58 protein-coding genes and 1 tRNA gene (2 of these 59 cut by a window edge) are annotated in these 55,265 nt (G+C 70.2%); 36 read left to right on the top strand and 23 right to left on the bottom strand.

From position 1 onward, the window contains the following. A protein-coding gene (locus NNW99_RS17395; RefSeq protein WP_215120061.1) for a site-specific integrase crosses the window boundary here: on the top strand, nucleotides 1-842 show its 3' portion. Its footprint begins 328 nt before the window's first position; 842 of the gene's 1,170 nt are visible here — the last part of the coding sequence; its start codon lies beyond the left edge, outside the window; it ends in the stop codon at nucleotides 840-842. A gap of 49 nt (nucleotides 843-891) precedes the next feature. On the opposite strand, the gene NNW99_RS17390 is transcribed toward NNW99_RS17395, so the two are convergent. Beyond that, a tRNA-Gly gene (locus NNW99_RS17390) sits at nucleotides 892-965 on the bottom strand. A 559-nt stretch (nucleotides 966-1,524) separates the two neighbouring features. On the opposite strand from NNW99_RS17390, the gene dcd reads away from it, so the two are divergent. Together dcd and NNW99_RS17380 are read left to right on the top strand one after the other, a co-directional pair. After that, nucleotides 1,525-2,100: a dCTP deaminase gene (dcd, locus tag NNW99_RS17385; protein ID WP_215120060.1), complete on the top strand. Its 576-nt coding sequence runs from the start codon at nucleotides 1,525-1,527 to the stop codon at nucleotides 2,098-2,100. A gap of 41 nt (nucleotides 2,101-2,141) precedes the next feature. After that, nucleotides 2,142-2,639: a phosphoribosyltransferase gene (locus tag NNW99_RS17380; RefSeq protein ID WP_215124322.1), complete on the top strand. Its 498-nt coding sequence runs from the start codon at nucleotides 2,142-2,144 to the stop codon at nucleotides 2,637-2,639. 103 nt (nucleotides 2,640-2,742) lie between these two features. Here NNW99_RS17380 and NNW99_RS17375 read toward each other — a convergent pair whose 3' ends face one another. From NNW99_RS17375 to NNW99_RS17330, 10 genes are all read right to left on the bottom strand, one after another. Further along, nucleotides 2,743-3,771 (bottom strand): Yip1 family protein, encoded by a 1,029-nt coding sequence (locus NNW99_RS17375; RefSeq protein WP_215120059.1) that lies wholly within the window; start codon nucleotides 3,769-3,771, stop codon nucleotides 2,743-2,745. Between the two features lie 104 nt (nucleotides 3,772-3,875). Further along, nucleotides 3,876-5,309, bottom strand: a complete 1,434-nt coding sequence (locus NNW99_RS17370; RefSeq protein ID WP_215120058.1) for an FG-GAP-like repeat-containing protein — start codon at nucleotides 5,307-5,309, stop codon at nucleotides 3,876-3,878. A 61-nt stretch (nucleotides 5,310-5,370) separates the two neighbouring features. Further along, nucleotides 5,371-6,810, bottom strand: a complete 1,440-nt coding sequence (locus NNW99_RS17365) for an FG-GAP-like repeat-containing protein (RefSeq protein ID WP_215120057.1) — start codon at nucleotides 6,808-6,810, stop codon at nucleotides 5,371-5,373. A 267-nt stretch (nucleotides 6,811-7,077) separates the two neighbouring features. Continuing rightward, nucleotides 7,078-8,508, bottom strand: coding sequence for an FG-GAP-like repeat-containing protein (locus NNW99_RS17360; protein ID WP_215120056.1), 1,431 nt, complete (start codon nucleotides 8,506-8,508; stop codon nucleotides 7,078-7,080). Nucleotides 8,509-8,720: 212 nt separating this feature from the next. Continuing rightward, a complete protein-coding gene (locus tag NNW99_RS17355; RefSeq protein WP_215120055.1) occupies nucleotides 8,721-10,139 on the bottom strand; it encodes an FG-GAP-like repeat-containing protein in 1,419 nt (472 codons plus the stop codon). A gap of 639 nt (nucleotides 10,140-10,778) precedes the next feature. Next, nucleotides 10,779-12,065: a glycosyltransferase gene (locus tag NNW99_RS17350; RefSeq protein WP_251057839.1), complete on the bottom strand. Its 1,287-nt coding sequence runs from the start codon at nucleotides 12,063-12,065 to the stop codon at nucleotides 10,779-10,781. A gap of 65 nt (nucleotides 12,066-12,130) precedes the next feature. Continuing rightward, entirely contained in the window at nucleotides 12,131-12,304 is a 174-nt protein-coding gene (locus NNW99_RS17345) for a hypothetical protein (protein ID WP_215120054.1), read from the bottom strand. A 47-nt stretch (nucleotides 12,305-12,351) separates the two neighbouring features. Then, nucleotides 12,352-13,617 (bottom strand): nucleotide sugar dehydrogenase, encoded by a 1,266-nt coding sequence (locus NNW99_RS17340; RefSeq protein ID WP_215120053.1) that lies wholly within the window; start codon nucleotides 13,615-13,617, stop codon nucleotides 12,352-12,354. Between the two features lie 547 nt (nucleotides 13,618-14,164). Next, nucleotides 14,165-14,599, bottom strand: a complete 435-nt coding sequence (locus NNW99_RS17335) for a hypothetical protein (RefSeq protein WP_215120052.1) — start codon at nucleotides 14,597-14,599, stop codon at nucleotides 14,165-14,167. 58 nt (nucleotides 14,600-14,657) lie between these two features. Continuing rightward, nucleotides 14,658-14,966, bottom strand: coding sequence for a hypothetical protein (locus NNW99_RS17330; protein ID WP_215120051.1), 309 nt, complete (start codon nucleotides 14,964-14,966; stop codon nucleotides 14,658-14,660). A 130-nt stretch (nucleotides 14,967-15,096) separates the two neighbouring features. On the opposite strand from NNW99_RS17330, the gene NNW99_RS17325 reads away from it, so the two are divergent. Then, nucleotides 15,097-16,209 carry a CPBP family intramembrane glutamic endopeptidase gene (locus NNW99_RS17325; RefSeq protein WP_251057838.1) on the top strand — a complete coding sequence of 371 codons (1,113 nt, stop codon included), beginning with the start codon at nucleotides 15,097-15,099 and terminating at the stop codon, nucleotides 16,207-16,209. A 53-nt stretch (nucleotides 16,210-16,262) separates the two neighbouring features. Here NNW99_RS17325 and NNW99_RS17320 read toward each other — a convergent pair whose 3' ends face one another. Together NNW99_RS17320 and NNW99_RS17315 are read right to left on the bottom strand one after the other, a co-directional pair. Then, nucleotides 16,263-16,946 (bottom strand): HNH endonuclease family protein, encoded by a 684-nt coding sequence (locus NNW99_RS17320; protein ID WP_215120050.1) that lies wholly within the window; start codon nucleotides 16,944-16,946, stop codon nucleotides 16,263-16,265. Between the two features lie 149 nt (nucleotides 16,947-17,095). Further along, nucleotides 17,096-17,521 (bottom strand): helix-turn-helix domain-containing protein, encoded by a 426-nt coding sequence (locus tag NNW99_RS17315; protein ID WP_251057837.1) that lies wholly within the window; start codon nucleotides 17,519-17,521, stop codon nucleotides 17,096-17,098. Nucleotides 17,522-17,725: 204 nt separating this feature from the next. On the opposite strand from NNW99_RS17315, the gene NNW99_RS17310 reads away from it, so the two are divergent. From NNW99_RS17310 to NNW99_RS17295, 4 genes are all read left to right on the top strand, one after another. Further along, the gene (locus tag NNW99_RS17310; RefSeq protein WP_251057836.1) at nucleotides 17,726-18,727 is read left to right on the top strand and encodes a zinc-binding alcohol dehydrogenase family protein; all 1,002 of its coding nucleotides are present in this window, start codon (nucleotides 17,726-17,728) and stop codon (nucleotides 18,725-18,727) included. A gap of 121 nt (nucleotides 18,728-18,848) precedes the next feature. Beyond that, a complete protein-coding gene (gene namA, locus NNW99_RS17305; RefSeq protein ID WP_251057835.1) occupies nucleotides 18,849-19,925 on the top strand; it encodes an NADPH dehydrogenase NamA in 1,077 nt (358 codons plus the stop codon). Between the two features lie 95 nt (nucleotides 19,926-20,020). After that, nucleotides 20,021-20,383, top strand: a complete 363-nt coding sequence (locus NNW99_RS17300) for a helix-turn-helix domain-containing protein (RefSeq protein WP_285439953.1) — start codon at nucleotides 20,021-20,023, stop codon at nucleotides 20,381-20,383. A 118-nt stretch (nucleotides 20,384-20,501) separates the two neighbouring features. Continuing rightward, nucleotides 20,502-20,981 (top strand): GNAT family N-acetyltransferase, encoded by a 480-nt coding sequence (locus NNW99_RS17295; protein ID WP_215120048.1) that lies wholly within the window; start codon nucleotides 20,502-20,504, stop codon nucleotides 20,979-20,981. A 13-nt stretch (nucleotides 20,982-20,994) separates the two neighbouring features. Here NNW99_RS17295 and NNW99_RS17290 read toward each other — a convergent pair whose 3' ends face one another. From NNW99_RS17290 to NNW99_RS17280, 3 genes are all read right to left on the bottom strand, one after another. Continuing rightward, nucleotides 20,995-21,537, bottom strand: a complete 543-nt coding sequence (locus tag NNW99_RS17290) for a GntR family transcriptional regulator (protein WP_215120047.1) — start codon at nucleotides 21,535-21,537, stop codon at nucleotides 20,995-20,997. A 90-nt stretch (nucleotides 21,538-21,627) separates the two neighbouring features. Beyond that, nucleotides 21,628-21,990, bottom strand: coding sequence for a hypothetical protein (locus tag NNW99_RS17285; protein ID WP_215120046.1), 363 nt, complete (start codon nucleotides 21,988-21,990; stop codon nucleotides 21,628-21,630). A gap of 14 nt (nucleotides 21,991-22,004) precedes the next feature. Beyond that, a complete protein-coding gene (locus tag NNW99_RS17280) occupies nucleotides 22,005-23,237 on the bottom strand; it encodes a helix-turn-helix transcriptional regulator (protein ID WP_215120045.1) in 1,233 nt (410 codons plus the stop codon). 163 nt (nucleotides 23,238-23,400) lie between these two features. On the opposite strand from NNW99_RS17280, the gene NNW99_RS17275 reads away from it, so the two are divergent. The 5 genes from NNW99_RS17275 (at nucleotide 23,401) to NNW99_RS17255 (ending at nucleotide 25,658) form a co-directional block, all read left to right on the top strand. Beyond that, nucleotides 23,401-23,778 carry a hypothetical protein gene (locus NNW99_RS17275; RefSeq protein WP_215120044.1) on the top strand — a complete coding sequence of 126 codons (378 nt, stop codon included), beginning with the start codon at nucleotides 23,401-23,403 and terminating at the stop codon, nucleotides 23,776-23,778. A 245-nt stretch (nucleotides 23,779-24,023) separates the two neighbouring features. Beyond that, nucleotides 24,024-24,254, top strand: a complete 231-nt coding sequence (locus NNW99_RS17270) for a DUF397 domain-containing protein (RefSeq protein WP_215120043.1) — start codon at nucleotides 24,024-24,026, stop codon at nucleotides 24,252-24,254. A 237-nt stretch (nucleotides 24,255-24,491) separates the two neighbouring features. Further along, nucleotides 24,492-24,830 (top strand): hypothetical protein, encoded by a 339-nt coding sequence (locus NNW99_RS17265; protein ID WP_251057834.1) that lies wholly within the window; start codon nucleotides 24,492-24,494, stop codon nucleotides 24,828-24,830. Nucleotides 24,831-25,179: 349 nt separating this feature from the next. Beyond that, nucleotides 25,180-25,488 carry a hypothetical protein gene (locus tag NNW99_RS17260; RefSeq protein ID WP_215120041.1) on the top strand — a complete coding sequence of 103 codons (309 nt, stop codon included), beginning with the start codon at nucleotides 25,180-25,182 and terminating at the stop codon, nucleotides 25,486-25,488. Beyond that, nucleotides 25,485-25,658, top strand: coding sequence for a hypothetical protein (locus NNW99_RS17255; RefSeq protein ID WP_215120040.1), 174 nt, complete (start codon nucleotides 25,485-25,487; stop codon nucleotides 25,656-25,658). The genes NNW99_RS17260 and NNW99_RS17255 overlap by 4 nt, the downstream gene beginning before the upstream one ends. Nucleotides 25,659-25,729: 71 nt before the next feature. Here NNW99_RS17255 and NNW99_RS17250 read toward each other — a convergent pair whose 3' ends face one another. Then, entirely contained in the window at nucleotides 25,730-28,060 is a 2,331-nt protein-coding gene (locus NNW99_RS17250) for a 4Fe-4S dicluster domain-containing protein (RefSeq protein ID WP_215120039.1), read from the bottom strand. Between the two features lie 264 nt (nucleotides 28,061-28,324). Between NNW99_RS17250 and NNW99_RS17245 the strand changes: the two genes are divergently transcribed. From NNW99_RS17245 to NNW99_RS17220, 6 genes are all read left to right on the top strand, one after another. After that, nucleotides 28,325-29,362, top strand: coding sequence for an MraY family glycosyltransferase (locus tag NNW99_RS17245; protein WP_215120038.1), 1,038 nt, complete (start codon nucleotides 28,325-28,327; stop codon nucleotides 29,360-29,362). 94 nt (nucleotides 29,363-29,456) lie between these two features. Next, complete coding sequence (dnaK, locus tag NNW99_RS17240; protein WP_215120037.1) at nucleotides 29,457-31,313, top strand: molecular chaperone DnaK; 1,857 nt, start codon at nucleotides 29,457-29,459, stop codon at nucleotides 31,311-31,313. Further along, nucleotides 31,310-31,960, top strand: a complete 651-nt coding sequence (grpE, locus tag NNW99_RS17235) for a nucleotide exchange factor GrpE (RefSeq protein WP_215120036.1) — start codon at nucleotides 31,310-31,312, stop codon at nucleotides 31,958-31,960. Before dnaK ends, grpE begins: the two co-directional genes overlap by 4 nt. A 36-nt stretch (nucleotides 31,961-31,996) precedes the next feature. After that, on the top strand, nucleotides 31,997-33,181 hold the full coding sequence (dnaJ, locus tag NNW99_RS17230; RefSeq protein WP_215120035.1) for a molecular chaperone DnaJ: 1,185 nt from the start codon (nucleotides 31,997-31,999) through the stop codon (nucleotides 33,179-33,181). 5 nt (nucleotides 33,182-33,186) lie between these two features. Then, entirely contained in the window at nucleotides 33,187-33,636 is a 450-nt protein-coding gene (locus tag NNW99_RS17225) for a heat shock protein transcriptional repressor HspR (protein ID WP_215120034.1), read from the top strand. Nucleotides 33,637-33,911: 275 nt separating this feature from the next. Next, on the top strand, nucleotides 33,912-35,021 hold the full coding sequence (locus tag NNW99_RS17220) for a sugar ABC transporter substrate-binding protein (RefSeq protein WP_215120033.1): 1,110 nt from the start codon (nucleotides 33,912-33,914) through the stop codon (nucleotides 35,019-35,021). A 50-nt stretch (nucleotides 35,022-35,071) separates the two neighbouring features. On the opposite strand, the gene NNW99_RS17215 is transcribed toward NNW99_RS17220, so the two are convergent. Then, nucleotides 35,072-36,286, bottom strand: coding sequence for a DUF418 domain-containing protein (locus tag NNW99_RS17215; RefSeq protein ID WP_251057833.1), 1,215 nt, complete (start codon nucleotides 36,284-36,286; stop codon nucleotides 35,072-35,074). A gap of 232 nt (nucleotides 36,287-36,518) precedes the next feature. Here NNW99_RS17215 and NNW99_RS17210 point away from each other — a divergent pair, with 232 nt between their 5' ends. Beyond that, entirely contained in the window at nucleotides 36,519-37,556 is a 1,038-nt protein-coding gene (locus NNW99_RS17210; RefSeq protein WP_215120032.1) for a helix-turn-helix transcriptional regulator, read from the top strand. On the opposite strand, the gene NNW99_RS17205 is transcribed toward NNW99_RS17210, so the two are convergent. Beyond that, the gene (locus NNW99_RS17205) at nucleotides 37,519-38,508 is read right to left on the bottom strand and encodes a helix-turn-helix transcriptional regulator (protein ID WP_215120031.1); all 990 of its coding nucleotides are present in this window, start codon (nucleotides 38,506-38,508) and stop codon (nucleotides 37,519-37,521) included. The genes NNW99_RS17210 and NNW99_RS17205 overlap by 38 nt on opposite strands. A 17-nt stretch (nucleotides 38,509-38,525) precedes the next feature. Continuing rightward, nucleotides 38,526-39,470: a helix-turn-helix transcriptional regulator gene (locus tag NNW99_RS17200; protein ID WP_251057832.1), complete on the bottom strand. Its 945-nt coding sequence runs from the start codon at nucleotides 39,468-39,470 to the stop codon at nucleotides 38,526-38,528. 182 nt (nucleotides 39,471-39,652) lie between these two features. On the opposite strand from NNW99_RS17200, the gene NNW99_RS39140 reads away from it, so the two are divergent. Both NNW99_RS39140 and NNW99_RS17195 read left to right on the top strand, forming a co-directional pair. Further along, entirely contained in the window at nucleotides 39,653-39,835 is a 183-nt protein-coding gene (locus tag NNW99_RS39140) for a hypothetical protein (RefSeq protein WP_370869203.1), read from the top strand. A 2-nt stretch (nucleotides 39,836-39,837) separates the two neighbouring features. After that, nucleotides 39,838-40,173 (top strand): hypothetical protein, encoded by a 336-nt coding sequence (locus NNW99_RS17195; RefSeq protein WP_184594372.1) that lies wholly within the window; start codon nucleotides 39,838-39,840, stop codon nucleotides 40,171-40,173. Between the two features lie 175 nt (nucleotides 40,174-40,348). Here NNW99_RS17195 and NNW99_RS17190 read toward each other — a convergent pair whose 3' ends face one another. Beyond that, nucleotides 40,349-40,765, bottom strand: coding sequence for a pyridoxamine 5'-phosphate oxidase family protein (locus NNW99_RS17190; RefSeq protein WP_215120029.1), 417 nt, complete (start codon nucleotides 40,763-40,765; stop codon nucleotides 40,349-40,351). A gap of 137 nt (nucleotides 40,766-40,902) precedes the next feature. Here NNW99_RS17190 and clpB point away from each other — a divergent pair, with 137 nt between their 5' ends. Continuing rightward, nucleotides 40,903-43,500: an ATP-dependent chaperone ClpB gene (clpB, locus tag NNW99_RS17185; RefSeq protein ID WP_215120028.1), complete on the top strand. Its 2,598-nt coding sequence runs from the start codon at nucleotides 40,903-40,905 to the stop codon at nucleotides 43,498-43,500. A 22-nt stretch (nucleotides 43,501-43,522) separates the two neighbouring features. Here the strand turns inward: clpB and NNW99_RS17180 are convergent, their stop codons facing one another. Next, complete coding sequence (locus NNW99_RS17180) at nucleotides 43,523-44,014, bottom strand: hypothetical protein (protein ID WP_251057831.1); 492 nt, start codon at nucleotides 44,012-44,014, stop codon at nucleotides 43,523-43,525. 167 nt (nucleotides 44,015-44,181) lie between these two features. On the opposite strand from NNW99_RS17180, the gene NNW99_RS17175 reads away from it, so the two are divergent. After that, complete coding sequence (locus tag NNW99_RS17175; protein WP_031142427.1) at nucleotides 44,182-44,709, top strand: YbjN domain-containing protein; 528 nt, start codon at nucleotides 44,182-44,184, stop codon at nucleotides 44,707-44,709. Nucleotides 44,710-44,788: 79 nt separating this feature from the next. On the opposite strand, the gene NNW99_RS17170 is transcribed toward NNW99_RS17175, so the two are convergent. Then, nucleotides 44,789-45,793 (bottom strand): LuxR C-terminal-related transcriptional regulator, encoded by a 1,005-nt coding sequence (locus NNW99_RS17170; RefSeq protein ID WP_215120027.1) that lies wholly within the window; start codon nucleotides 45,791-45,793, stop codon nucleotides 44,789-44,791. Between the two features lie 302 nt (nucleotides 45,794-46,095). On the opposite strand from NNW99_RS17170, the gene NNW99_RS17165 reads away from it, so the two are divergent. From NNW99_RS17165 to lanKC, 12 genes are all read left to right on the top strand, one after another. Continuing rightward, nucleotides 46,096-46,428, top strand: coding sequence for a hypothetical protein (locus NNW99_RS17165; protein WP_215120026.1), 333 nt, complete (start codon nucleotides 46,096-46,098; stop codon nucleotides 46,426-46,428). A 49-nt stretch (nucleotides 46,429-46,477) separates the two neighbouring features. Then, nucleotides 46,478-47,458 carry an LLM class flavin-dependent oxidoreductase gene (locus NNW99_RS17160; protein WP_215120025.1) on the top strand — a complete coding sequence of 327 codons (981 nt, stop codon included), beginning with the start codon at nucleotides 46,478-46,480 and terminating at the stop codon, nucleotides 47,456-47,458. Nucleotides 47,459-47,556: 98 nt separating this feature from the next. After that, nucleotides 47,557-48,603: a daptide biosynthesis RiPP recognition protein gene (mpaB, locus tag NNW99_RS17155; RefSeq protein ID WP_215120024.1), complete on the top strand. Its 1,047-nt coding sequence runs from the start codon at nucleotides 47,557-47,559 to the stop codon at nucleotides 48,601-48,603. Nucleotides 48,604-48,614: 11 nt separating this feature from the next. Further along, the gene (mpaM, locus tag NNW99_RS17150) at nucleotides 48,615-49,625 is read left to right on the top strand and encodes a daptide-type RiPP biosynthesis methyltransferase (RefSeq protein ID WP_215120023.1); all 1,011 of its coding nucleotides are present in this window, start codon (nucleotides 48,615-48,617) and stop codon (nucleotides 49,623-49,625) included. After that, nucleotides 49,622-50,887: a daptide-type RiPP biosynthesis aminotransferase gene (gene mpaD / locus NNW99_RS17145; RefSeq protein WP_215120022.1), complete on the top strand. Its 1,266-nt coding sequence runs from the start codon at nucleotides 49,622-49,624 to the stop codon at nucleotides 50,885-50,887. The genes mpaM and mpaD overlap by 4 nt, the downstream gene beginning before the upstream one ends. A gap of 4 nt (nucleotides 50,888-50,891) precedes the next feature. Then, nucleotides 50,892-52,091, top strand: coding sequence for a daptide-type RiPP biosynthesis dehydogenase (gene mpaC, locus NNW99_RS17140; protein WP_215120021.1), 1,200 nt, complete (start codon nucleotides 50,892-50,894; stop codon nucleotides 52,089-52,091). 93 nt (nucleotides 52,092-52,184) lie between these two features. After that, complete coding sequence (locus tag NNW99_RS17135; RefSeq protein WP_215120020.1) at nucleotides 52,185-52,340, top strand: daptide-type RiPP; 156 nt, start codon at nucleotides 52,185-52,187, stop codon at nucleotides 52,338-52,340. 65 nt (nucleotides 52,341-52,405) lie between these two features. Beyond that, on the top strand, nucleotides 52,406-52,564 hold the full coding sequence (locus NNW99_RS17130; protein ID WP_215120019.1) for a daptide-type RiPP: 159 nt from the start codon (nucleotides 52,406-52,408) through the stop codon (nucleotides 52,562-52,564). A gap of 47 nt (nucleotides 52,565-52,611) precedes the next feature. Beyond that, complete coding sequence (locus NNW99_RS17125; RefSeq protein ID WP_215120019.1) at nucleotides 52,612-52,770, top strand: daptide-type RiPP; 159 nt, start codon at nucleotides 52,612-52,614, stop codon at nucleotides 52,768-52,770. Nucleotides 52,771-52,832: 62 nt separating this feature from the next. After that, nucleotides 52,833-52,985, top strand: a complete 153-nt coding sequence (locus NNW99_RS17120) for a daptide-type RiPP (protein ID WP_215120018.1) — start codon at nucleotides 52,833-52,835, stop codon at nucleotides 52,983-52,985. Nucleotides 52,986-53,167: 182 nt separating this feature from the next. Further along, a complete protein-coding gene (gene mpaP / locus NNW99_RS17115; protein WP_215120017.1) occupies nucleotides 53,168-54,808 on the top strand; it encodes a daptide biosynthesis intramembrane metalloprotease in 1,641 nt (546 codons plus the stop codon). A 13-nt stretch (nucleotides 54,809-54,821) separates the two neighbouring features. Further along, nucleotides 54,822-55,265: the start of a class III lanthionine synthetase LanKC gene (gene lanKC, locus NNW99_RS17110; protein ID WP_215120016.1), read on the top strand. The gene runs 2,067 nt beyond the window's last position; 444 of the gene's 2,511 nt are visible here — the first part of the coding sequence; the start codon lies at nucleotides 54,822-54,824; its stop codon lies off the right edge, out of view.

The following is a 55,265-nucleotide window of genomic DNA, read 5'->3' as shown; positions in this document are numbered from 1 at the left end:
ACGAGATCACCGCGCCCCGAGTCAGGGAGTGGCGGGCTGAACGGCTGCGGCTCACGGGTGCCAAGACGATCACCGCCAAGGCTTACCGGCTCCTCAAGGCCATCATGGAGACGGCCGTGGACGACGAGCTGATCACGCGCAATCCGTGCCGGATCAAGGGCGCTGGTAAGGAGAAGGCCGCTGAGCGGCGCATCGCCACCGTCGCCCAGGTGGACGCCCTCGCCAATGCGGTGGGGATGCGGTGGCGGCTCATGGTCTACCTCGGCGCCTACGGCCCGCTCAGGCCCGAAGAGCTGGCCGGCCTCCGGCGCCGGGACATCGACCTCGACAACCTGCGCCTCCGCGTCCGCCTCGCCGAGCCGGAGCGGATGGACGGTCGCCGCGTCCAGGGCGACACCAAGTCCGAGGCGGGCACCCGGACTGTGATTCTTCCCGCCTTCCTTCACCGGGAGCTCCGCTGGCACCTTGAGTCCTACGCCGAGCCGGGCCCCGATGGGCTGATCTTTGTGGGGGAGAAGGGTGCTCCCTTCCGGCGCAGCACCTTCGGGCGGAAGTGGCGGAAGGCACGGGAGGTCGTCGGCCTGCCTGAGGGCTTCCGGTTCTACGACCTCCGGCACACCGGGCACACCCTGTCGACGCGGTCCGGGGCCACTCTCAAGGACACGATGGTCCGAGCCGGGCAGTCCTCGGAGAAGGCCGCGCTGATCTATCAGCACTCCGACGAGGAGCGACAGGAGGAGGTTGCCGCCGGCCTCGACGCCACGGTTCAGAAGGCTCGGGAGGAGGCTGCCCAGAAGGCCGTCGAGAAGCGTTCTGGCACGAATCTGGCACGCGACGACTGATCACAGCGGACAGCAAAACGGCCCAGGTCTCTGACCTGGGCCTTCTTCGTGGAGCGGGTGACGAGAATCGAACTCGCGCTCTCAGCTTGGGAAGCTGATGTTCTACCATTAAACTACACCCGCGTAAGACGCCGACGGAGTCGGTGTGCGAACGTTGGCCACTTTACCCCATGTCAGGCCCCGGGTGTTGATGCCCTGGGGTCTGAGGGCGTTTCAGGGGTGGGATGCGGCTGCGGGGCAGCGGAGTTGGGGCGTACGGTGGGGCGTCGGCGAGGGTCCGGGCGGGACCGGAGCGCCGCCTCGAAGGCTGTTCCTTTCATCCCGTACTGTGGCTTTTGTCGTCAGGCAAGCACCAGCCAGACGCGGCTCTTGGGGAAGGGACTCTTGGACTTGATGGAGCGCACCGTCGTCCGCTGTGCCGATGGGCACGTGTTCACCACCGCTTCGTTCCCGATGCAGCAGGCCGAGCGACTCGGCCCCGGCCGGCTGCTCCGGTGTCCGCGGTGTACGCGGCTCCGCAGCGTCGTACCCGTCAGCCACCAGAAGCGGTAGCGAGCGGAGCGATCTGCGGCGGGCAGTAGTGGGCAGTAGTGAGTAGAGGACAAAGGCACAGCCGTAGGGCATAAGGCGCGTGGAGTCGTCCGGTTGTGGGCGCTCCGCGCGCCTTGCGTATCCTCGGGGCGTGCTTCTCTCAGACAAGGACATCCGGGCCGAGATCGACGCCGGACGAGTGCGTATCGATCCGTTTGACGACGCGATGGTGCAGCCGTCGAGCATCGATGTGCGGCTGGACCGCTACTTCCGGGTGTTCGAGAACCACCGGTACCCCCACATCGACCCCTCCGTCGAGCAGACCGATCTGACCCGGCTCGTGGAGCCGGAGGGCGACGAGCCGTTCATCCTGCACCCGGGGGAGTTCGTCCTCGCCAGTACGTACGAGGTCATCACGCTGCCCGACGATCTCGCCTCCCGGCTTGAGGGCAAGAGCTCGCTGGGGCGGCTGGGGCTCGTGACGCACTCCACCGCCGGGTTCATCGACCCCGGCTTCAGCGGCCATGTGACCCTGGAGCTGTCCAACCTCGCCACCCTGCCGATCAAGCTCTGGCCGGGGATGAAGATCGGGCAGCTCTGCATGTTCAAGCTCAGCTCGCCCGCCGAGTTCCCCTACGGCAGTGAGCGGTACGGGTCGCGGTACCAGGGGCAGCGGGGGCCGACGGCCTCCCGGTCCTTCCTCAATTTCCATCGGACCCAGGTGTGAGCGACCCCAGCATGAGCGACCCCAGCATGAGTGACACGAGCATGAGCGGTGAGCGGGAGAATCTGACCTACGAGCGGTTCGGGGTCGCCGTGCGCGAGCTCGCGCAGGCCATCGCCGACGACGGGTACGAGCCCGACGTCGTGCTCAGCATCGCCCGCGGCGGTGTCTTCGTGGCCGGCGGGCTCGCCTACGCCCTCGACTGCAAGAACATCCACCTCGTGAATGTGGAGTTCTATACGGGCGTGGGGACCACCCTCGAGATGCCCGTCATGCTCGCCCCCGTCCCCAACGTGATCGACTTCTCCGAGAAGAAGGTGCTGATCACCGACGACGTCGCCGACACCGGCAAGACCCTCAAGCTGGTCCGCGACTTCTGCCTCGACACCGTCGCCGAGGTGCGCAGCGCCGTGGTCTACGAGAAGTCCCAGTCGCTGGTGAAGTGCGAGTACGTGTGGAAGCGGACCGATGAGTGGATCAACTTCCCGTGGTCCGTGGAGCCTCCGGTGGTGCGGCGGGCCGGGCAGGTGCTCGACGCCTGACAGGCGGCCCTGACAGGCAGCAAAAAGAAGCAGCCCTGACAGGCAGCAAAAAAGGGGCTCCTCCGGGAGCCCCTTTCTCGTGCGCGCGGGTGCGCGCGGAACCTCAGACCGTGCCCAGCTTCACGATCGACAGCAGGGCGATCAGCTGGATCGCCGACGCGCCGAGCGCCTTCGGCCAGGGGAGGTCGTGGGAGCGGCTGACCATGAGGGTCAGGAGGGCGCCGCCCGCGATCCAGGTGGCCCAGCCCAGGAGCTGTACGAACGTCGCGTCGCCGCCGGCGAACATCGCGAAGACCAGGCGGGGCGCGTCCGTGAGGGACATGATCAGCATGGAGAGGCCGACCGTGGGCTGCCAGGCGCCGTCGCCGCCGAGCTGGCGGGCCAGGGTGTGGGTGACCACGCCCAGGATGAAGGCGCTGATCGCCATCGCGACGGCCGTGGTCAGGACGATCGGGACCGCGTTCGACAGTGTGGCGTTTATCGCGTCCGCGCGGGCGCCGTCGAAGCCGAAGACCGCGAGCAGGCCGTAGAGGAGCGTGACGATGAGGGCCGGGCCCCACATCGAGTAGTCGCGCATCTGGAGGAACGTCTGGCTGGGGGAGAGGACGATCCCCCGCAGCAGGGCCTTCCAGTGCAGGCGCGGGCCGACCGGGCCGGACGGCGCGGGCGCCGCGCCGGCGCGGTAGGTGTCGCCCTGGTTGTAGGGGTCCTCGTCGACCGAGAAGGCCTGGGTGTGGCCCGGGTTGTTCGCCGCGTACGGGTCCGGCGGGCCCTGGGGGCCGGGCGGGTACGCGCCGTCGCCGAAGTACTCCGGCTCGCCGTGGCCGCCGGGTCCGCCGTAGCCGCCACCGTGGCCGCCGGGTCCGGCGTTCGCCTGCGGCCAGGTGGGGCCGCCGCCGTTGCCGTACGGCTGCTGCTGCGGGTACGGCTGAGGCGCCGGCGGGTAACCGTACGACGGTCCCTGCGGCGTCTGCTGCCCGTGCGGGGGGTTTTGCGGTCGCGTCTGAGGAGCGCCGTTGTTCCGGCCGCGTCCGATCCTGAATCCAGCCACGTCATCGAACGTACCTGGTCCCGGGCGGTGGCGGGCCGGGCCCGGGCTTCCGGGCCCGGCTTTGCGGCCGAGCTGTGACATCCCTTAAGGGGTAAGCCCCTTCAGGAACTCATGGGTTGTCAGGGTTCTGCCCCAGGGACCCCAGGACCCCCACGGCCCCGGGCCCATCGCCTGGTACCGCGGGGTCAGCGCAGCATGACCTGGCCCAGCCTCAGATAGTCCGTCGTCGACATGCCCAGGGAGCCGGGGCCGAAGCTGATCGCGTTCTTCGTGGTCACGCCCGAGGCCGAGCCGCGCAGGCTGTAGAGGGAGCCGGAGGGGTGGTTCTCGCCGTCGGAGCCGACGGACAGGTCCGCCTTGCCGTCGCCGGTGAGGTCGGACAGGCGTACGGACGCGCCGAAGCGGTCGGCGGACTCGGCGGTGCCGGGGACGCCCTCCGTGTTCTGGGTGAACGACTGGGCGCCGGTGCCGGTCAGTCCGGTGGCCGAGCCGCGCAGCACGGTGACGCTGCCGGCGATGTCCGCGGTGCCGACGTCCTCGTGGATCGTGCCGACGGCCAGGTCGCCGTAGCCGTCGCCGTTGACGTCGGCGATCGAGAGGTCGTTGCCGAACCAGTCGCTCTCCTCGTCCGCGCCGGGGACGCCGGGGGTGTCCTGGTTGATTGTCGTCCGGGGGCTGGTGCGGACGCCGGTGGCGCCGCCGGGCCAGGCGCTGACCGAGCCGCCGAGGCTTCTGGCGTCGCCGCCGTAGGCCGCCGTGACGACATCGTCGTAGCCGTCGCCGTTCAGGTCGCCGACGGTGGCCAGCTCCCAGCCGCCGCTCTTCAGGAACGTCTGGCGGGTCAGGCCGGAGGCGGAGCCGAGGTAGACCATGGCGCCGTCCTCGTACGTGGACTCCTCGCTGCCGGTGGCGACCAGGTCGTCGGTGCCGTCGCCGTTGACGTCGCCGGCGGAGAGGCTCCGGGCACCGGCGAGGCCGGCTCCGCCTCGCAGGCCGCTGGCGAGTTCCTGGTGTGTGCCCGAGCCGGCGGTCTTGGAGATGCCCTCGTGGATCCAGATGTCGCTGCCGGTGCTGCCGACGGCGATGTCGGCCCGGCCGTCCCCGGTGAAGTCGCCGACGGCGAGGGACATGCCGTACTCGTCGTGGGCCGCCACGGCCGGGTCGGGGACGCCCCGGCCGCCGGACAGGCCGCTCTTGCCGCCCCAGACGACGGTGACGGAGCCGCCGTCGGCGTCGGAGTCGATGTCCTCGCCGGTGCTGCCGATCACCAGGTCGGCGTATCCGTCGCTGTTCAGGTCGCCGGAGGAGAGGGCCCTGCCGAAGCGGTCGCCCTCCTCGGCGGTGCCGGGGATGCCGGCCGTGTCCTGGGTGAGGACGGTACGGCGGGCGGCGCTGATGCCGTTCGCGGAGCCGTAGGTGATGACGACGGCGCCCGCGTCCCTCTTGCCGCCGACCGGGGTGTAGGGCGCGGCGGCGGCGAGGTCGCTGTAGCCGTCGCCGTTGAAGTCGTCGGCGAACTTCGACGGCGCCGCTGAGGCGGGGGCGGCCAGGGTGAGCGGGGTGAGGCCGGCGGCCAGCAGGGCGGCGGCGCCGAGGGCGGCCGCGGTGTGCCTGCGCATGCGGTGTTCCTCCTGGTGATGGGGCGGGCTGGTGAGAAGGGGTGGGGGATACGTTCGGGGGTCAGCCCGCGAGGACGTCACCGAAGTACGCGTCGCCCGCCGGGCCGCCCACGGTCGCGGCGCCGAAGGACGTGGACCCGGTGGCCGTGATGCCGGAAGCGGTGGACTTCAGCAGCCAGACCGCGCCGTCACCGGTGTTCTCGCCGGAAGCGCTCGCCGCCAGCTCCGCGCGGCCGTCGCCGCTCGCGTCGGTGAGCCGCACGGCGTAGCCGAAGGAGTCGTACGCCTCGACGGCGCCGGGGACGCCCGCGGTGTCCTGGGAGAAGGACTTGGCACCGCTGCCGGTCAGGCCGGCTGCCGAGCCGCGCAGGACCGTGACCGTGCCGGCCTGCTTCTTCGAGCCGATGGCCTCGTACGGGGCGCCGACCGCGATGTCGGTGTAGCCGTCGCCGTCGGTGTCGCCGGCCGACAGGCTCCAGCCGAAGCGGTCGTTCTTCTCGGCGGAGCCGGGTACGCCCGCGGTGTCCTGGGTGATGCGGACGGGGGTGCGGGTGCTCAGGCCTCCGGAGGCGCCGTAGGTCACGGTGACCGCGCCGCCGGGGCCGCCGTTCGGCTCGTCCGTGGACTTCTCCATGAAGTTGCCGGTGACGATGTCGCCGAAGCCGTCCTTGTTCACGTCCGCGATGACGGCGTCGTAGCCGCCCGCGACCTTGCCGCCGGGCGTCAGGCCGGTGGCGGAGCCCTTGTACAGCACGCCGCGGGTGCGGTAGCCGTCGCCGATCTCCTCCTGGCCCGTGACCAGCAGGTCCGCCCTGCCGTCACCGGTCACGTCGCCCGAGACGATCTTGTCGGTGTTGATGCCGGTCCGGCTGGAGGTGTCGATGCCGACGAGCTCGGTGGCCTTGCCGGTGCGCGAGACCGGGCCCTCGAAGACGTTCAGCTCGGGGTAGGCGATGTTGGCGGCGGCCAGGTCGGTGTCGCCGTCGCCGTCGAAGTCGCCGGTGGCGACGGACCAGCCCAGCTCGTTGCGGTTCTCCGGGAGCGGGGCGGACAGGTCGGTCGCGGTCTTCAGCCCGCTCGCGCCGCCCCAGACGACGGTGAGCACGCCCGAGTCGCCGGTGGAGCCGATCTGCTCGGCGTGCACGCCCACGACCAGGTCCGTGTAGCCGTCGTCGTCCAGGTCGCCGGTGGTCAGGCGGTCGCCGAAGTAGTCCCCCGACTCCGGGACGCCCGGGACGCCGTCGGTGGCCTGGCTGATGATCTGGCGCTTGGTGGTGTCCAGGCCCTTCGCGGTGCCGTAGACGACGGCGACGTAGCCGGCCCCGGTCTTGCCGCCGATCTTGCCGAGCGGGGCGGCGATCGCGAGGTCGCGGTGGCCGTCGCCGTTGAAGTCGCCGGAGAGGCCGGAGGGCGCGGCGGCGGCCGGCGTCGCGGGCAGGGTCAGGGCGGTGAGCAGGCCGGTGGTGAGGGCGGTGGCCAGGAGGAGGGTGCGCTTGCGCATCGGAGTCCCCGTTTCGGTGTGACGTGGAGCGGTGTGATGTGGAGCGGTGTCGTGTCGGGCGGCGTGATGTGGAGCGGTGTGGTGCGGGGGGTGTGACGTGGAGCGGTGTGGTGACGAGGGTGTGGAGCGGTGTGGTGCGGAGGGCGTGACGTGGAGCGGCGTGGTGCGGAGGGTGTGACGTCGAGCGGCCTGGTGCGGAGGGCGTGACGTGGAGCGGCGTGGTGCGGAGGGTGTCGTGTGGTGCGGAGGTGTGGTGTGGGGAGGTGGTCAGGAGTTGAGGGCCGTGCCGTACGCCGGTGCGCCGGCCGTGGAGATGCCCGTCGTGCCCGGGCCGAAGCTCGTCGAGCCGGTGGCCGTGAGGCCGGTCGCCGTGCCGCGCAGGGACCAGACCGCGCCGTCGCCGTTCTCGCCCGGCGCGGCCACGGACAGGTCGGCGCGGCGGTCGCCGGTGTGGTCGGTGAGCGTGACGCGCTCGCCGAAACGGTCGCCCTTCTCGGAACCGCCGGGCACGCCCGCGGTGTTCTGGCTGTACGACGTCGCGCCCTGGGTGGTCGGTCCGGACGCCGAGCCGTACAGCACGGTGACGGCACCGGCGGCGGAGTTCTCGCCCGCGGCGCCGATCGCCAGGTCGGCGTACCCGTCGCCGTTGACGTCGCCGAGCGAGACGCCGCTGCCGAAGCGGTCGCCCTTCTCGGAGGCGCCGGGCACACCGGCGGTGTCCTGGGTGAGGACCAGCGGGGCGCGGCTGGTGTCCCGGCCGTCCGGTCCGCCGTAGACGACGGTGACCTTGCCGCCGAGGGCGCCCGCCGGGTCGGCGGAGGTCTCGCGGTCGTTGCCGATGGCGATGTCGGCGTAGCCGTCCTTGTCGATGTCCGCCACGGCGGAGACGTGGCCGGCGGGCAGGTTCTGCAGCCAGTCGGTGTAGTTGCTGATCTCCATGTCGGCCATGGTGGTGACGGCGTCGTCGGTGCCCTTCGCGCGGCCGTGCACGATCACCCGGGAGTGGCCGTCGCCGGCGACGGCGCCCGCGGACAGGTGGGTGACACCGGGCGACGAGGACCAGCCCTCGTTGCGGGATCCCGAACCACCGCTGTGCTCACCGGACTTGCCGATCGGTCCGGCGACGAGGGAGATGAGGATCGGGCCCGTGGAGCCGACCGCCACGTCCGGGTCGCCGTCGTTGTCGAAGTCGCCCGCGGCGAGGGTCTGGCCGTAGCGGTCGTAGTCGCTGCTGAAGAAGCTGAACAGCGAACGGGCGCCGGACAGGCCGGACTTCGAGCCCCAGACGATGGTGACGGTGCCGTCGTTGGTGTCGCTGCCGTCCTCGCCGGGCGTGCCGATCAGCAGGTCGGCGTAACCGTCGGTGTTCAGGTCCACGGAGGCGAGGGCCGAGCCGAAGGCGTCGTCGGCCTCGGCGGCACCCGGCATCCCGGCGGTGTCCTGGGTGAGGAGCGTGCGCGTCGAGGTCTTCGGCCCGCTCGTGCTGCCGTAGACGACGGACACGGCGCCCGCCTTCGCCTTCCCGGCGACCGTGGCGCCCGGGGCGCCGATCGCCAGGTCCTTGCGGCCGTCGCCGTTGAAGTCGTACGGGGCGGCGGCCGCGGCGGCGTGGGCGGCGGGTGCGGTGAGGGGCAGCAGGGCGAGCGGGGTGAGGACGGCCGTGAGGAAGGCGGTGGTGGCCGCGGTGCGCAGACGCATGGGGTTCCTTGGCGGGGCTTTGTGGTGACGGGCAGTCACTGAGCGAGGGGGCGTGGTGGCCGGTCGTGTCGCACTCGGGGCGCCGCGAGGAGCGATGGGCTGACGGCGGTCGGGTGTCACTGGGTTCACTGGGTGAGGAGCGATGGGCTGACGGCGGTCGGGTGTCACTGGGTTCACTGGGTGAGGAGCGAAGGGCTGACGGCCGTCGTGGGTCACTGGGCGATGGCCCAGGCGAAGTTGGGGTCGCCGCCCTTGAGGGTGACGTCGCGGGCCGAGAGGAACTTCGCGCCGGAGGTGGCCAGGCCCGAGGCGCTGCCGCGCAGCACGGTGGCCGCGCCGTAGCCGTTCTCGTACCCGGCGCCGCTCACCAGGTCGGCCTTGCCGTTCTTGTCGAGGTCGACGAGGCGCACCGTCATGCCGAACCCGTCCATCGTCTCGTTCGCACCCGGCACGCCGGCCGTGTCCTGCGAGTAGGACTTGGCGCCCTTGCCGCTCAGTCCGGAGGCCGAGCCGAACAGGACGGTCACCGAGCCGGCGTCCCGCACCGAGCCGATGTCCTCGCCCCACGCACCGACCGCGATGTCGGCGAAGCCGTCGCCGTTGACGTCGCCGGAGGAGAGCGCCGAGCCGAAGACGTCGTCGCTCTCGCCGGCGCCGGGCACGCCCGCGGTGTCCTGGTGGATCAGGGTCGGCTTCTGCGCCGGGTCGGGGCCGGTAGGGCCGCCGTACCAGACGGCGATCTGGCCGCCCTTGTGGCCGCCGGGCTTGTCGGCGCGCGGGTCCTGGTAGTCGCCGAGGACGAGATCGCCGTAGCCGTCGCCGTCGACGTCGGCGATCGTGCCCTCTTCGCCGTCGGCCTGGGGCAGGTCGGTGGCGGCGTACTTGGTGCCGGTCCAGCGGTGGTAGCCGATCTCGCCGCCGGCGTCGCCGTCGACGAGGAAGGGGTACACGCGCTCTGCCGCGCCGTCGCCGCTCAGGTCGCCCGCGATCACCGCGTACGTCGATCCGAACTGGCCGAGGCTGGTGTGGCTCGCGGGGCCGTTCGTACGGGTGAAGGGGCCCTTGTAGAGGCGGGTGCGGCTCTGGCCGGTGATCGTCACGTCGGTCGCGCCGTCGCCGTCGAAGTCGCCGGTGGCGATGCCCGAGGAGAAGCCGCCCCACTCCGAGAGGTCGGACGGCTGGGGCAGGCCCTTGCCGCCGGACAGACCGGACTTGGAGCCCCACAGGACGGTGGCGGAGCCGACGCCGTCCCGGTCGCCGATGGCCTCGTACTGGGCGCCGACGACCAGGTCCGAGTAGCCGTCGCGGTCCAGGTCACCGGCGGCCAGAGCGCTGCCGAAACGGTCGCCGGACTCGGACTCGCCCGGGACGCCGGTGGAGTTCTGGGTGACGACGGTCTTCTTCGAGGCCGAGACACCGGACGAGGAGCCGTACAGCACGACGACGGCACCGGCGCCCTGCACCGCACCGACATCGGCACCCATCGCGCCGAAGGCCACGTCCCGGTAGCCGTCGCCATTGAAGTCACCGGCCAGCCCGGAGGGGGCGGCGGCGGCCGTGCCGACGGGGAGGACGGTGCTCAGGAGGCCGGTGGTGAGGGTGGCGGCCAGGAGGAGGGTGCGGGTGCGCAAGGCGGGGCTCCGGGTGGGGAGGGGTGGCGTGGTGTGTGGTGTGGGCGGGGGTGGGGCCTGAGGGCAGGGCCGATCCCCGACGGAAGAGGGGTGAGGTCGCGGGAGGTCAGGCGGGGCGGGCGGGGCCCCGGGAAGGCGCACTCGCCCGGCGCGGGATCGCCGCCGTGCCGACGGTCGCGGGCATGAGTGACCCGCCCGTCGGCGCGGCTGCCGGGTCGGTGGCGGCCGTCGCGAGGGCGGGGCGGAGTGGGCGCGGACGCCTCTGCGGGCGTCGTCGCCGGTGCTGGTCCTGATCCATGCGGGAGTCTCCTGCGGCACGCGGGATGCCTGGCGGGCATCCACCGTCGATGAAGTGCCGGACCGTCCGTGTTCGCCGGGAGTTGTGCGGGCGTTCACGGGTGGTCGGCGATCAGGAGACCTGTGTGGGGACGTAAGGGTTGTACGTGAGTTCGGTTAATTCTCGTGGTTCGGATTCCCGAGGTGCAGGGGCCGTGTCACCCGGCCCACGCTGGCCGGTACCGCACATCGACCGCCGCCTTGCGGGCCTCCCCGGAGCAGTTCCATCGGTACGGGCGCGATCTGCAGATAGACCTCTCACGAGCCCGGAGTTCATCGTCCGGGCTCGTGAGAGGGCAGTGGTCACACGTTCAGCGGCTGCTTCGATCCGCCGCGATGCCGCCCCTTCGGCAGGGACGTCTTCGCCGTCAGCCCGCGCGACTGCCACGCGTTGTCGCGGAGCTTGAACAGGGCCCAGTAGCGCGTGGGGCACAGCAGCACGATGTTCATGAACACCGCCGTCGGGGTGCCGACGAGCCAGGAGCGCCACCGCTGACCCGCGGTCATGTCCGGTCGCATGAGCACGTACAGCCCCGACTGGCCGTAGCGGACCACCAGATAGACGGCGAGATACACCAAGGCCACACCGGGGTTGTGGTACCGGCCGCCCAGGGTCATGAGCGTCATGACCACGGTCCAGGCCAGCATCACCGGGGTGATGACGAGCTGGAGCAGCCCGAAGGTCGGCGATATGAGCTGCTTCGGCGACAGCCGCGCGAACACGAACGGCAGCATCCACCACCACGACCGGGCCCAGCGCAGACGCTGACGGTAGGTCTTCTTCAGCGTCGTCGGCATGTCGGTGACCACGCCGGCCTCGTTGACGGCCACGACCTCACCGCGCATGAGCGCCCGCAGCGCCAGCCAGCGGTCGTCGCCCGTCCCGCACTCCACCTCGTAGGCGTCCAGGTGGTCGTAGAGCAGCTCGGCCCGGTAGAGAGCCAAGGCGCCCGAGGTCGTCTCCAGGGCTCCGAGCATGGAGCGCGAGGAGCGCATCATCACGCACGAGGTGCCGATGTCGATGTCCGCGGCCCGGGAGACCCAGGTCTCCTCGAAGTTGCGGACGTAGATCATGCCGGTGGTGGCCTGGATCTTCGGGTTGCTCATGGCCCGCAGTTGCTGTTCGAGCGCGTCCGGGAACGGCTCGCCGTCCGAGTCGATGGTGAGCACGTAGTCGAAGTGCTTGCCCTGCTCCTGAAGGTGCCGGAGCACGGTGACCTGGGCTCCGCGCTTGCCCTTGTTCTCCTGCCGGTGCCAGAAGACCCGGGGGTGCTCGAAGGGTTCCACCGGGTGCTGCCGCGAGCCGTCGTCGATCACATGGATCTCGTCGACCGGATGCGTCTGGGCCAGCAGCGACCGCACCGTGCGGTGCAGATTCACCGTCGGCTCCTCGAAGGCCGGGATGATCGCCACCGTCCGGCCCGGAGCCACCGGGAGGTGAGTGAAGGACCGGCCCTTCAGGAACGAGACCAGGCAGAGCACGATGACCAGCATGCCCAGCCACCAGTAGAACGTCAGGATCGGGCTCTTCGACTGGATGTGCACCACTACGGTGGCAGCGGCGAGAGCCGCCACCACCACGGCGGTCACCGCCGTGAATCTCCCCCGTGACGCGCGGGCCACCGAGGGGCCCGCGCCGCGGGTCTGCGACGTGCTCAAGCGGTCACTCGCTTGCCGCGGGTCGCCGTGCGGAACACCACCACGCCGCCGATCACGAAGAGCATGGCTCCCAGCACGATCCACCCCAGCCCCGTCCCGCCCGTGGCCGCCAGGGCGGCTCCACCGGTGGCGGTACCGATCGCCGCGCCCACACCGTTCTGTCCGTACATGTCTTTCTCTCTTTCCTCTGGGGTCTTGGTTTTTCGGGCGGCTCTGGTCAGAGCCGTTCGACGTGGGGTGCGGCGCTCAAGACGCCACGGGTGTCGAGGACGTAGGCGGCCTCTTCGGCGAGTCGAACGAGGTCGAACTCGCCGTGCGGGGTGAGCAGGACGACGGCGTCGAAGTCGGCGAGACACGTGCCACCGTCCGCCGCGGTGAAGGGAATCTCCCGGCAACCCCCGGCCGTCACCGGCAGATAGGGGTCTACGACGGTGACGTCCGCGCCCATCGCACGCAGCCGATCGATGACTTCGACGGCCGGTGACTGGCGGGCGTCCGAGGTGCCCGACTTGTACGCGGCCCCCAGCGCGAGGATCCGCGCCCCGCTCACGCTCCGTCGGAAGCGGCGGCTCAGGGAGTCCTGGAGGCGGCGTACGACGTAGTCGGGCTGGGACTCGTTGATGTCCTGGGCCAGCTCGATGAGCCGGAAGGTCTGCCCGTGCCGTGCCTTGACGTGGTGGCTGAGGTACACCGGGTCGATGGGCAGGCAGTGTCCGCCGACGCCGGGGCCGGGCAGGAACTTGGTGAAGCCGAAGGGCTTGGTCGCCGCCAGCTCCAGGGTGTGCCACACATCGACGCCCAGGGTGTGGGCCATCCGGGAAAGCTCGTTGACCAGGGCGATGTTGACATGCCGGTAGGTGTTCTCGAACACCTTGGCCAGCTCGGCCTCCTCCAGCCCGGAGGCCGGCACGGTGACGTCGGTGACCGAGTCGTAGAAGGCCTTCACGTGCCGCAGACAGTCGTCCGTCAGCCCGGCGACGATCTTCGGCGTGTTCTCCAGTCGCCAGTCGGCATTGCCCGGGTCGATGCGCTCGGGGCTGAACCCGACGTGGAAGTCGCGCCCGGCGACGAGGCCGGAGCCCTCCTCCAGCAGCGGGACGAGCACGTCACGGGTGGTGCCGGGGTGCGTGGTCGACTCGAGTACGACGGTGGCGCCCGGCTCGATCCATGCGGCCAGGACGCGGCCGGCGTCCCGGACACAGCTCAGGTCCGGTGCGCGGTCGGTCAGCGGAGTCGGCACGGTGATGACCGCGACGTCGAAGCCCTTGAGGTCCTGTGGGTCCGACGTGGCGGTGTAGCCGCCCGAACCCAGCACGGCCTGAAGGCGGCTGGACTCGATGTCCTCGATGTACGACGATCCGGCGGCCAGCCTCTCGCAACGCGACCGGTCGGGTTCGTAGCCGGTCACGCTGTGACCGGCCTCGGCGGCCCTCACGGCCAGGGGCAGGCCGACATAGCCCTGCCCCAGCACGCATATGTGCATGGTTGTTTCCTCACCCCTGAAGTACGGCCGTCTGTTCCTGAAGCAGGCGGCCGTGGCGTGGTACTGCGTGAGAAGCGGTGTGGGAACGGCACCAGCACCGCATCACCGGCTTGTCCGGGCCCCCTTGCCCGCACGTGCGCGAAGCGCAACCAGCGATCTTCACAAACTCCCCTCATTTGTGGACCTTCATGGTTCAACAAAAATTCGCTAGGCGGAACCCTCTTTACTGATTCGATACCTGTGAAGTGGGATGGGGGTGCTGGGCGTTGAGGTGTGATGCCCGGTCAGGTCGCTCTTGAGGAGTCCTGTTGTTGCTGGCGCAAGGGGGTTCGGGGGTCGCCGACGCTGTTGGATTCCGAGGGGGGATCTTCACATTTCCGGGGCGGTGTGTTTGCCTGGGGCGGCGTCTGCATGGATGCACTCGCGAATCCCGTGCGGCCCCCAGTGCGCCCCCCGCGCGCTCTCAGGAGCGTCGCCGGTTACCCAGGGTTCGCCCAGGTTGCGCGCTATCCGGTCGAGGCCCGGCCCCTGCCCCGGCGTCGACGGCCTAAGCGGAAGGCGGGACGTGAGGAAAGCGCCGGTAGTGCTGGTAGCCCAGCCACACGGCGGCCGCGGCCCAGGCGATCACCACGGGTACGTCGGCCTTGTCGCCCAGGCACTGGCTTCTGTCCCGGCACGTCTTGCTCAGCTCGAGGAGCCCCTGGTCGACAGCCCAGTTGACGGCGGGCTGGATCATCCACGAGACGCCGCTCGCCACTTGGAGTCCGGCGACCGCGCCGAACGCCAAGGCGCCGGTCTTCGCGTCGAACGGCGTCTGCGCGGGCAGCGGCCGGTAGTAGGCGAGCAGGATGAGCGCGCAGACCGCGCCCACGACACCGTTCAGCAGGTCGTACTCACCGGCGTCCATGACCAGCACGAAGACGGTGGTGAACGTGGTCGCGGTGAGCGCGCCCTGATCGACGCCCCGCGTTGTCGTCGTCACGAAGGGAGACGGTAGGCGTTCGGTGACGCGCCTGCCCCGTCAATGGAGAAACTTCCGGCTAGCCGGTGACGGCGGCTGTCAGGCTGTAGGCGACGTACAGGCCGTACACGGCGAGAAGCACGCCCAGGCCTCGTGTCCACGCGGGAAGCGGGTGACGCCGGTGCGTGTGCCACATCTGCCGTAGACGGGCGACGGTGAGAACGCCGCCGAGTACGCCGAGGGCGACGAACACCCATGACAGCACGGGCCGTTCATCCGCCGTAGCCTGCCGCGCACCCGCGTTGGCGAGGATGAGAAGGAGGTAGGGGGCGATGTAGTGGGCGGGGCCGAACTTCCGTACGCGCTCAAGGCTGTTGGAGTCGGTCATGGAACCAACCTAGCTCTGAAGCAACGCCGTTGACGTCCTGGTGGCACTGTGGCATCCACCCAGAGACCGAGCAGTCGCTCCTGCTGCGGGCGGACGCCTTCAGAGGTGTGTTCTTGGGAAGCTGTCGATCATGACAGCGCCTGTGCCGCCGCCCGGCCCCACCGGTTTCCCGTACCACCGTATGGACCGCCGCACAGGCCGTCACCGCCGGTGGCGGCCCTTGGTCGGCACGCTGCTGTTCTGCTTCGCCTATCTCGTGGTCGTCCTCCTGCTCATAGCCGGCACCTACGTCTTCGGGGCGATGGCCGATGCCCCCGAACTCCCCGATGGCGGGCCCGACTTCGGGCTGGTCGGCAACACGGCGTTGGAGCTGACGTCCATCGCGATCGCCCTGCCGCTGGTGTTGCTGGCCGTGTTGTGGCCGGGGCGTCGGCCGGCCGGCACGGTGTCGTCGGTCGCCGGACGGGTGCGGTGGCGCTGGCTGGGGTGGTGTCTGCTGGCGGCGGTGCTCCCCGTGGCCTTGCTGACGGGGACCGCCTTCTTCCTGCCCGAGGGCGAGACCGGCTCGGCGGAGTCCGCGGTGTGGGTGGGCTGGGGGTCGTTCCTCACGTCCCTGGCGGTGCTGGCTGTCTTCGTCCCGCTGCAGGCCGCGGCCGAGGAGTACGTCTTCCGGGGCTGGCTGACGCAGGCGGTCGGTTCCCTCGTCCGCTCTCCGTGGATCGTCGTACTCCCGCAGGCCGTGCTGTTCGCCGCCGCCCACGGCTGGGGCACCAGGTGGGGCTTCATCGGCCTGATGGTCTTCGGTGTGGTGGCGGGCTGGCTGACCATCCGTACCGGTGGCCTGGAGGCGGCGATCGCGCTGCACGTCCTGAACAACCTGGTGGCCTTCGGCACGCTCGCCGCGATCGTCGACGGGCTGGCGTCCGACGAGACCGCGGCCGACTCGCCCTGGTCCCTCGCCCTCGCAGACGTCGTGACGACCCTGATGTACGCGGCGCTCGTACTGTGGCTCGCCCGCCGCCACCAACCGCAGCGCCTCGCCCCGCCGATGCCGGTGCCGGTGCCCGTGCCGCCGTTCGGCCCGCCTCCGCCGTACGCCCCTTACTCCCCGTACCCGCCGTACGTCATGCCGTACGGGGCCGTGCCCGGCCACCCCTACGGCGGCCAGGGCGGCGTCGCCCCGGCCCCGCCGGGAACCGGTACCGCACCGCAGGGAGACGTACCGCCCGCTCCGGGGCCGTAGCGCAGGCGCGAGGCAACCCGATCCCGCCCCGTCGCCGAGGCGGGACAACGGTCCTACGGCGCGGGGTCGTACGTCACGCTGGTGTCGGGGCAGGACTGCGCGAGCCGGGTGAGTGCCTCGAACTCGACGGCGTCGGCGCTGAGGCCCCAGCGGAGCTTGGTCCCGACCCACTCCGAGAGGTACCGGCACAGGACGCCGTCGGCCGGCGGCAGCCACTCGGCCGGATCCTTGTCGGCCTTGCTGCGGTTGGAGGCCGCGGTGACCGCGATGAGGGAGGTCAGGGCGTCGAGGTCGTTGGCGTACGCCTCACGCCGCTGGGCGGTCCACTGCGATGCCCCGGAGTCCCACGCCTCCGCCAGCGGCACCATGTGGTCGACGTCGAGGGAGCCGGCCTCGGTCACCCACCTCGCGTCGTAGTACGACCACCACCGCCCGCCCGAGAGCCTGCACCCCGCGAGGACCGCGGGCGGATCGACCGCCTCGGAGATGAGCACCTCCGCACGCGTGTTGCAGCCGTCGGTGGGGTTCTGGCCGGCGTTCCAGTGCCGGAAGCTCGTGCGCTGGTAGCCCTCCCGCACCTCATCCGCGAGGGGGAGGACACCGACCGCGTTCGCCATCGGCAGCGTGCGCGGCTCGGCGGCCCGGCCGTGCGCTTGAGCTTGCGCCGGACCGGAGGCCAGCAGGGGAAGGACAACGAGTGCGACCGCGAGCGCGGCCCGCCTGAGGTTTTTGATCACGCATCGCAGAATCGATTGCGTGTACCTCGTTCGAGGGGCTCGACTCGAACGGATGAGCCAAATGGACGCCTGAGTTCACCGGGCAGGTGTTCTATTGGTCACCTGATGGGGGAGCGGTGGCGACCGTCAGTGCTACGAGCCGGCTGTTCTTATGAGCGGGGAGCCTGACTCGCTCGACCGTCGGCCTCCGTGTCCGTGGCCGGCAACGCCCCGTCGAGGCTGGCCTCCGCCCAGGAGCGAAGCGCTGCGAGCGGCTGGGCGGCCGAACGTCCGAGCGGCGACAGCGAGTACTCGACACGGGGAGGGACTTCCGCGAACACCTCGCGCTCCACGAGCCCCGCGGTCTCGAGGCGGCGCAGGGTCGCCGTGAGGACCTTCGGGGTCACCCCGCCGAGACGCTGCTTGAGTTCGCCGAACCGCACGGGCCCGGACTCGAGCACTCCGATGGCGAGCGCGGACCATTTGTTGGCGACGACGTCCAGGAGCATCCGGCAGGGGCAGTCCGCCTGGTAGACATCGTGGCTCTCGTGGGGTCCCGGGTTCGACTCGCGGAGCTCCGGGTTCGAAGCGGACACGGCCCCAGCCTCCGATCGCAATCGCCAATGGTATCCAACGGATACTTTACGCCCTTGCAGGTAACCACCGCCCTTGCCATAGCTTCGCCACGCGCCGTCGCGGGAGCCGGCGGCGCATCGGGCACAGCATCGACGGAAACACCGAAACACCGAAACACCGAAACACGGAACACGGAACACGGAAACACGGAAACGGAGAATGACGTGACCGGCAGGATGACCGCGCTCGTCGCGCGGGGCGGACGAGAGATCACAGACGCGGACGCGTTCGTCGAGCAGGAGGTACCGGTGCCCGAGCTTCGGGCGCGGGATCTCCTGGTGCGGGTGCGGGCGGTGTCGGTCAACCCGGTCGACACGAAGATCCGAACGGGACTGGGGCGCGACGAGCCGAAGATCCTCGGCTATGACGTGGCCGGGACGGTCGAGGCGATCGGCCCGGACGTCACCCGGTTCGCCGTCGGTGACGAGGTCTACTACGCCGGCGATGTCACCCGGAACGGCGGCAACTCCGCCTGCCACGCCGTCGATGAACGGGTGGTGGGGTCAAAACCGACGTCACTGTCCTTCGCGGAGGCGGCCGCGCTGCCGCTCACCACGCTCACGGCCTGGGAGGTCCTCTTCGATCACTTCCGGCTCGGCGATGACAGCGCCGGCACACTGCTGGTGCTCGGCGGTGCGGGTGGGGTCGGCTCCATCGCGGTCCAGCTCGCCAAACGGCTCACCAGCCTGGAAGTGCTGGCGACGGCGTCACGCGACGAGTCCCGCGCATGGGCGCTCGCGCAGGGTGCCGACGGGGTCGTGAACCACCATCGCCTGGTGGACGAGGTCAGGTCCGCCGCGCCACAGGGCGTGAACTACGTCCTGGCATCGCAGACCGCGGGCAACGTGGACGCCTTCGCCGAGATCGTCGCGCCGTTCGGTCACATCGCGGCGCTCGACGAGCCGCCGGGCCTGGACATCCTGCCGCTCAAGACGAAGTCGATCGCGTGGCACTGGCAGATGATGTTCACGCGATCCATGTTCGAGACGGCGGACATGGCGGAACAGGGAAAGATCCTCGACCGGGTCGGCGAACTCGTCGATGAGGGGACTCTGCGCACGACGCTGCGCACCGCCATTCCCGGCATCGATGTGGACGGCCTGCGCCGAGCACACGAACTCGTGGCCTCCGGCAAAGCGATCGGCAAGGTCGTTCTGCACGACTGACGGTCCGCATACTTACATTTTTGGCAGTACGTTAAATAAAAGTGCGTACTGGTGCGCCATGGACCAACTGCCTAATCTCGTAGTCGGCACACCAACCGTGACCGAGATAGGAGAGATTTCCTTGTCCGCCAAGCTGTATGAGCCGATCACGATCCGCGGCACCGAATTCCGCAACCGGATCGCGATGTCCCCGATGTGCATGCACTCGGCTGACGCGGGCGGCCGCGTCTCCGATTTCCACCTGGTGCATTACGGCGCACGAGCCCTGGGCGGCGCCGGCCTGGTGATGCTGGAGACGACGGCGGTGCTTCCCAACGGCCAGATAGGACCGGGCGACCTCGGAATCTGGGATGACGAGCACATCGCGGGACTGTCGCGGGTGGCCGAGGTGATCCACGGCTTCGGAGCCAAGGCCGGCGCGCAGATCGGCCACGCCGGCCGGCAGCTCGGCGTCGACTCCATCACCCCGGTGGCTCCTTCGGCGATCCCCTTCGCCCCCGACTCGCGCATGCCGGAGGAACTGACGGCCGAGGGCATCAAGGATGTCGTCGAGGCCTTCCGCAAGGCCGCGGTCCGTGCGAAGTCGGCCGGATTCGACGTCATCGAGGTGCACACGGCCCACGGCTATCTGCTCAATGAATTCCTCTCGCCGCTGTCCAACCAGCGCACGGACGAATACGGCGGCAATCACGAGAACCGCTATCGGATCGTGCGCGAAGTCATCGACGCCGTGCGCGGTGAATGGGACGGCCCGCTGTTCGTGCGCATCTCCTCCACGGACTACGCCGAGGGCGGGAACACCCCGGAGGACTTCGTCGTCTTCGGCCGCTGGATGAAGGACCAGGGCGTCGATCTGATCGACGCCTCCTCGGGCGGCATCGCCCCGGTGAAGGTCACCTCCTACCCGAACTACCAGGTTCCCGCCGCCGACCTGATCCGGCGGGAGGTCGGCATCAAGACCGGTGCGGTGGGCCTGATCGAGAGCGGTCGGCAGGCCGAGGAGATCCTGCAGAACGGCCGCGCGGACATCGTCCTGCTCGGCCGGGAGATGCTGAAGGATCCGTTCTGGGCGCGCACGGCCGCCGACGAGCTGCGCACGCCGATCGAGCCGCCGCTGCAGTACACCCGCTACGGCTCGGCCTGGCAGCGTTCGCAGCCGCCCCTGCCTGCGGCGCCGTTGGCCGCGACCCTGACCTGACCGGTCGGCGGGGCCGGCTGCTCGGCCGGCCCCGCACCGAATCCGCCCACCCTCCCGGCCGGCCTGGTGGTATCACGAATCGGAAGTGCTGACCCATGCCGAGAACCCGACCGTTCGACGACCTGCCCGGTTGCGCGATGGAGGCGACCGTCAAAATCATCGGCGGCAAATGGAAAGGCGTCATCCTGTTCCATCTGCTCGACGGCACCAAGCGGTTCAACGAGCTCCAACGCCAGATGCGCGGCATCGCGCCCCGGCCACTGACCCGGCAGCTCCGCGAACTCGAAGAAGACGGTCTGGTCGAGCGCACGGTCTACCCGGTCGTGCCGCCCCGGGTCGAGTACTCCCTGACCGAGGAGGCGCGGTCGTTGGAACCGCTGCTGCTGGGCCTGAACGAGTGGGGTGAGCAGTGGTTGTCCCGGCGCGGTATCACCCTGCCGACGACCGGATCCGAGTGACCGGTGAGCCCTCGCCGCGCGCCACCGCGAACCGCGTGCGCCCCGGCGACCAGCGCCTCACCGGGATACCCCGGATATCCCGGTTGACGAGGACTACCACCGCGGGTTGGCTGACCCGATGTCCCGCCTACGTATAGAGAAGGTGGACGGCGGCGACGCCACGGTCCACGACTGGCAGTACGTCCACAACCTCGTCATCCCCACGCACCACCGGTCGCTGGACGAGGTGCGCGAACGCTCCCGGCACAATGTCCTGGAGGTCGCCTACCTCGACGGGACCGTGATCGGATGCACGACGGTTCGCCCGCCCACGAGCGGGACACCCACGAGCGAGGCACCCGTGGCGGCGACTGTCATCGCTCGCGTCCTCCCCGACCACCGTGGCCAGGGTTTCGGTGGAGAGCTCTACGAGCGTGGTCTCGCGCAGGCGAGGGAACTCGGCGCCGAGGTCATCGAGACGGTGGTCCTGGCATCCAATACGGACGGCCTCCGCTTCGCGCGGCAGCGCGGATTCGTGGAGATCGACGAGTATCTGCTGCCGGGCGAGACGATCCCCTGGTTCGATCTCCGGCTTCAGCCCGACGAGACCACTCGCTGAACCACCGGCACCGTCATCCGATCCTCATCTCGTAGCGCAGTTGCTGGCGCTGGGCCGGCATCACCATGCGGTCGACCTGGATCGGCCGGTCGTCGCGGTCCAGGGTGAGCCGGGTGAGGCGCAGGACCGGCTCCGTCGGTGCGAGCCGCAGGGTCTCTCGCTCCTCCTCCCCGGGCAGGCCCGCCGTGACGTCCTCCCTGATCAGCGCACCGACATGCCCCAACTCGGCGAGCAGCGTGACGGCTCCGCCGCGGATCTTCGCCGTTCCGGCGAGCGGGGTGCCCCGGGCGATGCCGACCGGGTAGTAGGTGTCGGTCAGCTCGTTCGGCTCGTCGTCGAGGAGGATCAAACGGCGCCGTACGACGACGGGTTCGGCGTCGATGATGCCGAGCAAGGACGCGACCTCGGCGGGCGTCGGCACCTCTCCGGCACGGATGATCCGCTGGGATCCTCGACGCCCCTGAGCCGCCGCGTCCGCGCTCCAGGCATCGCCCTGGCCCCGCTCGCGCGGCGTCACGTACGGCATCGACGTGCTGATCCACTTGCTCGCGCTCACGGTGTCCTCCGGTACAGCTGAAGATGCCCCGACGCGCCATCAGCCTGCGGGGCCATGATCACTCGCCCGGTGGCAGCTCCAGACCACGCGTTACTTCAGACTGCCTTCAACCGCCTCGAAGATGCCTGAGTCGGTCTCCTTCTGCCAGTCCGGCAGCTCGGGCCAGTCGGCAACGTACCCCGGCTTCGGATCCTCGAAGTGCTTGAACATTTGCGCCGTCCAGCACAGGGCGACGAAGCGGCCCTTCTGCTCGCGTGACAGTCGTGAGGCGTGCCCGCCGCTCAGTTCGATGAAGTGGCGCACCTGTTCGTACACGGCGCCCGCGGCCTCTCGTTCCCACTCAGGCGTTTCATCCCACGGGGTTACGTAGCTCGGCTTCGGCTCGCCAGGGAAGTGCTCTCGCACTCCAGCGATCCACGCCTCGCGAAAGACTCGCGCCCCCTCGGTCGTCATGCCATCCCCTCTCGTCATGCCGTCAGGGTGCCGATCTCGGCCTTCAACTGAGCGATACGCGGGTCGCGCCCAATGGTGCCCAGCTCGGCAGTCAGGGACTGGAGTCTACGGGCGACGTAGCCGGACCCGGAGTCCCGAGCCAGCCGCAGGGCTTCGAGGCCGTACTCCATGACCTGCTCCGGGTCCTTCCGCTTGGCGCCGATCGCGGCCAGATCGACGAGGACCGCGCCCCGGCGCCGGAAGGAGTGACCCGCAGCCAGGGGCGCGAGCTTCAGCGCATCCTTCAGGGCCGTCTCGGCCAGGCCCAGACGGTTGAGCTGCAAGTACCGGGCTCCTCGCTCCTCCGCGAGGCGCGAGCCGTCGAAGCGCAGCCAACCCCCCTTCGACGCCTGCCCGCTGATCTCGGCAACCTTCTCGGCCTCGTCCAGGGCCTCCTCGCAGGCATCAAAGTCACCGAGCCAGGCGAATGCTTCAGCCTGGACGGCCGCAGCCCAGTGCTTGGTCGCAAGACTGCCGTCCCCATGTTGGGCGATGCGACGCGCGGCCCCCAGGGTCTCGGCGGCGAGTCGGTAGCGACGCTCGGAGAGGTCGACGTAGGCGTTGCGAATCAGGGCGCACGCCCACAGGTCGTAGGCGCCGGCCTCCTTGCTCGCACTGGCCGCCAGTGAGTACGAGGCGGTGGCATCGTGATACCGGTTGGAGTCGAATGCCAGCTCGCCCGCCAGTTGGAACAGTTCACCTGCCGCGATGCACAGCGAGCCTGTAGGTGCCCGCCCGTCGCGTAGCGCGTTGTTCAAGGCCGTGAGTTGTGACTGCACCACGGGATACACCGAGTGCTTTGCGCGGGCTAGCTGGTAGACCTGCCACAAGTGGCCGTTCATGCGCTCGAAGCCATCGGCGTCGGGCTTCAGGGCTTCCGCCTCGCCCGTGGGTATGGAGGCGACCGCACCTGACACCGCCATATGGCGCAGAAACTCACGTCGGATCATCTCGTCTGGATCCCCTGGGGCGTGGTGGGCACTCGACGCTAACCGTTCGGTCTTCGGCAGCACATCGCTCGGGGTGAGCAAGGCGTCGAGTTCTTCCAGGTCCATCTGTAGCACCTCAGCGACCTTGGGCCGCTGGGGAGGCTGGGGCCTGGATTCGCCCCGCTCCCATCGGCCTACGGTGCGCCGGTCGACGCCCACTGTGAAGGCGAACCCCTCTTGGGTCAGACCCAGAGCCCTACGCCTGTCGGCGATGCTCATGCTGGCCCCCATCCCCGGATCTTGCCGCGCTCAACCGTGACACCCGTCCCATGTCCCAGAGATGTCCCAACACTGACCCATGAACGCCGTGGTCCGCACGCCTCTCGCGCGGAACGCTGGTCTCCAACCGGTGGAACCGCCGTCAGCCAGCGAGGGACACGCCGTGAAGACCGAGACGAGCAGACTTGAAGCGACACGAGCGACCGAAGACGGCGTATCGATCGACGTCGCGCTGATCAAGGACAGAACCGACGCCGCCCTCTCCGCGAGGCTGGGCACTTCTACTCGCGACGAGATCGACGCCAAGACGCCGATGCTGATCGGACACCTGAACATTCTCCTCGGCGAGGAACTGGGCGCCGACGAGGACGACCTGGTCATGCAGCAGTTCCACAAGGCGTACAAGCTGCTCGATCTGAAGAACCGCCCCACCCCGGAAGCCCCGACGTTCGCGGCCTACTTCTACATGCGAGAAGTCGCCGACCTGACGCGCAGGCTGCTGTGGATCTACACCCAGAGGAGCGGGACGGGTGCGGCGTGAGCCTCAACGTCGGTTGATTTTCCAGGGGCTCATGATTCTCGGCTCCGTCACGGTCATGTCCGTCTACCGGCGATTGACCGAATGATCTTCCGTCCCCGAGGTGGCCCCGGCCTGCATCTCTCGGGGCGGAGTCGGCGCCCACCCCGGCCGGGAAACAGGAAGGCCGGGCCGGGGTGGGTCAGCAAGTGCACCACGGCGCGGAGACCGCATCTTCGCACGGCAGTTGCACCAGAGAGGACTACCCGATGGACGGCAATCTCTACACCCTGCCGGTGAGCGGCATCGAAACGACGAACTTCTGCGGCGGGCCCTGTACCGAGGGATGCGTCGACTTCGCCGCGATCCCCGGCGCCGCAGACTCCTTCGTGGTCCGCGACTCCAAGCCTGAGGGCGCCGGTAAGGAGCTGCGGTTCACCGCCACCGAGCTGGACGACTTCGCCCTCGGCTGGGTGAAGAAGCGGAGTCTGACCGCCTGATCCTGCTACACCTCCCATCTCCTGGCGGGTCGTCCTTCACCTGGGCGGCCCGCCCTGTGCTCACGGAAGGCGCGCATGAGCTGGACTGGACACTTTCACGGCTTCGGCCCGTGGATCGGAGCGACCGACAGCTACCACCGGGAAGGCGACCGGCGACCCGCGCACCCTGTCCCTCCAACGCCCCCTGCCTCCGACGACGACATCACGGCCATCCGCCTCATCGACAGGTACCGCGAGGTGACCGCCGAGTTCCCGGTGACCAACCTTCCGCCGATGATGTCGGGCCATTGGCTCATGAAGCGAGGCCAGGCCAACCGTGAGCGCACGTGGACCGACTCCACGGCCGCTCTCGACTGGATGGTCAAACACTTCCTCGACAACAGGCCGATGGAGCGCGAGGACGGGCGGCGGGCGTATGTGGACCTGGACACGAAGCGCGAGTACGCACGGGATGTCCTACCGGTCGGCGTCGACGTGAGCTGGGTCTATTACAACCGGTCAGGCAACATCGTCTCGCTCAACCTTGTGTGCTGCCCGAATCGGCACCACCCCGCCCTCACGTGTCCGCTCATGTGATGCTGCTTGGCTACCCGGGGAGGTTGCGAACCTCCAACACCCCTACCGACGCCCACACCCTGCGCACAGCCTTTCAGCTCCTCCGTCACTGCTGCCCTCCGATGGGAACAGATGCCATGACCGACCTGCTTCGCCGTCTCGTCGCCTGGGTGGGCCTTTCGTGCATGCCACGCAGGGCGTGCAGTCACCCGTTACGCCGACTCCACCCCGCGACCGGCGCTTCGCTTTCGGCTTGCCCTCCTCTGCCCGCGCTTCGCAGCCCCTACGGTGTGGACACCTTCCTCGACGGTGCCTCCACCAACGCGGTACGCCCCTACCTCGTAGCTCACGAGCGCATGGAGGCCGCCCGATGAGCGGACTCCCTCACCGCACGCTCCGGCTCCTGCCCTGGACCAGCCCCGAGGCCAAGCCGTGCTTTCTCATCACTGACGAAGGCGGCGGGCTCGTATCCCGTCTGGCCGACATCAGGGAAGCAACCCAGCTCGACATGGCCGACCGACTCCTCGCCCACGCCGACGACCTGCTCCCCACCGCCACCGAGGCCCAACTCCGCTTTCTCGCCGAGCGTCTGGCAGAGACCCTGCGGGACATCCTCCGCGTCGCCGAGAGCAGGGGGCGGACGACGTTCGGCGACGGGTCTTCGGAGCGGTCCCGATGAGGCCTGCCGAGCAGCCGTCCGCGTCGCCCGAGTGCACTCTCGCCACCCGCCCCGGCTACCAGGACCTGCACGCCGACTGCCGCCAGACCAGCGACCTGCCCCTGCCCTTCGCGCTCGGCATCCTGCTCCAGCGCCGCTGCGGATGCCTGTGCCACGGGGCCCAGCCGTAGAGCCGTAGACACACCGACGCCCCCTGCCCGACACGCGGACAGGGGGCGTCAGAGACAGCCGTAACGACGAGTTACTTCACCGGCTCCGGCTCCGGCGCGCTCGTGGAGTCCGACGTTCCCGCCGGCGGCTCGCCGCCGTCGTCGGTGTCGTCGTTGCCGTCGGAGACCTCCGCGGGGACCGGTGTCTTGACGGAGTCCAGCAGGAGCTGGGCCACGTCCACGACGGTGATCGACTCCTTGGCCTTGCCGTCGTTCTTCTTGCCGTTCACGGAGTCCGTGAGCATGACGAGGCAGAACGGGCAGGCCGTGGAGACGATGTCGGGGTTGACCGACAGGGCCTCGTCGACGCGTTCGTTGTTGATGCGCTTGCCGATGCGCTCTTCCATCCACATCCGGGCACCACCGGCACCGCAGCAGAAGCCGCGCTCCTTGTGGCGGTGCATCTCCTCGTTGCGGATGCCCGGGACGCTGGCGATGATCTCGCGCGGGGGCGTGTAGATCTTGTTGTGGCGGCCCAGGTAGCAGGGGTCGTGGTAGGTGATGATGCCCTCGACCGGCGTGACCGGGATCAGCTTGCCCTCGTCGACGAGGTGCTGGAGCAGCTGGGTGTGGTGGATGACCTCGTAGTCGCCGCCGAGCTGCGGGTACTCGTTGCCGAGCGTGTTGAGGCAGTGCGGGCAGGTCGCGACGATCTTCTTCGCGGACTTGGGCTTCGCCGACTCGGGCGTCACCTTGCCCTCGTCGTCCATCTCCTCGCCGAACGCCATGTTCAGCGCCATGACGTTCTCCATGCCGAGCTCCTGGAACAGCGGCTCGTTGCCCAGGCGGCGGGCGGAGTCACCCGTGCACTTCTCGTCGCCGCCCATGATGGCGAACTTGACGCCCGCGATGTTCAGCAGCTCGGCGAAGGCCTTCGTGGTCTTCTTGGCGCGGTCCTCGAGGGCGCCCGCGCAGCCGACCCAGTACAGGTACTCGACCTCGGACAGGTCCTCGATGTCCTTGCCGACGACCGGGACCTCGAAGTCCAGCTCCTTCAGCCACTCCAGGCGCTGCTTCTTCGCCAGGCCCCAGGGGTTGCCCTTCTTCTCCAGGTTCTTGAGCATCGTGCCCGCCTCGGACGGGAACGAGCTCTCGATCATCACCTGGTAGCGGCGCATGTCGACGATGTGGTCGACGTGCTCGATGTCCACCGGGCACTGCTCCACGCAGGCGCCGCAGGTGGTGCAGGACCACAGGACGTCCGGGTCGATGACGCCGTTCTCCTCCAGCGTGCCGACCAGCGGGCGCTCGGCCTCCGCCAGGGCGGCCGCGGGGACGTCCTTCAGCTGCTCCTCGGACGCCTTCTCCTCGCCCTCCATCGTCTTGCCGCCGCCGGCCAGCAGGTACGGCGCCTTGGCGTGCGCGTGGTCCCGCAGGGACATGATCAGCAGCTTGGGGGAGAGGGGCTTGCCCGTGTTCCAGGCGGGGCACTGCGACTGGCAGCGGCCGCACTCGGTGCAGGTGGAGAAGTCCAGCAGGCCCTTCCACGAGTACTGCTCGACCTGGGAGACGCCGAAGACGTCGTCGTCGCCCGGGTCGGTGAAGTCGATCGGCTTGCCGCCGGACGTCATCGGCTGCAGGGCACCGAGGGCCGTGCCGCCCGTGGCCTCGCGCTTGAACCAGATGTTCGGGAAGGCGAGGAAGCGGTGCCAGGCCACACCCATGTTGGTGTTGAGCGACACCACGATCATCCAGACGAACGAGGTACCGATCTTGATCATCGCGACCAGGTAGACCAGGTTCTGGAGCGCGGCGACCGACAGCCCCTTGAAGGCCAGGACCAGCGGGTACGACGCGAAGTACGACGCCTCGTAGTGGTCGACGTGGTGGAGCGCGCCCTCCAGGCCTCGCAGCACGTAGATCGCCAGGCCGATGGTGAGGATGACGTACTCGACGAAGTACGCCTGGCCGGCCTTGGAGCCCGCGAAGCGGGACTTGCGGCCCGGGCGGCTCGGCAGGTTCAGCAGGCGGATCACGATGAGCACCGCGATGCCGAGGATGGTCATCACGCCGATGAACTCGATGTACAGCTCGAACGGCAGGAAGGTGCCGATGACCGGCAGCACCCAGTCGGCCTTGAAGAGCTGGCCGAAGGCCTGCGCCAGGGTCGGCGGCAGGGTCAGGAAGCCGACGGCGACGAACCAGTGCGCGAAACCGACGATCCCCCACCGGTTCATGCGCGTGTGCCCGAGGAACTCCTTCACCAGGGTCACGCTGCGCTGGTAGGGGTTGTCGGTCCTGGTACCGGCGGGGACCGGCTGGCCCAGCTTGAAGTACCGGACGAACTGGCCGATCGCGCGTGCGAGCAGCGCGACGCCGACCACGGTCAGAACCAGCGACACGATGATCGCGGCGAGTTGCATGGGGGCTCCTCGGGCCTGCGAGGGGTTTCTGTCGGGACCCTCTCCGTTTCAGAGGGTTCCCGAAATTACTAAGCGGTAACTTATGCAGTCCGTCTGAGACTACCCCTATCCTCCGCCGCACTGTAGCCGGGTGGGGGGTGATCTGAATCGCTGAGGGTTGCCTCAGAAACCGTTCATCCGGAGGCGGGATCCGGTTGCGATCCACTGGGGATCCGGTCGTGTTATTCGTACCGAAATGTCATAATCCCGCCTAACTTTATATCCGTGCTCTACGGGATCGCTGCCGCCGCCATCGCTCTCCTGCTCACCGCCCTGCTCGCCGCCCTCCTCCGGACGCCCGCCCGCTGGTCGCGTCTGGTCGACCGGCGGCGGCAGCGGGAGGTGCCGCTGTCCGGGGGCGTGGCCGTCGTGATGGTCACCGGGGCGGTGGTGATCGCCTACGGCTGGGTCGAGGGCGTGCCCGTCGGGGGCGAGGTGCGCGAGCTGCTCGTCGCCGGGGGCGCGGTCGCCCTGCTCGGGCTGGTCGACGACGTGTGGCGGCTGCGGCGGCGGGTGCTGTTCGCCGGTACGGCCGTGGCGGCCGCGTGCGTCGTGCCGTACGGGGAGACGGGTGTGGGGACCGGGCTGCTGGCCGTCGTGTGGGCCGCGGGGCTGAGCCTGGGGTTCCGGGGGGTCGATCACGCCGACGGGCTCGCCGGGACCGTGGGGGTCGTGACCGCGTTCGGGGTGGGGGTCTGCGCGGCGGTGGAGGTGATGGACGGGATCGCCGTACTGATGAGCGTGCTGGCCGCCGCGCTGACCGGGTTCCTCATGCACAACTGGCATCCGGCCCGGGTCGGGCTCGGGGCGTGCGGGGCCATGCCCGCGGGGTTCGTGATCGCCCTGGGGGCCGTGTACGCGCGGGCCGGGTCCGGGCTCGGGGAGAGCGCGGGGGTGCTGTTCGCGCTGACCGCCCTGGTGTGCGCCGACGCCGGGCTGGTGCTGTTGTCGCGGCGGATGGCCGGGCGGGCCGTTCTGCGCGGCGGCCCCGACCATCTGGCGCACCGGCTGCGGCGGCTCGGGCTGACCGCGCCGGGGGCGAGCCTGCTGCTGGGGGCCGGGGCGTTGTCGGGGGTGACCGTCGGGGTACTCGCGCACGCCGGCTGGGTCGGCGACGACGCGCTGTGGTGGGTGGCGGGGGCGGCACTCGTCGTCGTCCTCGGTGTGTCACGCGTCTCGATGTACTCCTCCCGAGGCCCCCGGGCTCCCCGGCGTGAGATGTCGCCGCAGGTCAGAGCCCCGTTGCGTGTAAGGAACGGATAAGAGTTGAGTGAGGTCGACTCACCTCTGTTGACCGGTCGGGGGCGGTCGTGCACACTTGAGTCCGTTCCACTCAAGTCAGCTGGAGGAATCAACCATGGCACGTGCGGTCGGCATCGACCTGGGCACGACTAACTCCGTCGTCAGCGTTCTGGAGGGCGGCGAGCCCACCGTCATCACCAACGCCGAGGGCGCCAGGACCACGCCGTCCGTCGTCGCCTTCGCCAAGAACGGTGAAGTGCTCGTCGGAGAGGTGGCCAAGCGCCAGGCGGTCACGAACGTGGACCGGACCATCCGCTCCGTCAAGCGGCACATGGGCACGGACTGGAAGATCGAGCTCGACGGGAAGCCCTTCAACCCGCAGCAGATCAGCGCCTTCGTGCTCCAGAAGCTGAAGCGGGACGCCGAGTCCTACCTGGGCGAGAAGGTGACCGACGCGGTCATCACCGTCCCGGCGTACTTCAACGACTCCGAGCGTCAGGCGACGAAGGAGGCCGGCGAGATCGCGGGCCTCAACGTCCTGCGCATCGTCAACGAGCCCACCGCGGCCGCTCTGGCGTACGGCCTCGACAAGGACGACCAGACCATCCTGGTCTTCGACCTCGGTGGCGGTACGTTCGACGTCTCGCTGCTGGAGATCGGCGACGGCGTCGTCGAGGTGAAGGCCACCAACGGTGACAACCACCTCGGTGGTGACGACTGGGACCAGCGCATCGTCGACTACCTGGTCCAGCAGTTCCAGTCCGGCCACGGCGTGGACCTGGGCAAGGACAAGATGGCCCTGCAGCGTCTGCGCGAGGCCGCCGAGAAGGCGAAGATCGAGCTGTCCTCGTCCACCGAGACCTCGATCAACCTGCCCTACATCACCGCCTCCGCCGAGGGCCCCCTGCACCTCGACGAGAAGCTCACCCGCGCCCAGTTCCAGCAGCTGACCGCGGACCTGCTGGAGCGCTGCAAGACGCCGTTCCACAACGTCATCAAGGACGCCGGGATCAACCTCTCCGAGATCGACCACGTCGTTCTCGTCGGTGGCTCCACGCGTATGCCCGCCGTCGCCGAGCTGGTCAAGGACCTGACCGGCGGCAAGGACGCCAACAAGGGCGTCAACCCGGACGAGGTCGTCGCCATCGGCGCCGCCCTGCAGGCCGGTGTCCTCAAGGGCGAGGTCAAGGACGTCCTGCTCCTCGACGTCACCCCGCTGTCCCTCGGTATCGAGACCAAGGGCGGCATCATGACCAAGCTCATCGAGCGGAACACGACGATCCCGACCAAGCGGTCCGAGATCTTCACCACCGCCGAGGACAACCAGCCCTCCGTGCAGATCCAGGTCTACCAGGGCGAGCGCGAGATCGCGGCGTACAACAAGAAGCTCGGGATGTTCGAGCTGACCGGTCTGCCCCCGGCGCCCCGCGGCGTCCCGCAGATCGAGGTGTCCTTCGACATCGACGCCAACGGCATCATGCACGTCACGGCGAAGGACCTCGGCACCGGCAAGGAGCAGAAGATGACCGTCACCGGCGGCTCCTCGCTGCCGAAGGACGAGGTCGACCGCATGCGCCAGGAGGCCGAGCAGTACGCGGAGGAGGACCACAAGCGCCGCGAGGCCGCCGAGTCCCGCAACCAGGGCGAGCAGCTCGTCTACCAGACCGAGAAGTTCCTCAAGGACAACGAGGACAAGGTCCCGGGCGAGATCAAGACCGAGGTCGAAGAGGCCGTCAATGAGCTGAAGGAGAAGCTCAAGGGCGAGGACTCGGCCGAGATCCGCACCGCCACGGAGAAGGTCGCGGCCGTCTCGCAGAAGCTCGGCCAGGCCATGTACGCCGACGCGAACGCCGCGCAGGCCGACGGCGCCGCCGGAGCCGGCGCGGGTGCCGGTGCCGGTGACGCCAAGGCCGACGACGACGTCGTCGACGCCGAGATCGTCGACGAGGACCGGAAGGACGGTGCCGCGTGACGGAGGAGACCCCGGGCTTCGACGAGCAGCAGCCCGACGTCCCTTCCGGCGCCACCTCCGATGACGCCGAGCCGAAGGCCGCCCCCTCCGAGGAGGCGGCGGCCCCGGCCGGGGACACGGGACAGGACGTGGCCCTGGTGGCCCAGCTGGACCAGGCCCGCACGGCGCTCAATGAGCGCACGGGCGACCTCCAGCGCCTCCAGGCCGAGTTCCAGAACTACCGCCGCCGGGTCGAGCGCGACCGGATCGCGGTCAAGGAGATCGCCATCGCGAACCTCCTGACCGAGCTCCTGCCCGTGCTCGACGACATCGGCCGCGCACGCGAACACGGCGAACTGGTCGGCGGCTTCAAGTCCGTCGCCGAGTCGCTGGAGAGCACCGCGGCCAAGATGGGCCTGCAGCAGTTCGGCAAGGAGGGTGAGCCCTTCGACCCGACGATCCACGAAGCCCTGATGCACAGCTACGCACCCGACGTCACCGAGACGACGTGCGTGGCGATTCTGCAGCCCGGGTACCGGATCGGCGAGCGCACCATCCGCCCCGCGCGGGTGGCCGTGGCCGAACCCCAGCCGGGGGCACAGACGGTCAAGGCGGACGAGTCCGCCGACGCCGACGACAAGGAGAGCGGTGGCCCGGACGAGGGCTGACGTCATCACGGACGACAGGAAGGAGGGGCGTCGAGGATGAGCACCAAGGACTTCATCGAGAAGGACTACTACAAGGTCCTCGGCGTCCCCAAGGACGCCACCGACGCCGAGATCAAGAAGGCGTACCGGAAGCTCGCCCGCGAGAACCACCCGGACGCCAACACGGGAAACGCGAAGGCGGAGGAGCGCTTCAAGGAGATCTCCGAGGCCAACGACATTCTCGGCGACCCCAAGAAGCGCAAGGAGTACGACGAGGCACGCGCCCTCTTCGGCAACGGCGGCTTCAGGCCGGGGCCCGGCGGAGGCGGCGGCTCCTTCAACTTCGACCTGGGCGACCTCTTCGGAGGCGGCGCCCAGGGCCAAGGACAGGGAGCCGGCGGCTTCGGCGGCGGGATCGGTGACGTCTTCGGGGGCCTGTTCAACCGCGGCGGTACGGGCGCGGGGACGCGCACGAACCCGCGGCGCGGCCAGGACATCGAGTCCGAGGTCACGCTCAGCTTCACCGAGGCGATCGAGGGCGCGACGGTCCCGCTGCGCATGTCCTCGCAGTCGCCCTGCAAGGCCTGCTCGGGCACCGGCGACAAGAACGGCACACCGCGTGTGTGCCCGACCTGCGTCGGCACCGGGCAGGTCGCCCGGGGCAGCGGCGGTGGCTTCTCCCTCACCGACCCCTGCCCGGACTGCAAGGGCCGCGGCCTGATCGCGGAGCACGCCTGCGAGGTCTGCAAGGGCAGCGGCCGGGCCAAGTCCTCGCGGACCATGCAGGTGCGCATCCCCGCGGGCGTCAGCGACGGCCAGCGGATCCGGCTGCGCGGCAAGGGCGCGCCCGGTGAGCGGGGCGGCCCGGCGGGCGATCTGTACGTGGTCGTCCATGTCGACGCCCACCCGGTGTTCGGCCGTAAGGACGACAACCTCACCGTCACCGTCCCGGTGACCTTCGCCGAGGCCGCCCTCGGCGGCGAGGTCCGGGTGCCGACGCTGGGCGGCCCGCCCGTCACGCTGAAGCTCCCGCCGGGGACGCCCAACGGCCGCACCATGCGTGCCCGGGGCAAGGGCGCGGTCCGCAAGGACGGCACCCGCGGGGACCTTCTGGTCACCGTCGAAGTGAGTGTTCCGACGGACCTGACGGGGAAGGCTCGTGACGCGCTCGAGGCGTATCGCGAGGCGACTTCGGGTGAGGATCCGCGGGCGGATCTGTTCCAGGCCGCGAAGGGAGCATGAGTCAGATGGACGGTCGTCGGCGCAATCCGTATGAACTGACCGAGGAAACCCCGGTCTACGTCATCTCGGTGGCGGCCCAGCTGTCCGGCCTGCACCCCCAGACCCTGCGCCAGTACGACCGCTTGGGCCTGGTGTCCCCCGATCGCACCGCCGGCCGGGGCCGGCGTTACTCGGCCCGCGACATCCAACTGCTCCGTCAGGTGCAGCAGTTGTCGCAGGACGAGGGCATCAACCTCGCGGGCATCAAGCGCATCATCGAACTGGAGAACCAGGTCGCCGCGCTCCAGGCCCGTGCGGCCGAGCTGCAGAACGCGCTCGACGGCGCGGCGGCGGCGATGCGCCAGCGCGAGGCGGCGGTGCACGCGTCGTACCGCCGCGACCTCGTGCCGTACCAGGAGGTACAGCAGAGCAGCGCGCTGGTGGTGTGGCGGCCGAAGCGGCAGCAGTCGGACTGACCCACGCGTGAGCCAGAGAAAGGGGCCGGGAGGCGACTCCCGGCCCCTTTCGCGTGCCTTGGACCCCTTTCGCCGGTTCTCCCGTCGATGAGTGGCCCGTGCAGGGAAGTTGGAGATGATTCCGCAGAGTCTTCACAACACTCGCGGAGCGTGGTGTTGTCATCTCGTTAAGTGCTTCCGCTTGACGCTGGGGGCCGCGTCCGCGTTGGCTTTTCAGTCACATGGGCCACAAAGCTGTGCCCACGTCCGAATCACACGTGAAGTGAGCTCCCGACATGCGTCGTCGTATCTCCATATCCGTGGCCGCGGCCGCGATGTCCGTCACGCTCGCCGGGTGCGGCGCGCTCAACGCGACGGGGAGCAGTGACGACGCGAGCCCGGCCAAGGGCAACGACATCACGGTGGGCCTGCTGCTCCCGGAGAAGGCGAACACCCGGTACGAGAACTTCGACTACCCGATCATCAAGACGAAGGTCGAGTCCCTCACCAACAACAAGGGCCGCGTCGAGTACGCCAACGCCGAGGCGAACGCCGACACCCAGGCGAGCCAGATGCAGAAGATGATCGACGACCGGGTCGACGTCATCCTGCTGGACGCGGTCGACTCCCAGGCCATCGCGAGCGGCGTCAAGAAGGCCAAGGAGGCCGGCATCCCGGTCATCGCCTACGACCGGCTGGCCGAGGGCCCGATCGAGGCGTACATCTCCTTCGACAACGAGCTGGTCGGCGAGGTCCAGGGGCGCACCCTGCTGGAGGCCATCGGCGAGGACGCGAGCCTCTCCGACAAGATCGTCATGATGAACGGCTCGTCGACCGACCCGAACGCCAAGCAGTTCAAGGCGGGCGCGATGTCCGAGCTGAACGGCAAGGTGACGATCGCGCAGTCCTTCGACACCAAGGACTGGAAGCCGGAGAACGCCGAGGCCAACATGGCCGAGGCGATCCAGGCGATCGGCAAGGACGACATCGCCGCCGTCTACTCCGCCAACGACGGCATGGCCGGCGGCATCGTCAAGGCGCTGGAGGCCGCGGGCGTGAGCGACCTGCCGCCGATCACCGGGCAGGACGCGGAGCTCCAGGCGGTGCAGCGGATCATCGCGGGCGAGCAGTACATGAGCGTGTACAAGTCCTACCCGCAGGAGGCCGAGAACGCGGCCGAGATGGCCGTGGCCAAGGTCCAGGGCCGGGACATCCAGTTCGCCGCCCTCACCCGCGACAAGGTCGACAGCCCCACCCACAAGGCCATCCCCGCCCAGCTCGTGCCCGTGGTCGCGCTGACGAAGGGGAACATCAAGGACACGGTGGTCGCGGACGACATCTACAAGCTGTCGGACATCTGCACGGCCAAGTACGACGCGGCGTGCCGGGCGATCGGCCTGAAGTGACCCGGTGAGCCGCTTCGTGGGTACGAGCGGCTTCGCGCGTACGGAGCCGCTCAGCCCCGGCGGGCCGCCGCGCGCTCCGGCGCTCCCGGTGTGCCGGCCCGGCCCGGCCGTCCGGCCAGGGTGATCACCCGGAGCAGCCACTCGGCGGGCCCGTGCCGGTGGCGCCTGGTCCACACCGTGCTGAGGGCGAGCTGCAGCGCGTACACGGCGCCCGCGAGCAGCAGCACGGCCGCCGGGCCCACCTGCCCGTAGAGGGACAGCCCGTACGCCGTGGCCACGAACATCATGATCAGGGACTGCCCGAGGTAGTTCGTGAGCGCCAGGCGCCCCGCCGGGACGAACAGCCGCCGCACCCGGTCTCCCCACGACGAGCGCAGCAGGAGCAGCAGGAGGCAGGCGTACGCGGCCGACAGGGCGGGTGCCGTCAGCATGCCGACGCCGATGCCCAGGAGTTGCCACCGGGCGTCCAGCGGACCGTCCGCCGCGGAGGCGAAGAAGAGGGCGCCCGGCACTCCGACGGACAGGCCGACGGCCGTGATCCGCAGCAGTCGAGCGCGGTCCGCCCCGCCGGCCGCGAGCAGGCGCCGCTTCCCCGCGGCCAGGCCGAGGAGAAACGCTCCGAGCACGCCCGGAGCCATGAGGAGGGAACCGAGGAGCGCCTCGGGCAGCCGGTCCAGGTTCTCCTGGACGACGGTGCCGGGACTGCCGCGGTAGGCGGCCACGGACTGCGCGATCGGCCGGTGCGACGGGGGCTCCTCGTCGTCCACCTGGGTGGCCAGCGCTCCCAGTGCGGTGAGGACGACGACGTAGACCCCGTAGATCCAGGCGGCGGCCTTCACGGCGGTGGCCGGGCCGATCCGGCGTGCGCCGAGCAGGACCAGGCCGAGGAGGCCGTAGGTCAGCAGGATGTCGCCGCTGTACAGCAGGATCGCGTGCGCCAGTCCGAGCAGTACCAGACCGAGGGAGCGGCGCAGAAAGCGCGCGGTGGGGTTTCCTCCGTCCCGCTCGGCGGCGGACTGCTGCAGGGTGAAGCTGTAGCCGAAGAGGAACGAGAACAGCAGGTAGAACTTGGTGGTCGCCAGCGCCGTCACCAGCCGGACGGCGGCCTGGTCCCACACGGGCGCGTCCGGCCGGCGCATCCCCTCGGTGACGTAAGGGTCCATCATCTGGGCGCTGTTGACCACGAGGATGCCCAGCAGGGCGAAACCCCGCAGCGCGTCGACAGCGGGCAGACGCCGGGGATCCACCCCGGTGTTGACGGTCACGGGGCCTCCGAGATGTCCGTGGACGGGGCCGGCCGGGACCGCCCTCACAGAGGGTCACACGCCGGCTGCGCCCGCACCAACCCCCTCGTGATTCAGCAGCCCGTGAGGGGGCGTATTCGGCGTCAAAACGGCTGGAAAAGGGCCTTGGGTGCGGGGGAGCCGTGTTGCGGAGCAGGGCCGGTCCGCGCATAGTTGCGCTGCGGAAAGACGGCGACCGGGGGTGGGATGCGCGATGGCCGGGCACGGGACGGACGAGCATCCACACGGTGCTGACCGACTGTGCGAGGCCGGGGATCGCGTGTATTCCCGGGCCGTACGGCGGGGCCGCGTGCCGCGCGGGGACGCCGAACCGGTGCCCTGCCTGCTGGAACTCGCCCTGCTGCACCCGGACCCCGACGACATGGACTGGCTGGTGCCGACCTCCCCGCAGGAGGTCATGACCCGGCTGCTGCGCGAGATGTACGACGAGGTCAGCGCCAGTCAGCAGCGGGTGGGTTCGGCCGTGTCCGCCGTCGAGTGGTACGCCGGTCTCGGCCGCCGGGTACGGCCCGTCCCGCCGGCGGGCGAGGGCCCGGCGATCCGGGTGCTGGACGGGCTCGCCCGGATCCAGGCCGCGATGGACGAGGCGACCCAGGCCTGCACGACCGAGGTGCTCACCGTCCAGCCCGGCGGCATCCGGCGCGAGGCGGAACTCTCCGAGGGCCTGCACCGGGCGACGGCCCTGCGCGGCCGCGGCGTGCGCATGCGGGACCTGTACACGCATGTCGCCCGGCACGGGCAGGGGCTGCTCACGTATCTGGAGCTGATGGGCGACGCGGTGGAGGCGCGCACGCTGGACGAGGTGATCGACCGGCTGATCCTCTTCGACCGGACGGTGGCGTTCATTCCCGCCAACACCGACCGCACGATGGCCCTGGAGCTACGGCACCCCGCGATCGTCGAGTACCTGGTCACGGTCTTCGAGCGACTGTGGCGCCTGGCCACCCCGCTGACCGCCCCGCTCCCCGAGACCGGCATCGAGGGCATCTCCCACCGGGAGCAGTCCATCGCGGCGCTGCTGGCGGAGGGCCACCAGGACGCGGTGATCGCGGAGCGGCTGGGGATCAGCGTACGGACGTGCCGGGCACACATCGCACGGCTGTCGGAGACGCTGGGCGCGGCCAGCCGTACGCAGTTGGGCGTCCGCATCGCCCAGGCGGGCCTGAACGGCCCGCCGCGCTCCGCCTCGTCCCTCAGGCTTCCCGGTCGAGAATCCCCGAGCGTCCGATGAGAAACCCGAGCTGCGCCCGGCTCTGACTGCCGAGCGTCGCCGCGAGCTTGGCGATGTGGACGCGGGCGGTACGGATGTTCATGCCGAGCCGGTCGGCGATGACGGCGTCGGTGTGGCCTTCCACGAGGAGGGCGGCGATGGCGTGCTGGCGGGGGGTTACGCCGTTGAGGGAGGGCTGGGGGAGCGCTTCGGGGAACACCGGTGTGGCCAGGCGCCAGAGGCGGTCGAAGGCGGTGGCCAGGTAGCCGACGATGGCCGGGTGGCGGATCTCCAGCGCGAGGGCTCCCTCGGTGTCGGCGGGGAGGAAGGCGATCGCCCGGTCGACGACGATGAGCCGGTCGGTGACCTCGTCCAGCGCCCGCGCCTCGATGTCGCCCGTCAGCCGTTCCTGGTGCGCGACGGTCAGGGGGGAGTGCCGGAGGGTGTGCTGGTAGAGGGTGCGGATGCGGCCCCCGCGGTCCAGCAGCGCCTGGTCGCGGCTCGTGGCGACGGCATAGGCGGCCTCGATGCGGTCCCTGGTGATCCTGGCGCGGGGCTGGACGGTGAGCAGCTCCCGGGACGCGTCCGCCATGGCCTCGGTGATGGCCCGGTTGATCCGCTCCTTTCCGCTCAGGAGCGTCAGCGTCGGGGTGCCGGCCGCGGCCGGGTCGTGCCCTGGGGCGGCCAGCAGCGGTCCGAACGTCTCGGCCAGCCGTTCCTCGCGGCGCCGTTCGCTCGCGATGCGTTCCCCGGAGATCCGCAGCAGACGCCGCAGGGCGACGGCCGGCACCACGGGCTCCAGCCGGTGGAGGTCGTCGACGGCGGGGTGCAGCAGTCCGAAGTCCAGCAGACAGGGCGTGGCGCGGGCCGCTTCGGCGGGGACGTGCCCCTCGCGCAGGGCTCGTTCGTACAACTCCCTCCCGGCGGGGCACAGTTCTTCCGCGTCGTGCGTGGGGTGGGGCACCGAGGTCACTCGGGGCTTCCTCCTTCTCAGTGATCCTGCTGCAGGATCCCCGACTGCGCGATGAGATACCCGAGTTGGGCCCGGCTGCCACTGCCCAGGGCCGAGGCCAGCTTGGCTATGTGCGCACGGCAGGTGCGTACGTTCATGCCGAGACGGCGTGCGATGGCCTCGTCGACGTGGCCCTCGACCAGGAGTTTGGCTATGGAGTACTGGATGTCCGTGATGCCGCCGCGGGCCGTCTCGTACGGGGTGCCCGTGCTCAGCGGCACCGAGCGGTCCCACAGGTACTCGAAGAGCTTGATGAGGTAGCGGACCAGGCCGGGGTGGCGCAGTTCCAGGGCGACCTGCTGGTCGTCGCGGGCGGGGATGAAGGCGACCGACTCGTCGCAGATGATGAGGCGCTCGACGAGTTCGTCGATGGTGCGGTACTCCGCCTTGCCGTCGGAGAGCTGGGCGGCGTAGGCGAGCTGCTCGGGGTTGTAGTGGGCGGTGTGCTGGTACAGGGTGCGGATGCGCACGCCGCGTTCGATCAGCGGCCGGTCACGCTCCAGCCCGCGCAGCAGGCTGCGCTCGGACATCCGGTCGCTCGGCTGGACGGTGAGCATCTCCGCCTGGCACTGGATGGTGGCCATGTTGAGCGCGGCGTTGATACGTTCGCCGCCTTCGAGCACAGTGATGGCATCACTGGTGGCGGCGAGCTGGGTACCCAGGGCCATGAACGGCTGAAAGGTCTCCGCGAGGCCCGTTGCCAGACGCCGGCGGTCGGCTATCTCCTGCTCCAGCGGGTTGAGCTGCCGGGACAGGGCGACCGCCGGGGGCACCGGCCGCAGCCAGTTCGGGTCGTCGGGATCGGGATGAAGCAGGGCGAACTCCACCAGGCAGGGGGCGGGCTCCGCATCCGCACGAGCGATACGTCCGGCGCGCAGTGCGGCGGCATACAGACGGCCGCCCTCCTCGCACCACTCGGTCATCGCATGGGGATGTGTCGCCTTAGTCCGATTCGCTGCCAAATCTCCACCCCCCAGGGTCCTGAACATGCAGGAACATGATGCATCGATTGTGTGGCCATGACGTGCCCGAATAAGCCATCGTCGTACCTGACGGGGGAAAAGGGGACCTTCAAGTGAGGACGAAGCCGACTATGCGTAACAGAATGCTTCGCTCGGTGCTTGTCGCCGCCTTCTCCGCCGTTGTGGCCCTCGGCACCCTGAGTGGCTTCTCCGATGCGAAGGACGATGTTCGGGCGAACAGCAGCTGGCCGTCTGTTGCCGTGAACACCAACGGCGCGAGCAACAGCAGTTGGCCGAGCTCCGGGGCAGCGGAATCCGGGAGCTGATCGTGACCACTCCACCCGACGACCGCTCCTTCCGCCGTGAAATGGCCACCGCCTACCGCTCCGGCTGGCACTTCATCGACCTGGTCACCGCCATCCCCCACAGCGGTGACTCGTTGATGGTGACCGTGTTCGGCGAACCGGTGGTCGTCACGCGGGACGAGGACGAGGACGTGCGGGCTTACCGGTGTCTGCGGCGGCCTCGGGGGGCGCCGCAGCCCGTGCGATGTGCCGTGCGATACGGAATGATCTTTGTGAACCTGGACCAAAGGGACCACGAGCAGGTGGACGCCGAGTCTCCTGCCCCGAGGACCATCTCTGCCACCCCCCGCAGTGCCTGACGCGATTCCCCCGTCGTAACAGATCGCTCAGGTGCTTCCCCGCAGCGGCGTCACCGTGACCTGAACACGGTGACGCCGCTGCAGTTTTGGGGGACATTTCCTGGAATCGGCCTGGTCACGCGGTGGCCGGAAGCAATCGATCACCGGTGTGGATTTTCACTTCGCCCAACCTCGCTCACCCGCGCCCCATCGCCCGCGTCAGCTCGATCTCGATCACCACGCGCGCCGGGTTGGGCGACGGGGTCCGGCCGTAGCGCTCGGCGTAGCGGCGTTCCGCCTCCGCGACCCGGTCGGGCTCGGCGTGGACGAAGGCCCGGCCCTCCAGCGTGGCCCACCGCTTGCCCTCCATCTGGCAGACCGCGACGGCCGCCCCCCGCTCCCCGGCGGCCAGTACATGGCGCACCTTGGTGCTCGCCTTGTTCGTGATGACCCGAGCCAGACGGGCCTCGGGATCGTATGTGACTCCGACGGGTACCACGTGCGGAGTGCCGTCCGGGCGGGGAGTCGTCAGGGTGCAGACGTGCCGCTCGCGCCAGAAGGCGAAGTACGGCTGGTCGGGGGCACCCGGATCGACGGAGTACTTGGTGGCCATGGACCGGAACATAGCCGCTCGCGTACTCCCGGATCCGGCCTTGAGTGGAATAGACTCAACTTTATGTACGCTGATTGAGTCAGTGCACTCAGTCGGTGTGCTGATCGGGTCAGTGCAAGGAGGAGGAGAACGCGAACGTGGACGCCGAGCTGACCAACCGGAGCCGGGACGCGATCAACGCGGCCAGCAACCGGGCCGTGACCGAGGGGCACCCCGACCTCACCCCCGCCCATCTGCTGCTCTCGCTGCTTCAAGGCCAGGACAACGAGAACATCACCGATCTGCTCGCGGCGGTCGACGCCGACCAGGCGGCCGTACGGGCGGGCGCCGAGCGCGTGCTCGCCGGGCTGCCCAGTGTGACCGGCTCCACCGTCGCGCCGCCCCAGCCCAACCGCGAGATGCTCGCCGTCGTCGCCGACGCGCAGGCCCGCGCCAAGGAGCTCGGCGACGAGTACCTGTCGACCGAGCACCTGCTCATCGGCATCGCCGCGAAGGGCGGCGCGGCCGGCGAGGTGCTCGCCCAGCAGGGCGCCGACGCCAAGAAGCTGCAGGCCGCCTTCCAGAAGACACGGGGACAGCGACGCGTGACCACGGCCGACCCCGAGGGGCAGTACAAGGCTCTGGAGAAGTTCGGCACCGACTTCACCGCCGCCGCGCGGGAAGGGAAGCTCGACCCGGTCATCGGGCGGGACCAGGAGATCCGGCGCGTCGTGCAGGTGCTCAGCCGCCGGACGAAGAACAACCCCGTGCTGATCGGCGAGCCCGGCGTCGGCAAGACCGCCGTCGTCGAGGGGCTCGCCCAGCGGATCGTGAAGGGCGATGTGCCCGAGTCGCTGAAGGACAAGCGGCTCGTCGCGCTCGACCTGGGCGCGATGGTCGCCGGGGCGAAGTACCGGGGCGAGTTCGAGGAGCGGCTGAAGACCGTCCTGGCCGAGATCAAGGACTCCGACGGGCAGATCATCACCTTCATCGACGAGCTGCACACGGTCGTCGGGGCCGGGGCGGGCGGCGACTCCGCCATGGACGCCGGCAACATGCTGAAGCCGATGCTCGCGCGCGGTGAGCTGCGCATGGTCGGCGCGACGACCCTCGACGAGTACCGCGAGCGCATCGAGAAGGACCCCGCCCTGGAGCGCCGCTTCCAGCAGGTGCTGGTCGCCGAGCCGACCGTCGAGGACTCCATCGCGATCCTGCGCGGACTCAAGGGGCGCTACGAGGCCCACCACAAGGTGCAGATCGCGGACAGCGCCCTGGTCGCCGCCGCGTCGCTGTCCGACCGGTACATCACCTCCCGCTTCCTGCCCGACAAGGCCATCGACCTCGTCGACGAGGCGGCCTCCCGCCTCCGCATGGAGATCGACTCCTCGCCCGTCGAGATCGACGAACTCCAGCGCGCCGTCGACCGGTTGAAGATGGAGGAGCTGGCGATCGGCAAGGAGACCGACGCCGCCTCCCGCGAGCGCCTGGACAAGCTGCGCCGCGACCTCGCCGACAAGGAGGAGGAGCTGCGCGGCCTCACCGCCCGCTGGGAGAAGGAGAAGCAGTCCCTCAACCGCGTCGGTGAACTGAAGGAACGCCTCGACGAGGTACGCGGCCAGGCCGAACGCGCCCAGCGCGACGGCGACTTCGACACCGCCTCCAAGCTCCTCTACGGCGAGATTCCCGCTCTGGAGAAGGAGCTGGAGGCCGCCTCCGAGGCCGAGGAAGAGGTCGCGAAGGACACCATGGTCAAGGAGGAGGTCGGCTCCGACGACATCGCCGACGTCGTCGCCTCCTGGACCGGCATCCCGGCCGGGCGCCTGCTGGAGGGCGAGACGCAGAAGCTGCTGCGTATGGAGGACGAGCTGGGCAAGCGTCTCATCGGCCAGACCGAGGCGGTGCGCGCGGTCTCCGACGCCGTACGACGCTCCCGGGCCGGCATCGCCGACCCCGACCGCCCCACCGGCTCCTTCCTCTTCCTCGGCCCGACCGGCGTCGGCAAGACCGAACTGGCCAAGGCCCTCGCCGACTTCCTCTTCGACGACGAGCGGGCGATGGTCCGTATCGACATGTCGGAGTACAGCGAGAAGCACAGCGTGGCCCGCCTGGTCGGCGCCCCGCCCGGATACGTCGGCTACGAGGAGGGCGGCCAGCTCACCGAGGCCGTGCGCCGACGGCCGTACTCCGTCGTCCTCCTCGACGAGGTGGAGAAGGCCCACCCCGAGGTCTTCGACATCCTGCTCCAGGTGCTGGACGACGGCCGGCTCACCGACGGCCAGGGCCGCACGGTCGACTTCCGCAACACGATCCTGGTGCTGACGTCGAACCTGGGCAGCCAGTTCCTGGTCGACCCGGTGACCAGCGAGGAGGAGAAGAAGGAGCAGGTCCTGGAGGTGGTGCGGACCTCCTTCAAGCCGGAGTTCCTCAACCGCCTGGACGACCTGGTCGTCTTCGCCGCGCTGACCAAGCCCGAGCTGGAGCGCATCGCGAAGCTCCAGCTGGAGCGCCTGGCCAAGCGCCTCGCCGAGCGGCGCCTCACCCTGGACATCACGCCCGGGGCCCTGGCCTGGCTCGCCGAGGAGGGCATGGACCCGGCCTACGGCGCCCGCCCGCTGCGCCGCCTCGTCCAGTCCGCCATCGGCGACCGCCTCGCCAAGGAGATCCTCTCCGGCGAGATCAAGGACGGCGACACGGTCCGGGTGGACCGCTACGAGGAGGGCCTGATCGTGGGCCCGGCGACGGGCAAGACGCTCTAGCGCCTCACATCGTGAACGCGCCTCACATCGTGAACGCCGAGAACCGCACCAGCGCGGTCTCGGCGTTCACGTACTCCACCCGCACCTGCACCACGTGTGCCTCGGCCGAGGCGGGCAGTCCGTCCTCGTGGGTCACATCGAGACACAGGGCGCCGCAGGGGTCGCCCGTGCGGATCTCCGGCGCGTGCGGATACGTCTCCCGCAGCCAGCCGCGTACGTCCTCGCGCGGCATCCGCAGCACCGCCGTGTACGCGATGTCGATGCCGTGCTGCATGGTGCAGCGGTCGGGCCGGGCGTTCGCGGGGCGCTGGGCTCCGCCGAAGCCCAGTGCCTCCGCGCAGGACACCTTCGCCGGGCCGCCCGCGCGGGGGTCGTCCTCGTCCGACAGCGCCCAGGTGAACAGGCCGATGATCAGGAACCCGAGGACGAGCACGGGCAGGGCCAGGATCGGCAGGGCCACTCCCCACCGGGTGCGCCCCCTGCCCGTTTCCGGCCGGTCGTCCGCTGCCGCCACGGTGATCCCCTCCTCCATGTCCGCCGGTGAGGAGGACGGGCCCGGGTACTCGGAGGTTGCGCCTGTCCGGATCGTGTCAGCCGAGGGCTGACAGGGTCTGTCGGGGCTTGCCACCCCCCTCCCCGCATGGGGGAGGATGGCGGAATCCGTACGAAGGGAAATTCACGGTGACCATCGACCCGTCCTCGATTCCGAACTTCGGGGGCCAGCCCGAGCCGCAGCCCGGCGGCCCGGCCGGCCCCGTCGTCCCGGATCAGGACCTCGTGAAGCAGCTCCTCGACCAGATGGAGCTCAAGTACGTCGTCGACGACGAGGGTGACCTCGCGGCGCCGTGGGAGCAGTTCCGCACCTACTTCATGTTCCGGGGTGAGGGAGACCAGCAGGTCTTCTCCGTGCGGACGTTCTACGACCGGCCCCATGAGATCGAGGCGAAGCCGCAGATCCTGGAGTCGATCGACGACTGGAACCGCCGCACCCTGTGGCCCAAGGTCTACAGCCACACCCACGACGACGGCACGGTCCGCCTCATCGGCGAGGCCCAGATGCTGATCGGCATGGGCGTCAGCCTGGAGCACTTCGTCTCCTCGACGGTCAGCTGGGTGCGCGCGGCGATCGAGTTCGACAAGTGGCTCATCGAGCAGCTCGGTCTCGAGGAGGAGATCAACGAGGCGGAGAAGCCCGAGGACGAGGAGTAGGCCCCCCGAGGCCCCGCCCCAGCGGCGCGTCGGCGCGTACGAGCAGGACAGGTACGTGCTGTACGCGCCGTACGCCTTTTCAGCTCAGCCAGCCCTTCTCGTGGGCGAGCAGCGCGGCCTCCACCCGGTTCGCGGCGCCGAGGCGGCGCATGATCGTGGACAGGTGCTTGCGGTAGGTGCGCACCGACACCCCGAGGCGCCGCGCCGCGGTCTCGTCCTTGTCGGCCTCCCTGAGCAGGGCGAGGATCTCGCGTTCGATGTCGGACGGCATGTCCGCGTCCTCGCCGGGGAGTTCCTCCGCCGCCTCCCACATGCGCTCGAAGAGCGTGACCAGCGTGGCCACCAGTCCGGGTTCACGCACCAGCAGCGCCCCCACCGAGGTGTGCGCGGGGTTGATCGGGGTCAGCGCGGCCGACCGGTCGACGATGATCACGCGCTCGATGGGGTGGTGGGAGATCCGCACCTCGGCACCGTGCGAGACGAGCTCACGCATATAGGTGAGCGTGGTGTCGTCCTGCATGATCGCGGACCCCATGATCATGCGCATCCGCACGCCACGGCGCAGCAACCGCATGTTGATCGGGTGCGAGACGGCGATCGACTCCTCGGTCAGGACGCCGGTCGGCTCGGTGGTCAGGTCCTCGGTCCGGGCGAAGAAGGTCAGCTCGTCGATGGCTTCCCGGACGGCCTCGATTCCGTGCAGCTGCGTGATCATCTGGCCGCCGTCGGCGGCGTCCGAGCGGGGCGAGGAGGGGGCGGTCAGGCGCTCCAGGAACAGGGACTCGATGACCGAGTGCCGTGTGGCCTCGCTCTCCAGCTCCTCCCGCAGGCGGCGCAGCCGGCCGTCGATCAACGCGTCCACGGCCCGGGGCGGAGGGACCGGGCGGACCGCGCCCTGGGTGTTCCGGGTGGCGATCCCCAACGCCACCAGCCGGTCCAGGGCCGACTCCTCGAACGGCGGGTGCGAGTCCGGACCGGGTTCCTGGGTGCCGGACGCAGGCGAGGACGAGCCGCGTCTCAGGAGGGTGCGGTACAGCCGTTCCTCTTCCTCGTTCACGCCCAGGAAAGCAAGCGGATTGCCCATGTGTCTCCCCCTGTTGATGATCGATCACACATGCGGTCCCTGGAATCCTTGAGCGCCCGCACTCGACTGTCAATGACGGATTATCAACATATGTCCGTTAGTTCTGGTATCGCACAGCCAATTCGGTGACGGCGGGCGGGCGGGGCGTGAGGGCCGCCGCTGCAACTTGAGGAATCCGCGTGTGCAGCAAGCTGCGCGCGAATGGCCTCGTGGCGGCCCTCGCCAGACGGCAGAGTCGTTCTCGCAAGGCAGCGCGAACAGCGCAGAACGAAAACGCCGCATCGAGCATCGAGGAGACATCCGTGAACCGCGCCACGTCCCGCAGCACGAAGTCGTTCCGTCGTCGTGGACACGTCGTCGTCGGTCTGCTGACCGCGGGGATGATCGCCCTGGCGGGCCAGGGAACGGCCTTCGCCGCCGAGAAGCCGGCGGGGAGCCGGACGGTGGCGGAGTCGGCGGCGGTGACGGAGACGGTCGCGGCGACGGAGACGGTTGCCGCGTCGGCGTCGGAGCGCGGGGCCGGCAACGGGAGGGCGTTCGTCCCGGGCGCCGACCCCCTCGCGTGGCTCCAGCTCATCGGCGACCTGCTGCCCGGCCCGGTCGCGCTGCCGAAGAACAACAACGACTGGAAGTAGTCAGCGGCAGCGGCCGGCCCGACATCACGACCCAGGAGAACCCGACGCCATGACCGACTACTCCGTGCTCCTCCCTTGCGTACCCCGCCGTCTGGAGCAGGCACTCCCCTTCGCCGGACTGGTCCGGTGGACCGGGGCGAGGCGCCTCTGGCAGGGACAGGCCATGGTGATGGAGCCCCACCAGACCTTCACCGGTCTGGCCGGGGCCGGGTTCCGGGTCCCGACCGGCTTCGGCGTCACGCTGATGCCCCTGCGCCACCCGTACGAGGCGGCTCTGCAAGCGCGGTCCGTGGCCCTGGCCACCGGGGAACCGGTGATCGCGGGCTTCGGCCCGGGAGCCAGGGCCTTCCAGGAGAACATCCTCGGAGCGCCGTACGAGAAGCCGCTCCAGGTGGCGCGCCAGTACGTGACGGCCGTGCGCCGGCTGCTCGACGGCGAGACGGTCGCCATGGACGGCCCGCACTTCACCTTCCGGGGCCAGCTGGCCCCGGCCGCGGCACCCAGGGTCGACGTGGGCCTGGGTGTGCTGCGGCCGGGTATGGCCCGGCTGGCGGGCGAGGTGGCGGACGTCGTGATCACCTGGCTGACGCCGCCCGGATATCTGCGGGACGTGATCCTGCCCGCGGTGGCGGAGGGCGCGGCGCGGGCGGGGCGGACGTCACTGCCCCGTGTCGTCGCCATGGTTCCCGCGGGACTGGAGAAGGAGGGGCGCGAGGGCGCCGGGCCCGAACGGCTGGCTCTGGCGGGAAACGCGCCGCACATGCAGGCCCCGCACTATCTGGACATGCTCGGCCGGGCCGGTGTGGACGTCGGTTCGGGGCGGATCGAGGACGTGGCGCGCGGTGTCGTGGAGACCGGCGCGTTCGCGGGCGGCGATCTGCCGCAGGTGGTCAAGGCGCTCCGGGCCTACGAAGAGGTGGGGGTGGACGAGATCGTCCTGAACACCACCGCCGTGCACAAGCTCTTCGGAGCCCAGGAGTCGCTCGCGGACCTGTCGGCGATCCTGCGGTCGGTGACGGCACCGCACTGACCGATCGCTCGCCGCCCGCTCGTGGCTGACCGCTCGAACCCGATTCCCTGCTGCCCGGACGCAGAGGGGGAAGCAGACCAGTAAAGGACCCATCTGGCATGGACATGACAGCTCGTGCACGCCTGAAGCAGCACCTCATCTCCTGGGCCACCGCCGCCCCGCTCGCCGGGCCCGCCGGCCCCGGCGTCGGCACGCTCGTCCTGGCCGACGCGGCGCACATCCCCGCCGTCACGGCCGCCGGGCTCGTCGGCCCCCGCACCCTGCTGCTGGCACCCGACGACGGCACCGGCGTTCTCGCCCCCGCCGTCGGCTACCAGGGCAGCCTCACGGAACCCGGCGACGAGTTCTCCAACGGCCAGGACTTCTTCCTGCAGACCCACGCCTACGCCGCCAGTCCCTTCATGACCGTCTTCGGCCCGACCGTCATACGCGTCTTCGACGGCAACGACTTCGAGGCCTTCCTCGCCGACGCCGACCGGGCGCTCGCCGAGGGCGTCTTCCCCGAGTTCCTCATCACCTCCTCGGTGCTGCTGGCCGACCCGGCCGCCCTGAGCGGTGCTCCCGACCCGGCGGACGGACCGGCCCTGCGTCTCTACGCCGACCGGAACGGGCAGCTGTCCACCAGCCCCACCGGAGCGGTGCTCGGCACGCTCGACGACACCCTCGGCACCCTCACCGAACGCTTCGCCCGGACCGGATCCGGCGCCGCCGCGCTGGACGCGGCACTGCCGGCCGGGACACGGGCGGAGGCCCTGCGCGCACGCCCCTTCCTGGCCCGCTACCTCGAAGCCGTCGGCGCGCTGCGCGGCCTCATGGCACGCGGAGCCACCGGACTGCGGGTCTCCGGGTTCGGCTCCCGGCTGACGCCCGGCCTCGCCGAGACCGGCGCCGACGCCGACCTGGCGGACCCGACCCTGCCGATCGTGCTGTACGGGGGCGGGGACGGGGAGGCGCACATCGTGGCCGGCAGCCGCCTGTTCGCCGTCGACCGCCGGGCCGCCCAGGCCCTGGAGTGCCTCCTCGCGACCTCCGGAGAGCCGGGCGACCTCGTCCCCGCCGCCGAGCTGGACCAGCTGGCCGACCTGTTCTCCCGCCACGACCTGTCGCTGCCCGCACCGGTGCGCGTTCCGGCGGCCGCGCGATGAGCGCCCCCGCGATGCCCGTCGCGACGACGGTCGGCGAGACGACGACGGTCCATGAGACGACGCGGGCCCGCGAGACCGCGGCGACCGACGGGTCTGTGACGGTCCGCGAGACCTCGGCGGCCGATGGGTCCACGTCGGGCCGCGAGGCAGGGAAGGGCAATGGGTCCACGTCGGGCCATGAGACCGCGACGGGCGACAGGCCCGCGACGCGGTACGAGGCCGCGACGGCCCACGCATCCACCCTTGCCGCCCGCCGGATCGCCGCGCTCGGTGACCGGGCCCGGGTCTGCGGGCTGTACGACGCCCTCGGAGCCCCGCTCTACCACGACCTCGCCACCTACGACGACCCGGAGACCCGGGCCCTGCTGACCGCCGTGCGGACGACGCCCGGACCCGTGCTCGATCTCGCGGCCGGCTCGGGGCGGTTCACGCTGCCGCTGCTCGCCATCGGCCGGGAGGTCACCGCCCTCGATCTGTCCACCGACATGCTGGCGCTGCTGCGGACCGCACTGGACCGGGCTCCGGCGTCGATGCGAGAGCGCTGCACCGTGGTGCGGGGCGACATGTCCCGCTTCGCGCTCGGACAGCGGTTCCCGCGCATCCTGCTGGGCACCACCTCGCTCTCGCTCCTGGACGAGGACGGCCGCGCGGGCCTGTACCGCGGCGTCCTCGCACACCTGGCCGAAGGCGGCCGGTTCCTGCTGACCGTCCTGGAGCGGGGCGACTGCGACGCCCCCGACGAGACGGCCGTGCGGGTCACCGGAGCCGGCGGCACCGTCTACGAGCTGTACGAGCACTGGCCCGCCGGCGCCGACAGCCGCACGGTCACCCTGCTGCCCGCCGACCCGCCGCGAGGCGACAGCCCTGTCACGGTCTGTACGGACCGCGTGGCCGTCCTCGACCTGCCGCGCCTGGAGGAAGAGCTCGCCGCGTCCGGCCTGACCATCACCTCCCGCCAGCTCCTCTCCCCGCCCGGCGAGCGTCACCGCGTGACACTCCTGACCACGGAAGCCTCCCGATGACCGCGCTCTGGCCCTACCTCATACCGCCCTCCAGCCACGGCGACGACAGCCTCTGCGCCGTCGGCGCCGCCGGACACCGCGTCACCTTCGCGGACGGCAGCACCGCACTCGACGCCGACAGCGGGCTGTGGAACGTGAACCTCGGCTACGGCAACCCCCGCATCGCCGAGGCCATCGCCGAAGCCGCCCAGCACGCCTCCTACCTCGGTGCCTTCCGCTTCGAGAACAGCTACGCCCGCCGCGCCGCCGAGGACCTGCTGCGGGTCTGCGGGCCCGGCCACTACGACCGGGTGCTGTTCTCCACCGGCGGCGGAGTCGCCAACGACGCGGTCATGAAACTGGCGCGGATCCATCACGCCGCACAGGGGCAGCCCGGCCGCAACCTGGTGGTCGCCCTGCGGGGCAGCTTCCACGGACTGACCTTCGGCGGGTTCGCCCTGACCGGGGAGGACCTGGGCCAGCGGGTCTACGGAGTGGACCAGCGGCTGATCCGCCACGTCACCCCGAACGACACCGCCGAACTCGGCCGGCTGATGGCCGCCCTCGGCAGCCAGGTCGCCGCGGTCGTCGTGGAACCCGTCGTCGGCACCGGCACCCTCCCGCTCGACGCGTCGTTCGTGGCCGAACTGGTCCGCCTGCGCGACGAGCACGGCTTCCTCCTGGTCGCCGACGAGGTCGCCACCGGCTTCGGCCGCACCGGAAGCTGGTTCGCCTCCGAGAGCTGGCCGGGCCTGCCCGACGTACTCGTCACCTCCAAGGGCCTGACCAACGGCGCCTGCCCCGCCGCCGCCCTGGTGATGTCCCACCGGGTGACCCGGCCCCTGGTCGAGCACGACACGATGTTCGCCCACGCCGAGACCCAGGGCGCGACCGCCCTCGCCTGCGCCGCCATCAGCGCCACGATCTCCGAGATGGAGCGCCTCGACGCGGTCACGGCGGGCCGCAACGTCGCCGCCTGGCTCCAGCAGGGCCTCGCGGAACTGGTCGAGCGGCACCCCCTCGCCACCCACCTCACCGGCGTCGGCTGCTTCCGCACCCTGCATCTGACCCACCCGGACGGCCGCGCCCTGGCCGGCACGGACGTCGCCGACCTCGTCACCCGCATCCGGCACGCGGGCGCCATCGTCCACCCCGGACCCTCCGGCATCCAGCTCGTGCCCTCCCTGACCTACAGCCCCGCCGAGGTCGCCGAGCTCATGACCTGCGTCGAGGAAGGACTCGACAGCCTGCTGCCGGCGCCCTCCCTGGCCGCGAGGAGCTGACACCGTGCCCGTCTCCCTCGACACCTACGACCGGATTCCCGTCCTGCTGCGGGAACTGCGCCCCACCGGCGTGACCGTCCTGGCCGACCCGGCCGTGGCCGACCACGCCGTCACCCGGAAGGTCCTCGCCGAGACCGCCCGCGCCGGGTTCACGCCCACCCGGGCGGTCACCCCGGCGGACGCGGGGATGCCGGCCGTCGAGGCCGCCGCCTCCCGGCTCTCTCCCGGTGAGCTGGTCGTCGGTGTCGGCGGGGGCAGCACCCTCGACTTCGCGAAGCTCACCGCCGCTGTCGGACGCCGCCCCGAACTCCTGCGCTACCTGACCTCCGGGCAGCGCAGCGGACTGGTGGCGCTCCCGCTGCCGTGGGGGGAACACGCCGAGGTCCTCGCCGTCCCCACCACCCTGGGCACCGGCAGCGAGTCGGGACCCGTGGCCTGCTTCCCCCACCGGGACGGCAAACGCATCGCCATGGGGGAGTGCCTGCGCCCCCGCGCCGCACTCCGGGTGCCCGAGGCCACCGAGACCCTCCCGGGGCACCTCGTCATGGACGGCGTACTCGAAGCGATCTTCAGGACCGTCATCCCGTACAGCAGCGACATCCTCGACCTTCCCGAACAGGACGCCGCAGTGGAGGACTTGGCGGGCCGCCTGCTCACGGTCGGCGACGAACTGGCCCGGTGCCTCGCCGCCGGACTGCCGGCCCCGGCGCCCGGGAGGCTGCGGGCCGCCCGGCTCAGCGCCGAGAGCCAGCACGGAGCTATCAACATCGGCCGCAACCCGTACGCGGTGAAGTGCTGGGCCCTCGCCAACGAGCTCTCCACCACGCTGGGCCTGGCCAAGATGCGCGCGGTGTCCGCACTGTGGCCGGTCGTGTGGCGGCAGGCCCTGCGGGGCGACACGCGCTTCGGCAGCGCCGACCGCGTCCACAGGCTGTGGGAGCGACTGCGGCAGCGGGCCCCCTGGCTCGCGCCGCGGCCCGACGACGGTCTCGAACAGCTCATGCTGCGCTGGCGGATCGACCGCACCGTGCACCTCGCCCCGCACCTGCGCCACCCCATCGCTCTGCGCAGCGTGCGCGCCTGGGGCGCCGGACTTCCCACCCTCGCCGGGTTGAGCGCCGACGACATCGTCGCGCTCCTCGCCGAGGCCACCGAGCCGACCGCCTCCACGGCCGGTTCCCCCGAACCCCTCCCGGCGGCCTGAGCGCCTGACCCGGAGGAGCACCAGCACCACCCGCAACATCCGCAATACCCGCACCGATCGGCATCACCGAACCCACAACACGAGGAGAACACCATGGCGCACAACAACTCGGTCGAGCAGGAGCTGCAGGAGCTCGGCACCGAGCTGGAGATGCAGGAGCTGGAGACCCTGGAGGCCCCGGGCTGGGCCACCAGCGCCGGCGTCAGCGTCGGCATCTCGATCGTCTCCGTCGCCTGGAGCCTCACCTGACCGAGCCGGTCCCGCCGGCCCGATCCACCACCCCGTCCGCAGAACTTCTCAGAGAGGCACCTGACATGAGCGAGAACCTGGGCACCGTCGAGAACATCGAGCACGCCGAGCCCGTCGAGCTGGAGATGCAGGAGCTCGAGGCCCTGGAGGCCCCGGGCTGGGGCACCTGGAGCGTCGCCTTCTCCACCGGCGTCTCGGTCGGCGTCTCGGTCACCCTGACCTGATCACTGCCCAGAACCCCCAAGAAGAACTTCTCAGAGAGGCATCTGACATGAGCGAGAACCTGGGCACCGTCGAGAACATCGAGCACGCCGAGCCCGTCGAGCTGGAGATGCAGGAGCTCGAGGCCCTGGAGGCCCCGGGCTGGGGCACCTGGAGCGTCGCCTTCTCCACCGGCGTCTCGGTCGGCGTCTCGGTCACCCTGACCTGATCGCCCGGCAATCGTCGCACCACTCACATCACTCCGTAGAACTCCGCAGAGAGGCACCTGACATGAGCGAGAACCTGGGCACCGTCGAGAACATCGAGCCCGTCGAGCTGGAGATGCAGGAGCTGGAGGCCCTCGAGGCCCCCGGTTTCTGGACCGGCGTCTCCGTCGGCACGGCCATCAGCGCCTCCGTCGCCACCTCCATCACCCTCACCTGAGAGCGACACCGGCGAGCGCACTGACGCGACGGGAGACGGAGTAGCCGGCTCCCCTTCGCAAGCTGGAGCCCCCTCGGGCGACACCGAGGATCTGCGGTGGTCCGGCCGGCCCGTCCGGCCGGACCCCCGCAAGGGTGCACCGCGCTCTCCCACTCCCCGCAGCCGTCCCGATAGGAAACTCCATGAGCGCTGTCACGAGTCCACCACCGCCCACCGTCCCGGCCCACGCCCGGCGCCCCCGCCTCGCCCCGAGCGCCGAGGTCCACTCGCCGGCCGACGGCCAGGGCGACTGGGTCCTCCAGCACGGCGCCCGCTATGTACGGATCAACGAGAAGGTCGCGGATCTCGTCCAGGAGCTGGACGGGGAGCGCGACCACGAGACCCTCGCCGCCCGGCTGGGCGGTGCCTGGAACACCGAGCGGGTGGGCAGCGCGATCTCGCGGCTCGACTCGCTCAAGCTGCTCGACGACGGGGAGACCCCGGCACCCGCCGTCGCCCCCCGCTTCCAGATCGTCCCGCCCATGACGCTCCAGCTCACGCTGCTGCGGCCGGGACGCACCATGCAGGCCCTGGGCCCGCTGTTCGCCCGCCTCTTCTCCCGGGGCGCCGTGGCGGCCGCACTGCTCTGCGTCCTGCTCGGTGTCGTCGCCCTCGCGGCCCAGTGGGAAGCGGTCGCGGTGACGCTGAACAGCCCCCTGTCCGCAGGCACGTTCGCCGGAGTGCTCTTCGCTCTGCTGCTCGGGGTGTCCATCCACGAGCTGGGCCACGCCGCCGTGCTCATCCGCTACGGGGGCCGCCCCTCACGCATCGGCGTCATGCTCTTCTACCTGATGCCGGCGTTCTTCTGCGACGTCTCCGACGCCTGGCGCCTTCCGGCCCGCAAGCAGCGGGTCCACACGGCCCTCGCGGGGCCGGCGGTCCAGACGTCCCTGGCGGCCGCCTCGGCCCTCGCGGCCTGGCCCATGACGGACGGCACCGCCAAGACCTGCCTGCTCTTCTTCGCGGTCACCAGCTACGGAACGGCCCTGCTCAACCTGACGCCGTTCATCAAACTCGACGGCTACATCGCCCTCATGAGCCATGTGGACATCCCCTACCTGCGCGACCGCGCCATGGCCGACGCCCGCCGCACGCTCGCCCGGTTCCTGTTCGGCGGCACCTACCAGCGCGAACTGCCCACCCGCTGGACCATCGCGTACGGCTTCGCCTGCCTCGCCTTCCCCGTGTACTTCCTGAGCGCCGCCCTCCACACCTGGCTCGGCACCCTTCAGCGGGTCGGCTGGGTGGGGCTCCTGATGGCCGCCTCCGGACTCTCGTACCTCGCGTGGATCGTGATCCGCGGCGCCCTCCGGCTCGCCGCCGAGGTGAAGGCCGCCGGCGTCCGCCCGCTCCGGGCCGGAGCCGTCTGCACGCTGCTGGCCGCTCTCGCGTGCGCCGCGATGTTCCTGCCGGCCCGTCAGACGGCGGCCGCCGCCTACGTCACCGACGCCGGCGGCACCCGCCTGGTCCTGCCGGAGGGCTCCCCGACCGACCGGATACGCCCCGGGCAGCAGGTGACGCTGCGGACGAACGGCCTGATGCTGAACGACCCCGTCGCCACCGCCCGGGTGGGATCCGCCCCGTCCGGCGAGACCGAGGTCCCGGTCTCCGCGTACTTCCCCGTCGACGTGGGAGACACCGTGCTCATGGACTCGACCGCCTATCCGCTGGACCTCGCCCGTACCCCCGCGCCGGCCACCGGCACCGCCGAGGTCGAGCTCGGCAGCGTGCCCCTGTGGAAGTCCCTGCACCGCACCTACGTGCTTCCGTTCCTGCCCTTCTGACCCTGGAGACACCGTGCTCGACACCCGGTTCATCAACTTCTGCCGCGCGGACTCGCTCTTCTACGACGCCCCCGCCACCGAGTCCGTCGGCGCGGACTTCCACGAGGGCCGGACCCTGCCCGAGGGCTGGACGGCCACCCGGGGACGGGAGTGGACGGTCTGCGTCCCACCCGACTCCCGCGTCCCCGACCAGGGATGGAAGATCCACGTCGCGGCGTCCCCCGACAACGCGGCCGGGCTCCTCGACACCGTCGCACCGTACTGCGTCGAGCACGGGCTCATGTACAAGTACATATCCGATTCGGAGACCCTCGCCCGCCGCGGCAGCAAGTACGGGGACCGCAGCGCCAGCGGCAAGTTCATCACCGTCTACCCCGCCGACGAGACGGAGCTGGAGCGGGCCCTGGACGGCCTGGAGCAGCTCGTCGGAGGCACCCGGGCCCCCTCGATCCTGAGC

The organism is Streptomyces sp. CRCS-T-1, assembly GCF_024442335.1.
GTDB lineage: Bacteria > Actinomycetota > Actinomycetes > Streptomycetales > Streptomycetaceae > Streptomyces > Streptomyces koelreuteriae.
The sequence above is the reverse complement of the archived record's forward strand: the minus strand, read 5'-3'. Positions and strand labels throughout refer to the sequence as shown.

Excerpts from the sequence above, each read along its gene's own strand:
- NNW99_RS17380 (WP_215124322.1), top strand. The coding sequence starts at position 2,142 with ATGAGCGGTGAGCGGGAGAATCTGACCTACGAGCGGTTCGGGGTCGCC.
- NNW99_RS17375 (WP_215120059.1), bottom strand. The coding sequence starts at position 3,771 with ATGTCACAGCTCGGCCGCAAAGCCGGGCCCGGAAGCCCGGGCCCGGCC.
- NNW99_RS17370 (WP_215120058.1), bottom strand. The coding sequence starts at position 5,309 with ATGCGCAGGCACACCGCGGCCGCCCTCGGCGCCGCCGCCCTGCTGGCC.
- NNW99_RS17365 (WP_215120057.1), bottom strand. The coding sequence starts at position 6,810 with ATGCGCAAGCGCACCCTCCTCCTGGCCACCGCCCTCACCACCGGCCTG.
- NNW99_RS17360 (WP_215120056.1), bottom strand. The coding sequence starts at position 8,508 with ATGCGTCTGCGCACCGCGGCCACCACCGCCTTCCTCACGGCCGTCCTC.
- NNW99_RS17345 (WP_215120054.1), bottom strand. The coding sequence starts at position 12,304 with ATGTACGGACAGAACGGTGTGGGCGCGGCGATCGGTACCGCCACCGGT.
- NNW99_RS17340 (WP_215120053.1), bottom strand. The coding sequence starts at position 13,617 with ATGCACATATGCGTGCTGGGGCAGGGCTATGTCGGCCTGCCCCTGGCC.
- NNW99_RS17330 (WP_215120051.1), bottom strand. The coding sequence starts at position 14,966 with ATGACCGACTCCAACAGCCTTGAGCGCGTACGGAAGTTCGGCCCCGCC.
- NNW99_RS17325 (WP_251057838.1), top strand. The coding sequence starts at position 15,097 with ATGACAGCGCCTGTGCCGCCGCCCGGCCCCACCGGTTTCCCGTACCAC.
- NNW99_RS17300 (WP_285439953.1), top strand. The coding sequence starts at position 20,021 with ATGCCGAGAACCCGACCGTTCGACGACCTGCCCGGTTGCGCGATGGAG.
- NNW99_RS17295 (WP_215120048.1), top strand. The coding sequence starts at position 20,502 with ATGTCCCGCCTACGTATAGAGAAGGTGGACGGCGGCGACGCCACGGTC.
- NNW99_RS17285 (WP_215120046.1), bottom strand. The coding sequence starts at position 21,990 with ATGACGACCGAGGGGGCGCGAGTCTTTCGCGAGGCGTGGATCGCTGGA.
- NNW99_RS17280 (WP_215120045.1), bottom strand. The coding sequence starts at position 23,237 with ATGAGCATCGCCGACAGGCGTAGGGCTCTGGGTCTGACCCAAGAGGGG.
- NNW99_RS17270 (WP_215120043.1), top strand. The coding sequence starts at position 24,024 with ATGGACGGCAATCTCTACACCCTGCCGGTGAGCGGCATCGAAACGACG.
- NNW99_RS17260 (WP_215120041.1), top strand. The coding sequence starts at position 25,180 with ATGAGCGGACTCCCTCACCGCACGCTCCGGCTCCTGCCCTGGACCAGC.
- NNW99_RS17255 (WP_215120040.1), top strand. The coding sequence starts at position 25,485 with ATGAGGCCTGCCGAGCAGCCGTCCGCGTCGCCCGAGTGCACTCTCGCC.
- NNW99_RS17250 (WP_215120039.1), bottom strand. The coding sequence starts at position 28,060 with ATGCAACTCGCCGCGATCATCGTGTCGCTGGTTCTGACCGTGGTCGGC.
- dnaK (WP_215120037.1), top strand. The coding sequence starts at position 29,457 with ATGGCACGTGCGGTCGGCATCGACCTGGGCACGACTAACTCCGTCGTC.
- dnaJ (WP_215120035.1), top strand. The coding sequence starts at position 31,997 with ATGAGCACCAAGGACTTCATCGAGAAGGACTACTACAAGGTCCTCGGC.
- NNW99_RS17225 (WP_215120034.1), top strand. The coding sequence starts at position 33,187 with ATGGACGGTCGTCGGCGCAATCCGTATGAACTGACCGAGGAAACCCCG.
- NNW99_RS17220 (WP_215120033.1), top strand. The coding sequence starts at position 33,912 with ATGCGTCGTCGTATCTCCATATCCGTGGCCGCGGCCGCGATGTCCGTC.
- NNW99_RS17210 (WP_215120032.1), top strand. The coding sequence starts at position 36,519 with ATGGCCGGGCACGGGACGGACGAGCATCCACACGGTGCTGACCGACTG.
- NNW99_RS17200 (WP_251057832.1), bottom strand. The coding sequence starts at position 39,470 with ATGACCGAGTGGTGCGAGGAGGGCGGCCGTCTGTATGCCGCCGCACTG.
- NNW99_RS39140 (WP_370869203.1), top strand. The coding sequence starts at position 39,653 with ATGCTTCGCTCGGTGCTTGTCGCCGCCTTCTCCGCCGTTGTGGCCCTC.
- NNW99_RS17190 (WP_215120029.1), bottom strand. The coding sequence starts at position 40,765 with ATGGCCACCAAGTACTCCGTCGATCCGGGTGCCCCCGACCAGCCGTAC.
- NNW99_RS17170 (WP_215120027.1), bottom strand. The coding sequence starts at position 45,793 with ATGGGCAATCCGCTTGCTTTCCTGGGCGTGAACGAGGAAGAGGAACGG.
- NNW99_RS17160 (WP_215120025.1), top strand. The coding sequence starts at position 46,478 with ATGACCGACTACTCCGTGCTCCTCCCTTGCGTACCCCGCCGTCTGGAG.
- mpaB (WP_215120024.1), top strand. The coding sequence starts at position 47,557 with ATGGACATGACAGCTCGTGCACGCCTGAAGCAGCACCTCATCTCCTGG.
- mpaM (WP_215120023.1), top strand. The coding sequence starts at position 48,615 with ATGCCCGTCGCGACGACGGTCGGCGAGACGACGACGGTCCATGAGACG.
- mpaD (WP_215120022.1), top strand. The coding sequence starts at position 49,622 with ATGACCGCGCTCTGGCCCTACCTCATACCGCCCTCCAGCCACGGCGAC.
- NNW99_RS17135 (WP_215120020.1), top strand. The coding sequence starts at position 52,185 with ATGGCGCACAACAACTCGGTCGAGCAGGAGCTGCAGGAGCTCGGCACC.
- NNW99_RS17130 (WP_215120019.1), top strand. The coding sequence starts at position 52,406 with ATGAGCGAGAACCTGGGCACCGTCGAGAACATCGAGCACGCCGAGCCC.
- NNW99_RS17125 (WP_215120019.1), top strand. The coding sequence starts at position 52,612 with ATGAGCGAGAACCTGGGCACCGTCGAGAACATCGAGCACGCCGAGCCC.
- NNW99_RS17120 (WP_215120018.1), top strand. The coding sequence starts at position 52,833 with ATGAGCGAGAACCTGGGCACCGTCGAGAACATCGAGCCCGTCGAGCTG.
- mpaP (WP_215120017.1), top strand. The coding sequence starts at position 53,168 with ATGAGCGCTGTCACGAGTCCACCACCGCCCACCGTCCCGGCCCACGCC.